This window comes from Mycobacterium liflandii, from assembly GCF_022354805.1.
Lineage (GTDB): Bacteria > Actinomycetota > Actinomycetes > Mycobacteriales > Mycobacteriaceae > Mycobacterium > Mycobacterium marinum.
In genome coordinates this window covers 2,247,047-2,304,311 of record NZ_CP023138.1, presented here as the reverse complement: position 1 = coordinate 2,304,311, position 57,265 = coordinate 2,247,047, and the positions used below count along the sequence as shown (strand labels likewise).

The following is a 57,265-nucleotide window of genomic DNA, read 5'->3' as shown; positions in this document are numbered from 1 at the left end:
GCGGCGGCGACAGCAGTCAACGGCGCATCCCGCATTCAGGCCGCGATGCCGAGTTCCTGGTTGATCTGCGCGAGGTATCTCGGACCGTCCAGCGTCAGCAACACCCAGTCGTGAATCTGGCCATGGGCCAACACGAAGTTGAACGGGGCTCCGATGGCTGCGGCTTCTTGCTGCAGGACGAGCACGTCCGGGGCGAGGATTTCCTGCGACCCCGCGTAGACGTAGGTGGGCGGAAGTCCACTCAGCGACCCGTATAGCGGACTCACCATCGGGTCGGTCACGGCGAGATTGCCCGCCCACGCCTTGCCGATCTGTTGTGCGGGCCCGAACGGGAGGAGCGGGTCCTGGACGAAAGCAATATTTGGATTGGTCATCCCAAGGTCCAGCCATGGCGACAGCAAAACCATCGACGACGGCACTTGGCTCCCCTGGCTCGCCATGTATTCGACCGCGCTCAGCGCCAGGTTGCCGCCCGCGGAGTCGCCGATCACGCTGACGTTGGCGGCACCATGTTGCATGATCTGGTTTGAGATGAGGCCGGCCATCGCCGGTACCACGGTGCCGGCCGTACCCCCTTCCTGCAGCAACGGGTAGATCGGCACCTGAATGGTCGCGCCGGTCTGGTGGGCCATCACCGAATAATTGATCCAGTGCAGAAAAGAGGGCGGAAAGATAAATGCGCCACCGTGAATGGCGACCACGTAGTCCCCGGTTGGTTGAGCCGGCGTGATCTGCACGATGCTCATCCCGTCATATGTGCTGTACTGCACCGTTTCGCCCAGTAGCAAGTTCAACAGCGGCGGCGGGGAATTGCCGATAAACCACGACAGCGGCGGGATGTCGCTGGCAACCAACGCCAGCAGCGGGTTGCCGGGAACCGCAATTTGACTGTCGAGCCCGGACACACTCAGCAGTGACTTTAGCGGCAACAGCGCAGTATTTTCAAATCTGGTTATCAGCAACGGGGTGCCGGTAAATGTCCCGGTCTGCGATGCCGCGAAGGGAGGATCGGCCGGCGCCCCAAAGATCGTGGTGAACAGCGTGTTGGACACCTGGGTGAATTCGGTGGCCAATGTTGTGGCGGCCTGTTCGATCTCCTGCTCGACCAGGACAAGACCGTTGTCCAGGGCTCGGGCGAATTCGCCTGGCAGATTCTCCAGCGCTCGGGCCCACGGCCCCAGCGCCGCGACCGTCGCCGACGCGCTGGAGTAGTAGCCACCCATCGCCGCGACATCCTGAGCCCACATCTGTTCATACGCGGCCTCAGCGGCCGCGATCGCCGGCGCATTCTGGCCGAACAGGTTCGAGAACACCAGCGACACCAGCTGCCCGCGGTTGGCCACGATCAATCCGGGGTCCACGATGGTTGCCAGTGCCGCCTCATATGCGACGGCCGCCGCCCGGGCTTGGGTTGCCGACTGCTCGGCCTGAGCGGCGGTGCCCCCCAGCCAATCCAGGTATCGGACCGCCGCGGCCCGCATCGACGCCGATGCCGGGCCTTGCCAGGCCTGGCCAGCCAGCTCTGAGGTCACCGAGCCAAATGCGGAGGCCGCGGCGCTCAACTCGGTACCGATCCCGTCCCAGGCGGCGGCCGCTTCCAGCATCGGCCCCGGCCCCGGCCCATCAAGCAGCAGCACCGAATTCACCTCGGGCGGCCACATCCAGAAACTCACTAGCGGTCCCCCTCGATCAGCACTTCAGCGGCCCCTTTGCAGCAACGTACATCTTCGACGCCTTCGAGAGGGCTCTAATGCGCAGGCGCGAGGGGACACGGGGGGCTACCGGCCGGCGCGGAACACGCTGCGGGGTGCTCATATTGAATACGCTCCGACCGGCGAGAATTCAACTAAATTCGGACAAGACAAATCTGACTCAAAAAATTCGTAAAAGGAATTTACAGGGTGATTGCAACCCGTTAGAACCGCGCCAGAAACATCGCCTCGATAACCGCCACAGGTAACGTTGAGTCGACCAGCCGAATCCTGCTCAACCGTTTAATCAAACCCAGACGGTCATCATTTAGCAGGAGTTCAGTGATTAGTGATCCGATCAGGAGTTCCGTCGTGCCCCTACGACTCATCGCACTATCTATCGCAGTAGCCATCTTCCCGCTCGTGTGCAATGCGCCAAAAGCGGGAGCCGCACCCCAGGGTTCCGTTCCTTGTGCAGTGCCCAGGGCTCCGGCGTTGTTGATTAGCAGGCTTGTGAGCTGGGGAATTGTGGATTGAGGAGGTCTAGGCGGCGGTTGGCGGTCAAAGCGGTGATCCGGCAGGCTTCGGCGATGTTGTCGGCGCCGTTGAGGCGGTGCAGATTGATCGCGGTGTTGCGTAGCGTTGCTAGGACCTGTGCGCCGTTTCCGGTATGTGCCCTTTGACGGTCTTCGTCGAAGGTGACGTCGCGTATCCAGTGCAGGCTGTTCTCGATTCCCCAGTGTTGACGCATCCAGGTCATGATCGCGGTAGGGCGGGCGTGCTCGAACGGCAGGCTGCAGATGGCATAGACCACCTCCACGCTGCGCTGGTCGGTGGCGGTGATCAAACGTTCACGAGTGATCCGGATGATTTGTTTTGCGTAGGGGAAGCCGATTCCTCGTGCAGCGGTGATGATTTGCAGGGTGCGGGTCTCGACACGGCCGTGGCCGCGGGAGTCGTCGGTAGCGGCTGCGGGCACCTCGGCCCAGGGCAGCGCGGTGATACGCGCAAGTATTTTGGCTTGGTTGGACTTGACGATCATCAGGTAGTGCGACTTCAAGGTGGCGCAGATCAACTTCGCGGTGACGACCTGGGTATGCATCGCATCCACGGTGACCAGCCACCGCAAGCTACCCGGCAGCAGCGTGAGCAGGGCACGTACGCAGGGAATTTCATTGCTTTTCTCGGCGACAGCGAGTTGACCGAGCACCAATCGGGCACGGTGGGCGAACACCGACACGAGATGCGTGGCTGTCGCTTTGGCGCGTAAAGGCACCACGCAGCATCTTGCCGTCCAACGCGATCGGCACCAATCCACTGGGGTCGCTGCTGGCCACGTGTGCAGTGAAGTAACTGCCCATCCTGGCGTTGAGGTCGGCGGGGTCTAGCCGAGACAAAACATCGCGGAAGATCTTCTCACTGGGCCGCCGGAACCGGACCCCTAATTAGGCCAACACATCATCGGGAGCGGTGGCCGCCCATGTAGCAAAACCAGCATAGCCGCGCATCCCCGCGGCAGTGGCCAGAACCGCGATCGCCAACAAAGCCATCAGCGAATACCTCCGACCGCGTGGGTCCCTCGGGTCTAGCACCGAGACCAACACATCGAGAAACTCCGATCCGATGACCTCGCTACGCTCACCAGGACTCCAGCGGTCGAACACCTCTGGAACCGACGACACAGGCAATACTGAAACGGTAGGCACGGGCAACTCCAGACCAACGACGAACAGTAACCAACTCGATCGTTCTCCAGATAGCCCGTGCCTACACTCCGGCCCCAATAGCGCGGCACCAAAGATCATCAACCCAGCTCACAAGCCTGCTAATCAACAACGCCGGAGCCCTGGTGCAGTGCCCGATCAAATTCGCAATATTCTCGACAACCAAGTGTCGCCCGGAATCAACGAGACACGCAGGATAATCAGTTCGCCGTACTTATCCGGCGGATGGCAGCGGCGGGACGCCACAGGACAGCTAAACACAATGCGTCAAGGTATTTTGCGCCTTCAGGATCTCAATGCCGACCACAACGTCCCCGGTTTAGAACCTCTTCTCGGCAGGCTGGACCGTGCTTCAAACAATCTGCAGAAATCGGTCGAAGGGCTCTACTGGTTGGATGACGGCTCGACCAGCCTGGCTTGGCCAGAGGCGGGCACTTGGGGCAGCTTCGATTACATGGAAGAGCAGACAAATGCCGTATATGGGTTGGCAAATGATCTGTCTGGTAAATGTTCCTGATGTCCCCTGACCTGCGCCGCGGACCATTGATGGCGCGCGGGGCGGGTCAGGCCCGTTCGAAGTACGTCATGAGTTTGAGTGCCACCCAGGGCCGCGGCCACCGGTCAGCCACAGACCGCGGCGGACGGCGGCGAACTGCCCGATGCGTTGATAGAGCAGCTGAGTCATGGTCGACGCGGGTGCCCGCAACACCGCGTCGGGGCGGTCCTCAGGCCGGCGTTCGCGCATCTCGGCGGTTCCGTCGTGAATATGGATGAGATACGGGCGCGCCGCGGGGACCTGGAAGGCCACACAAATATCGACGTTGGCGCCCACCCCAGGGCGTAGGTAGATGGGCACCATCTCCCTTGCCCCCCGCAGTATCAGCGCCATGTCGCGTTCGGGTAGGTCCCAGGGCAGCTTTACCGCTTGCGCGACATCCTGGCCGTGCAGGAGGAATTCACCCAACAAGTTGGTCTGCGCGGTGTTGGTCGACATGAAGCCGCAGCCATGAAACGGGATGGCCAGCCGGTCGTCGCTGTTCGCGTCGAAGAAGGCGTCGATCTCCGGAAGCAGTGCCTGAAGCTGATCGGCGAGTTCGGACACCGGGGCCAGCACCGCCTCCAGCTCGGACTGATTGAGTGCGGCGACAGCACTTGCGCTGCCCGCGTGCCGATAGTCACGCCCCCGCGCGATCTGGTGATAGCGGTGCGCCAGTGTCAGCACATGGGCCGCGATCTGCTGCACTGTCCAATCGTGGCCCGGCGGTCGGGCCAGCGGGTCCGCGGTGCGAATGAGGCGATCAAATCGCTTGTTTGCCAGCGAAATTCGATCTCGTAACTCATCTCGGGAGGTGTCGACAAGGGCGATGCACTCGGCTGCGTTCATCACGATCTCCTTGCGGGAGGACGTTACTGCATAGTGCAGTATTATTTGCTGCATCATGCGGTACTGTCAATAGCATGACGCCTCAACCAACTGCCAGTTCTTTCGCAGTCCTCGGATTGCTGGGCGTGCAACCCTGGACGGCATACGAGCTGGTAGCCCAGTCGAAGCGGAGTCTGCACTGGTTTTGGCCCCGGTCGGAGCGACATCTGTACGCGGAGCTCAAGCGTCTGGTCGAACGCGGACACGCCGAAGCGCACGTGGAGGGCGGGCGGCGGCGGCGCACCCGCTACACGATCACTCCCGCTGGCCGCGCCGCGCTACAGGCCTGGCTCGGCACGGAGCCGGCACCCCCGACGCTCGAAATCGAGGGACTGCTTCGGGTCATGCTCGCCGACCAAGGAAACATGGACGATCTGCGCGCCGCCGTCGAAGCGACAGCACGGCAAGCGCGCACGGTACGCGCCGAAGGTCTACCGCTCGTGGCGGAGCTGCTCGCGACGGGAGGACCGTTCCCGCAGCGACTGCACCTCGACGAACGCCTCGTGTCCTTCTACTCCGACTTCAACAATCTGCTATTGCGTTGGTGCGAAGAGACTCTGGCCGATGTCGAGACCTGGCAAGGCACTCAGGACATCGGGCTCACCCCCAGCGGCCGGCAACGACTGGTGCGGGCAATTAGCGAACACCCCTAGGCCGTGGCTTCGCATTGAGGTTCAGCGGGTACAACTACGGATATGAACTTCCCTCACCAGTTCGGCTTGGCGCAGATCGTGCTGGCGGGCATCGCCGTCGCCGCCGTGGTGATGTTGCTGTCGTCGGTGGTCGGACGACGCCGGAAGGTGCATTCCGGCGACCGCTCGGGAGCGGCGGCGCGCGGGCGCCGACTGCGATTCCGGCCCGGGCGAGCGGTCACCGGCGTTGCGCTGCTGGTTGTTTCGCTACTGATGCTCTGGTTTGCCACGCTGGTGCAGACGTATTTGGGGTTGACCGGCGAAGTCAAGGCCGCCCACGTGGTGGCGACGCAGGTCAGCAACTCCGCGCATGAACTCAACGTGGATCTCACCCTCTACGACGATGCCGGCAAGGCCTATAGCCGCCACACCTATCAGCTCGAAGGCGACATGTGGGTGCTGCAAGCCGACATCGTCGAGCTTCACCATTGGGTCAATATCTTGGGCATGCATTCCGGCTACAAGGTGACCCGCCTGTTTGGTGAGCGTCTCGACGGTGTTTCACCGACACAGCACCAGATCTTCCTCAACGGCGGTGACGGGAACTTCTTCGCCGAAATGCGCGGCGGCAAGTGGTGGACCAAGCCATTCGTGCGCTCGGCCTACGGCAACGCCGTCATCGCCGCACCGGGCGAATTCGACGTCTACATATCCCAAGACGCGATCAAGGCCCGCGAGAGCGGCGGTTAGCGGGCCCTACCCCGCCGGGCCAACCCGGCGGATCGAGCATTCAGGACGATCAGGCATGCTGGGCATGTGTTCGACGCGCTCGACCACGTCATCCTCGCCGTGCGCGACCTCGACAACGCCACGCGGCGCTACGCCACGCTGTTGTCCCGCAGCCCGTCGTGGCGCGGAGATCATCCCGGCTAGGGCACAGCGAATACGCTGTTCCGGCTGGACAACACCTACCTCGAGCTGATCACGCCGCGCGGCGATGGGCCCTTCGGGCAGCGGATCACCGCGCAGCTCGATGAACGCGGCGAGGGCCCGATCGGGCTCGCATTCGCGACGGCCGATCTCGACACGGCGCATGCGCGGCTCGCCGCAAACGGGCTCGAGCCCTCGCCGGTGTCCCCCGGTCTCGGCCGCGACTCCGAAACCGGACAGGTGCGGCGCTGGCGCAGCGCGCTGTTACCGGAGACCCGCACCCGGGCGGTGTTGATGATCGCGATCGAGCACGAGTCGCCGGATCGCCTTGCCGAGGCCGCACTAGTCGGATCCCCGGATGCGGTGGTCACCGGGATCGATCACGTCGTGGTCAAGACATCCGACGCCGATGCGGCAATCACGCTCTACCGCGACCAGCTCGGCCTGCGTCTCGCGCTGGACCGCAGCTTTGCCGACTGGGGCATGCGGCTGGTGTTCCTGCGCGTGGGCGGAGTCACCATCGAGATCGCGCAGCCACTGGGCGACGCGCGGCTTCCAGCCCGAACCGATCAGGTGTGGGGGCTGTCCTGGCGCGTCCCCGACGCCGATGCCGCGCGAAGGCGCCTCGCCGAAGCCGGGTTCGACGTCTCCGAGGTTCGGGTCGGACGCAAGCCGGGCACCCGCGTGGTCAGCGTGAAGGACGGTACGTGCGACGTACCGACACTTCTGATCGAGCCCGCCGCACCGGCGTAGTAAGGGCTCCGAGGACCACCGACCCGAATCGGCCGGGATGCGATCAGACGGCCTTGGTGGAGCCGACGTAGGACAGCACCACGTCGGATTCATCGGTAATCCGGGTCAGGGTCGCGTACGAGCGGACGAACGATTGACCAACGCACCCATCGATCTTGAGATGGAAGGCGCTGATCATGATCCAGGGATTTGCCCCCTTGAACTCTTTTCTGACCACTGGCACCACGACGACGAACCCGGGCTTGAGCCCCACACTGACCACGTTGTTGTATTGCCCGGTTATCAGAGGAATGAGAATCGGCGGCTGGCCGGGCCCCAGGGGTAGTTCGGCGCCGATCGAGGGGGCAACACCGCCGCTATTGGCCATGACGAAGCCGTTGGAGGTGCTCATGTCGATGCCGCAGCCAATCTCGTAGCCGACCTCGAGGATGCCCCGCGGGGTTTCCGGCCCGGTTAGCGAAGCGCCGAAGATCCCGCTGGAGAGGTACTCCCGAGACGAGATCGCGGTGGTCATCGGCGCCACCGGAACGTGTTTCTCGTCTTTCGCGCCGAGCGCCACGACCCAGCCGTCAGGGGTGGTGATCTTGGCGGGTGTGCCAGGCGGCACCGCCCCGTCATCCGGTGGCACGGCACCGGGCGGGGGTTGGGCGTCCGGTTGTGCACCTGCCGACGGCGCGGAAATCGATACGACTAGGCACACAGCGAGAACCGCGGCACGACGAATCACCGCGGAAATCGGCATCACAGCCGATACGCTAGGCACCGCCCGATTCGCCTCACGGCTTTGCTGGTTGAAGAAATCAGAGTTGTTTCCCGTTTGTAGCTGGTTCGCGACGCAGACACGTCACTCTGGACACGACCCGGTCGGTTTGTGGCGGGTGGTTGTGCAATTCGTGTACTTACTTGGTTTGCCGGATCGCTAATGGCTGCGCTTGGCGACTAAACTTCACACTTAGCCAGAAATTCGTGGCAGGCGGCAGAGAGGTTGATCAATGCCCCTTCGGAGAATCGCTCACGCAGTGTCGGCAATCCTGATTGCGCTGACGGCTCTGGTGGGTAGCAGCGCGATCGCCAACGCGGACCCAGAAGATGCGACTCCCCCGATAATCGACGATTCGCTCATCCTCACCCAGCCCCCCGCCCAGGATCCACGCGCGTTGCATCAGAGCCATCCGGAGGGCGCCTTGGAAGGCCAAGGCCGGATCGGAATGGTCTGTCAGAATCACAATGTGAGATGCCAGAAGATGGGCTTCTAGGCTTCACTATCGGCGTTCAACGCGTCGACCACGCCCCGGTCAGGGGCACAAAAACGAAATGGGCGGGCACCGCACCGCGTCCGGCGGAAGTGGCCCCTCCGCGTAGACCCCACCGGATACCTGGTGAAAGTCATGGCAGACGTTCATGTCCCAGGTTTGGGCCAGCTCCCGCACCGCCCACGGCACCGGTTCGCCTGGGCACCAAGTGCCGTGACAGATCGGGTCACATCTCGAATCGGCCCGGGCCGTCCCCGCGCCTAGCGCCAAACCGGCAAGCCCCAGACCGATATAGACGAACACCGTCATTGCCGAGCCGACGACTAGTGGTCTCAGCCGTGACACCGCACCCACCAGGGCAGTCGCCTGCTTGCTGGAAGCCGAAGATTCACACATCGTGGAACTTCTTTCGCTCAAATCCACTGACGCCATTGTCTGGCGTCGTCACGCGAAAAGTAGCGGCGCGGATCCGCTACCGATCCCAAACAGCAGGATTGTTCGTCTTAGCTGTCCGAGGTGCAGCGACCGCGAATCCCAACCCGACGTTCAAATCAGAGACAATCACTGTCATGGACTCCGAAACCCCGCCGCCGGCCCCGGCAAAACCTCCGCGGGTGCGCGTCACGCCCGAGGATCTGGACAGGTTCGGCGATGAGGATCTGATCCGGCGGGCGTCAAACGACGAATGGCTGCGCAACGAGGCACCACCGCACCACGGTTGAGGCGTGCGCCGATCAAACCGTCCGCCAAAGAAGATGCCGTCGGCGTAGCATCACCCCCACCTGGGAGGTGCGGCATGGCCAACACCTGCGTGTGTGCGCGGTGTGCAATCGCGCCGGATCCCAATGCCGGCCGTCGTCTACGCCGCACAACACCACCTTTGCCCGGACACACCGCATTGAAATTGGGGCACTCGGAAACGACGAAGAGCGCCGACTGTCTCGGAATCACTGGGGATACCTCGACGAGACAGCCGGGGACGTGGACAACCATGACAGGACGGGGGTCGGCGTGGCGCAACTGAGCGTGGCCCCACCGTGGTTGGTATCGGCAGCGCAGGATCTACAAAGCATCGGTTCGACTCTTGCAGCGGCCAATGGGGCCGCTGCCGGCCCAACCACCGTTCTCGCAACCGCTGCCGCCGACGAAGTATCAACGGCAATTGCGGCGCTATTTGCGGGGCACGCGCGCGAATATCATTCCCTGAGTGGGCATTTCGGCGCTTTCAACCAGCAGTTCGTGCAAGCGCTGAACTCGGCGTCCGGCGCATATGCCTCCGCTGAGGCACAGAGCGCGTCGCTGTTGCAGACGGTCGGACGCGACGTGCTGGGAGCCATCAATGCACCCACTGAATTCCTGCTCGGGCGCCCGCTCATCGGCAACGGCGCCGACGGCACCGCAGCCAACCCCAATGGCGGCGCTGGCGGTCTGCTCATCGGCAACGGCGGATCCGGGGGTGCCGGAGGACCCAACGCGGCGGGCGGACCAGGAGGCCTCGGCGGCTGGCTATACGGCAACAACGGGCCCGCTGGCACTGGGTCACCGGTCAACGCATCTGTCCCGCTATACCTCGACAACAACTTTCCGGCGGTAAATGTCTCCATTAACGGCGGGCCCAGTGTGCCTGTGCTGCTTGACACCGGATCTGCTGGTCTTGTCGTCCCCATCTGGGACATCGGATTACAAAACCTTGGCCTGCCCACCGGATTCGATGTGATTCGGTACGGCAACGAGGTCAACATCCTCTACGCCGATTTCAACACAACAGTGGACTTCGGCAGTGGGGCTGTCACTGCCCCGACCAGCGTTCAGGTCGGCATCCTCCCGTTCCCGACATCTCTGCAAGGCCTGACCCTGATTCCGATGGGGAACGGCTTCGGCCCGACGGGGCACGGCGTACTGGGCATCGGACCGAATATCAACGCCGCCGCAGGAGGGCACGGCAACGTCGTGACCACGGCGCTGCCGGGTCAACTCAATGAGCGCGAACTGATTAACATTCCTCAGGGATACATGCATTTCGGGCCCAACACAGGCACACCCATAACCTCGGTGAGCGGAGTACCGATCACCACCCTGGATGTCCAGTTCGGCGGTTATGACCCACTCGGCACCTATTATCCGGTCACCTCGATTGTTGATTCCGGCGGAAACCACGGGACGATTCCCGGGATCATTCTCGGGACCGGACAGACATCCGGAGTCGTCCCTCCGGGAACGGTTATCTCCATCTCCACGAACGACAATCAAACGCTGCTGTACTCCTACACGACGACCGCCACCGACAGCCCGGTAGTCACCGGAAACATTCCAATGAATACCGGGCTTCTGCCCTTCGCATTGGGCCCGGTGTACATCTCGAACAGTCCGAGCGGTGTTGGGACGGTGGTATTCAACTACCCGCCGCCGTGACCGGGTGCTTGCGCAGGTTCAGTTGCCACGACAATGCGCGGGTGGCGTCGACACCAACTACCCTGCGGGTCCGGCCACAGCCGTGACCGGCAACCGATTTGGGAATCAGGCATGGTTCGTACGCGATAGTTATGGCGTACGACCCGCCATTCAGTTGTGGAGCTGCCGGGAATCGAACCCGGGTCCTACGGCATTCCCTCAAGGCTTCTCCGTGCGCAGTCCGCTATGTCTCTGCTCGGATCTCCTGGTCACGCGAACTAGCCAGGATGACGATCCCAGTCGCTGTTGATGTCCCGATGAGCCCCGCGACCGAACTCATCGGTTGATCCCTCTAGCTGATGCCGGGGTCCGGGGCGAGGGCGTTCCCGGTCCGACAGACTAGCCGTCGCTTAGGCAGCGAGAGCGTAGTCGCGCTGATGTGAATCGGCGCTTATCTAGTTGCATCGACGCTTACGGTGGTCTCTTGCCTGCACCGGCACGCTTCCCTTGATTCGATGCGCGAAGTCGAAACCGTTCAGCCCCTCGCATCCCTGCCGATCTTCGGCAGGACAACCCATGGTACGCCCTGAAAAACCAGCGGCAACCGAATTATGTTCCCGATCAGATCACGAAGTTGAGACGCTCGACGATGTGGGCGGCCAGGTCCTTGTCGCCGCCGAATTCGATGTCCTGGCTGCGCGCCGGACTCTTCGGGCGACCACCGGCGAGCCGAGTGAACTGCAGGCCGTCGATCCGGATCGTCGCGGTCGGTTCTTGTCCCCCGAAGTCGTCGACGACCTGCGCACGACCCTCGACGTTGACGCGGATCTCGCGGGTCAGCGGTCCGGTCAGCTCGAATAGGACGCGTGAGCCCTCTGGAGCTTTGGCCAGCTTGCCGACCACAAACCCCATCGAGGTCGAGATCTCGTCGAGGGACAGGCGCGAAGCCGGCCCCGCAAGCTGCTCGTCGGACGATTCCTGCTGCAGCGCGTGGCGGATGTCCTGCTCGTGCATCCAGCAGTCGAAGGCACGGATCCGCATGAACCGCCCGTAGCTGTCGGGTCCGGCCGGCGTGGTGGTCGCGGCATTCCATTCTTCGTTGGAAAGGTCGGTGAGAGCCTTGCGCCGTTTCTCGGTCACGTTGCGGAAACGTTCCAGCAGGCTGGCACCGGACTCCCCGCACAGGTGGCGCACCCAGTACTCGTTCATCACCCCGATGGGGTTGCGCACGTGCCCCAGCGCGGAAACGTCGACGTCGGGCTCGGGCGCGGCGACGCCCATCAGGAAAGACTCGGTCCCGATCAGGTGCGCCACGACGGCCTTGACATCCCAACCCGGCAGCGGGCTCTTAGCCTGCCAATCGGCCTCGGGCAGCCCGTCCAGCAGCGCGTCGATGGAGTCCCACACGGCGAACAACCCAGCCAATACGTCGGATTTATCGAGTTCAGTAAGGGGTCGGGAGGCCATGGTCGGATACTAGGCCGGTCAGCTTCAGTAGCTGAGGCCGACCCAGAACAACAGCAGCCCGCTCAATATCAGCAGGCCGCACACCGGGATGATGCCGGCGGGCCAGGCCAAGATGGTGGCAATCGCCCCGACCAGCACTGCCAGTAGCGCGTGCAGCACCCGGAGATAGGTCAGGCGCTGTTCGCGCAACGCCGAAGCCAGTACCCGACGGGGCGCCGAGCGCAGCATCCAGATGAACCCGACGATCAGCACCCCGGTGAGAATTCCGGTGACCACCCGCAGCCCCGCCGTCGATTGCGCCTTGGCGTTCAGCTTCAGCACCATGGCGGCGAAGAACGCGAGCACCCCGGCAACCACCGTCACCCCGCGAAACACCCGTTCCAGGACCACACCGATGTTCCGGCGGGCCACCGCACCTATGGCCGGGTCGGTGCCTGCCGCATCGAGAAACCCGCGCAGCGCGTGCGCAAATTTGCGCCGACGAAGCCGGTTGATAGCCAGATTGTTGAGCGCCTCGGCGTTGCCTGGGTCCAGCGCCAATGCGGCTCGATACGCCTCGGTGGATTCCTCGATTCGGCGCAGGTCGTGCAAGATCGAGCCGCGCAGAACGTGTGCGTCGACGTTGCCGGGATCGAGCCGTAACGCTTGGTCGATGGCATAGAGCGCGTTGGGCAATTGCCAGGCCTTCTGCAATAAGCTCGCGTACGTCCGATGCGCCAGGGGCTCATTGGGATGAGCCAGCACCGCCCGCCACGCCATGCACAGGGCGTCCCAGCTGCGCCCCAGCTGATCGAGGGATACCGCGTAGAGCCGCATGGCGAATTCCGATTCGGGCGCGGCCGCCAACGCGCTGTATGCGCTCCACGCGGCATTGTCGTAGTTGCCCAGCAGGTATTCAGCCCGAGACAGATGCGCCAACAGGTTCGGGTCATTGGGGTTTTGCGCCAACGAACTGCGCAAGACCTCTCGGGCGCGTTCGTAATTCCCAGTGTCGCAGTGGATGCTGGCGATGTGGATGGCTTCGTCGCGCTGATCGGCGGCGGGGCCTGGCATCACCGAATCTTTCTACGGCGCAGATACTTTGCCAGGTCGTCGTAGGTTCCGTCGTTGTTGGCGAACTCGACGACATTGCGCGCGGTCTCGAACCAGGGCCCAGTGCTGGGGCGGATCTGTGCGGCGGCCGCGTCGATGTCTGCCATCATCACCGGACGAACCTGTCCGGCACGCATCGATTCGGCCATCGCTATCTGGGTTGCGCTGTCACAGATGTGCGCCAGATCTGCGCCGGAAAACCCTTCAGTGCGGTTGGCGATCGCCCGGGGATCGATCCCCGCGACCGGCCGATCCCGCAGATGAACGCGGACGATGCCCGCCCTGGCTTCGGCGTCGGGCAGGCCGACAAAAATCATCCGATCGAAACGGCCGGGCCGACGCAGCGCCGGGTCGACGTCCCAGGGCGCATTGGTCGCCCCGAGCACGTAGACGCCATCGTTGGAGGACGCCGCCGAGTCGAGTTCTTCGAGAATGGAGTTGACCACCGTGCGCAAACCCGCACTGCCGCTGAGCGCGGAACGCCGATGCCCCAACGCGTCCACTTCGTCGAAGAACAACACACACGGAGCGTTGCGGCGGGCATTGTCGAAGACCGCGCGGATGCTGCGTTCACTGTCCCCGAACCAGCGATGCAGCACATCTGCGATTCCCACCTGGTAGAAGCTGGCGCCCAGCTCCCCCGAAACGGCCTTGGCCAGATAGCTTTTCCCACACCCGGGCGGGCCGTATAACAACAGGCCACCGCGTGCGGAGACCTTGTACGCCTTCATCAGCTCGGGGTTGCGTAGCGGCCCAAGCAGTGAAAGCTCCAGTTGCTGTTTGGCATCGGCCATACCGGCGATATCGGCCAACCGGACCTGGCTGCGCTGCACCACGTCGAAATCGCCCTCGCCGACGACGTCCGGGGGCGCCTCCACGAATGCGGGCTCGATGATGTCGGCGACCTGTTTTTCCGCCTTGGACCAGTCAAAGCCGGCAGTGTCGGGAGCGTGCTGTTGCTGTTGCGCCGGCACCACCTCGACAGGCGCTGCCAACGCCGCGCTGCAACGCTGCAACAAGCTCAGCGCCTCCGCATTGGCGGTGTCCTTGGCAAGTACCGCACTGCAATGCCCCAGCGCCTCCGCGTGGCGTCCCCTGTCAGCAAACAGCGCGGCCAGATGCAGCCGAAGTTCGACAACCTCGGGGCTGCGCTCCACCGCCGCGGACAACTCCCGAATCACAGGGTCTTCAGTCACCGCCATCTCCCGTACGTACCGCAGCTTGCGCGTGCGCGCCAGTCAGCCCATGCCTTGTCCATGTTCGCCCACCTCGATAGCGACCGACAACGAGATCCAGGTCTCTGTGCTGTCTATTGGGGTTGTCTCTTGGGCCGATGGTGTCAGGTCGACCCGGCCGGAGCGAAATGCGCCCGTAGCGCCGCACGACCGGCCATCGCCAAGCGAATTGACCACCCGGCTCGCGACAGTATCCTGTGTCCCCGGGCCGAGAAGGGACGGCGATGCTGATCAATTCGGGTTTGTTCCATTCCGAGCGCACGAACCAATCCCAGCGCGCGGACAGCCACGCTCGAGGTGGGGCAATGCAGCTTAGGTACATAAGCGTCCCGGCGCTAGTCGCCTATGCCGGAGGTGATCCCTGGGCGATCAACCAAAGCCTCCAGGCTGGTCGCCCAACTCAGATTTCCGACTTGGCAACCGCGTTTCACGCTGCGGGACGCAGCACTGCCGAGTCGAACGTTACGTTTGAGCAAGCCCGCCGACGCTTTGAAGCGGCCTGGAATCACCAGAACGGCGAGAACCCCATCAACGATTCCGCCGAGGTGCAGCGCACAGCCCAGGCGCTGGGCGCTCAATCCGAGCAGTTGCCCCAGATCGGAGCCCATCTGGAGGAGGTCGCCGCAGCGCTGGCTGAGGCGCAAAAAGGCGCTGCCGGAAGAATCGCCACCCTCGAAATTCAGTTGCAGGACCTTGATGACCTGATCGCGCAGGCGATGGAGATGGAAAAGGACCCCCACCTCAGCGCGGCGGATAGAAACGCACTCGATGCCATCATCACGGCGTGTGAAGACGATGCAATCCGCGACACAGAGGACGCCCTGAGACGACTGCACTCAATCCGAAACTGCTACTCAGACATTCTGCAAAAAGGACAGACCAACCTCGCCGCCGATGGATACGACCCGGCTCGGGTTCGGGGGGCCGGCGCAGGGCTCCGGCGTTGTTGATTAGCAGGCTTGTGAGCTGGGTTGATGATCTTTGGTGCCGCGCTATTGGGGCCGGAGTGTAGGCACGGGCTATCTGGAGAACGATCGAGTTGGTTACTGTTCGTCGTTGGTCTGGAGTTGCCCGTGCCTACCGTTTCAGTATTGCCTGTGTCGTCGGTTCCAGAGGTGTTCGACCGCTGGAGTCCTGGTGAGCGCAGCGAGCTCATCGGATCGGAGTTTCTCGATGTGTTGGCCTCGGTGCCAGACCCGAGGGACCCACGCGGTCGGAGGTATTCGCTGATGGCTTTGTTGGCGATCGCGGTTCTGGCCACTGCCGCGGGGATGCGCGGCTATGCTGGTTTTGCCACATGGGCGGCCACCGCTCCCGATGATGTGTTGGCCCAATTAGGGGTCCGGTTCCGGCGGCCCAGTGAGAAGACCTTCCGCGCTGTTTTGTCTCGGCTAGACCCCGCCGACCTCAACGCCAGGATGGGCAGTTACTTCACTGCACACGTGGCCAGCAGCGACCCCAGTGGATTGGTGCCGATCGCGTTGGACGGCAAGATGCTGCGTGGTGCCTTTACGCGCCAAAGCGACAGCCACGCATCTCGTGTCGGTGTTCGCCCACCGTGCCCGATTGGTGCTCGGTCAACTCGCTGTCGCCGAGAAAAGCAATGAAATTCCCTGCGTACGTGCCCTGCTCACGCTGCTGCCGGGTAGCTTGCGGTGGCTGGTCACCGTGGATGCGATGCATACCCAGGTCGTCACCGCGAAGTTGATCTGCGCCACCTTGAAGTCGCACTACCTGATGATCGTCAAGTCCAACCAAGCCAAAATACTTGCGCGTATCACCGCGCTGCCCTGGGCCGAGGTGCCCACAGCCGCTACCGACGACTCCCGCGGCCACGGCCGTGTCGAGACCCGCACCCTGCAAATCATCACCGCTGCACGAGGAATCGGCTTCCCCTACGCAAAACAAATCATCCGGATCACTCGTGAACGCTTGATCACCGCCACCGACCAGCGCAGCGTGGAGGTCAGGGCTCCGGCGTTGTTGATTAGCAGGCTTGTGAGCTGGGTTGATGATCTTTGGTGCCGCGCTATTGGGGCCGGAGTGTAGGCACGGGCTATCTGGAGAACGATCGAGTTGGTTACTGTTCGTCGTTGGTCTGGAGTTGCCCGTGCCTACCGTTTCAGTATTGCCTGTGTCGTCGGTTCCAGAGGTGTTCGACCGCTGGAGTCCTGGTGAGCGCAGCGAGCTCATCGGATCGGAGTTTCTCGATGTGTTGGCCTCGGTGCCAGACCCGAGGGACCCACGCGGTCGGAGGTATTCGCTGATGGCTTTGTTGGCGATCGCGGTTCTGGCCACTGCCGCGGGGATGCGCGGCTATGCTGGTTTTGCCACATGGGCGGCCACCGCTCCCGATGATGTGTTGGCCTAATTAGGGGTCCGGTTCCGGCGGCCCAGTGAGAAGACCTTCCGCGCTGTTTTGTCTCGGCTAGACCCCGCCGACCTCAACGCCAGGATGGGCAGTTACTTCACTGCACACGTGGCCAGCAGCGACCCCAGTGGATTGGTGCCGATCGCGTTGGACGGCAAGATGCTGCGTGGTGCTTTACGCGCCAAAGCGACAGCCACGCATCTCGTGTCGGTGTTCGCCCACCGTGCCCGATTGGTGCTCGGTCAACTCGCTGTCGCCGAGAAAAGCAATGAAATTCCCTGCGTACGTGCCCTGCTCACGCTGCTGCCGGGTAGCTTGCGGTGGCTGGTCACCGTGGATGCGATGCATACCCAGGTCGTCACCGCGAAGTTGATCTGCGCCACCTTGAAGTCGCACTACCTGATGATCGTCAAGTCCAACCAAGCCAAAATACTTGCGCGTATCACCGCGCTGCCCTGGGCCGAGGTGCCCGCAGCCGCTACCGACGACTCCCGCGGCCACGGCCGTGTCGAGACCCGCACCCTGCAAATCATCACCGCTGCACGAGGAATCGGCTTCCCCTACGCAAAACAAATCATCCGGATCACTCGTGAACGCTTGATCACCGCCACCGACCAGCGCAGCGTGGAGGTGGTCTATGCCATCTGCAGCCTGCCGTTCGAGCACGCCCGCCCTACCGCGATCATGACCTGGATGCGTCAACACTGGGGAATCGAGAACAGCCTGCACTGGATACGCGACGTCACCTTCGACGAAGACCGTCAAAGGGCACATACCGGAAACGGCGCACAGGTCCTAGCAACGCTACGCAACACCGCGATCAATCTGCACCGCCTCAACGGCGCCGACAACATCGCCGAAGCCTGCCGGATCACCGCTTTGACCGCCAACCGCCGCCTAGACCTCCTCAATCCACAATTCCCCAGCTCACAAGCCTGCTAATCAACAACGCCGGAGCCCTGGGGCGGCACCTTCGGCGTCGGCACTCTGCCGATCCCCGGAGCGGGAATCGTAGGCGGCGGAACAAATCTCATCGGCTCGGCCATAGAGCACGACATCGTCGGTCCCGCGCCGACCACGACGTCGATTCCGGACATGCCCCACACCACCCCACCGCGGCTGGTGCTCGACGGATTTCTGGCGTCCGGCCAACCGCTGTCTGGATTGGAACCGGAGCTATATCGCCCAGTCGATCCGCAGCATCCTGACGGCCCGATGCGAATTGCCACCTATGCCGAGATGAACGAGGATTGGCGCAAGAGGAATACTCCGCAAGCCTCCGACAGCGTACTTTCAAGCGCGCTAAGCCCGACACTCGGCAACGACACGGTGACACGGATCGACTCCGATATTTCGACCTACTACAACAATGTTGTGCACAACCCACAACCATGGAAAAAATGAGCGCAACACGTCGCGTATCCCGAGCACTGGCCACGCTACCCGTTGTCATGATGGCAGCCATCGGCTGCAGTCACTCGGAACCCGCGCCGCCGCTATCAAAGGTCCCCTGGACCGGACTGCTGGCACAAGAACGAGAAGTGTGGAGCGCGGAACCGGGAATCGACCTTGTGACCGGACCTGCGGTAGTCATCCGCGCGTACCTGGAGTCGCGCTCACTTGCCAGCCAGATGGGCGACATCGACTACGTCTACCGCGGGTTCAAACACGCGGTCGCACCCAACGACCCAGCCGAGCCCGACTATTCGCTGAACCCACCCCCCATCACCCAAGACCTCTGGCCTGAGCCACGCCCCGACAGCAGTCCGCTCCCGTATCCAGCCGTAGGTACGGGCCGCTCCCACATCCTGCGTATCGACACCTCCGGCCGCCAGGTCACCGCCGTGGTCCGCGGATGGGACTACGGGACCGCCTACGACATCGGAGATGGCCGATACAGCAACGATCCGACCAACCCTCTGGGCACTCACAATCCCGACGGCGGCATTTTCGCGCAATGGGTCGCAATGACCGCCCCCGCACCCGACACAAGCCCGCCGTTGCCACCTCAGTGGGGGCCGGCCCCCGCACCGACAACAGATGTGTTCGACGGCTGGCGGATCGTCGGCTACGCCATCCACGGACCGACCGACACCCTGCGGCTTGCCCCACCGCAATGGCCAACCAGGCAAGCCGACACCAACGCGTGTGTCACCAAAGCACCCGACCCACCCCAGCGGCGCGTGTTTCTAGCCGATGGAGTCCACCCGCGCTCCGATTTCCCGACGCAACACCCCTACCCCGGCTGGCCAATCGCAAACCCGGCGTGAGCCCAAACGCGACGCTTACGGTCGCACCGCCAGTCAGCCCATGCCCTTGGCCCGGCGACCCAGTTCGCGAATCACCTCACGCTGGGCATCACGCCGGGCCAGGTCCTGACGCTTGTCGTGGGCGTACTTACCGCGCGCCAACGCGAGTTCGACCTTGACCTTGCCGTCGAGGAAATACATCGACAGCGGAACCAGCGCGAAATTGCCTTCGCGAATCTTGCCGAACAGGGTGTCGATCTGGCGGCGATGCAACAGCAGCTTGCGGTTGCGCCGCGGTTCGTGGTTGGTCCAGGTGCCGTGCAGGTACTCCGGGATGTGCAGGTTGCGCAGCCAGACTTCGCCGTCGTCGACGGTGGCGAAGGCGTCGACCAGCGACGCGTGCCCCTCCCGCAGGCTCTTCACCTCGGTCCCCTGCAGTGCGACACCGGCCTCGAACACCTCGATGATCGAGTAGTTGTGCCGAGCCTTGCGATTGGTGGCGATGATCTTCTTGCCACCCTGCTTGCCGGACGGTTTCGCCTGCTTCGACTGCGCTGCCATCGCTACCGCCGCACGTATAGCCGTAACGTCACGTACGCCGTGGCCCCGGCCATCGCAACGCCCAGCGCCAATAGGGCCGGGGAGATGAAGAAGATGTCGGCATAGTCGATACGGGCGATCAAATTGGCCTGGTAGAACTGGTTCAACGCGTTTTCCAGGAACATCGCCCGCACGAATATCAGGCCGCCGATGGCGATGACGACCCCGAGCGTCGCGGCCAGCATCGCCTCCATCAGAAACGGCAGCTGGGTATACCAGCGGCTGGCCCCCACCAATCGCATGATGCCGATTTCGGTGCGCCGCGTATACGCGGCGACTTGGACCATGTTGGCGATCAGCAAGATCGCACCGACGGCCTGGACCAATGCCACGGCAAACGCGGCGTTACTCAAGCCGTCCAGCACCGCGAACAACCGGTCGATCAGATCCTTCTGGTTGAGCACCGAGAGCACCCCGGGCTGGCCCTGCATGGCGGAGTCGAAGTCCTTGTGCTGCTCCGGGTTCTCCAGCTTCACGATGAACGATGCCGGGAATGAATCCTTGCCCGCAACGTCCTTGTACTGCGGAAACTTGCGGATGGCATCGTCGTAGGCCTGCGCGCGGTTGAGGAATCGCACCGCTTTGACGTCTTTGCGCTTTTCGATCTTCTCGCGCAACGCCTTGCACGGGTCGGAATCGCAGTTGGGATCGTTGGCCGATACGTCGTCGGTGAGGAACACCTGGGTTTCGACGCGGTCCAGATAGATGGCACGCGAGTTCTCCGCCAGGCGGACCACCAGCAGACCACCGCCGAACAGGCCGATCGAGATCGCGGTCGTCAAGATCATGGCGACCGTCATGGTGACATTGCGACGAAGTCCGGTCAGGACCTCGTTGAGCAGGAAGCCGAAGCGCACTTAGCGATCCATCCCGTAGACACCGCGCTGTTCATCACGAACCAGCCTGCCCAGCGACAACTCGACCACCCGCTGCCGCATCGAGTCAACGATGTGGTGGTCGTGCGTTGCCATCAGCACCGTCGTCCCGGTGCGGTTGATTCGCTCCAACAAATCCATGATGTCCTTACTGGTATCTGGGTCCAGGTTGCCGGTGGGCTCGTCGGCCAGCAGCACCAGCGGCCGGTTGACAAAGGCGCGGGCGATCGCGACCCGCTGTTGCTCGCCGCCGGACAGCTCGTGCGGCAGGCGGTTGGCTTTGCCCGACAAGCCGACCGTCTCGAGCACATCGGGCACCACCCGATTGATCGCGTCCGCACGCTTGCCGATCACCTCAAGGGCGAACGCGACGTTTTCGTACACCGTCTTTTGTTGCAGCAACCGGAAGTCCTGGAAAACGCAACCGATCACCTGCCGCAGTTTGGGCACATTGCGACCACGCAGCTTGTTGACGTGGAACTTCGACACCCGCACATCTCCGGATGTCGGCGTCTCCGCCGCCAGCAACAACCGCATGAACGTCGACTTGCCCGAACCCGACGGACCGATCAGGAAGACGAACTCACCCTTGTCGATCTTGACATTGATGTCATCCAACGCCGGGCGCGCCGACGATTTGTACTGCTTGCTGACATGGTCCAGGGTGATCATCACGGCACGCCAGTGTAGCGGTGCGCTTCGCCTGCAGGCGAAAATTAGCTGGCCGGTGGTGTCGGAGTCGGCCCCGACGATACCGGCCCCGGCTCCGGCTCAGGGGTCTGCGACGGTGACGGAACCGGTGTTGGCGGGGTCGTAGTGGCGGGACAGAACGGCGGCGGCAGCAGACACGGCGGCGCCGAGGGGCCGGGAACCGGAGTTGACGTGGTCGGCGTCGGAGTCGGCGTCGGCGATGTGGTGGTGGGCGTGGGCCGGGTGGCCGTGGTCGGTGGCTGCACCCTGGTGCGCGGCACCCAGGTGTAGTTCGGATCGGGTACCAAGCCCGGCGGTACCACCTGGCTGGGGGGTGTGGTCTTTCCAGCCGAGTGCTGCGGGTTGTAGGTGTCATAGAGCCACCACACCGCCAGGAAAGCCACCATCAGTACCACCGTTGACAGACGGATCCGGCCGCCGAACAACTGACGGGGCGTACCGCGCTTGCGGTTGCCGTTCGACTGACCGCTGCGCCGCAAGCGGGTAGGAACAAATGTGATTTTCATCGCTACCGCTGCTGCTCCGCTCCCGCAGGTGCGTCCGCTGCCCCACTAACGGTGGCCGGGTGAGCCATGACCCCCACCGCGGCCTAGGCGTCGGCCGGGGTGATGATCCCGGCGCCGGTGAGCGCGCGGATCACCAACACCCGCAACTGCCGGCCCGCCGCGAACTGCTTTCCGGGCAGCGTGCGCGCCACCAGCCGCAGCGTGACGGTGTCCATTTCGAGTTTCTCCACGCCCATTACCGTGGGCTCATCCAGCAACAGGTCGCCGAGGATGGCGTCTTCGCGCGCATGTTGGCATTCCCGGTGCAAGACCTCGTTGACGCGGTTGAGGTCGGCGCCGGTCGGGACCGGGATGTCGATGACCGCGCGCGCCCAGTCCTTGGACAGGTTGATCGACTTGACGATGTTGCCGTTGGGAACGGTGTACACCTCACCGTCGCTGGATCGCAGCTTGGTCACACGCAGCGTGACCTCCTCCACCGTGCCGGCCGCATTCTCCGGTGACCCGACCATGCTGAGCTCCACCAGGTCGCCGAACCCGTATTGCTTCTCGACGATGATGAAGAACCCCGCGAGCAGGTCCTGCACCAGGCGCTGGGCGCCGAAGCCCAGCGCCGCACCCAGCACCGCGGCCGGCCCTACCAACGACCCGACCGGAAACGGCAGAATGTCGACGATCTCGTACAGGACGATGACGTAAATCAGGACGATCGAGACCCAGGAGATCACCGACGCCACCGCCTGGCGGTGCTTGGAGACCTCCGATCGCACGAGCGCGTCGCTTTCGGTGAACCCCAGGTCGAGGCGCTGAGTCACTCGCTTAGCAACCCAGGTCACGAAGCGCGCGGCCAGTACCGCCGCGATCAGCACCATGACGATGCGCAGACCGCGGGTGATGATCCATTCGCCGATCTGCCCGCGCCAGAAGTCGTGCCAATACTGGGCCGGCGAGAATGTTGCCAGGGCAAAAGCTGTGGTGTTAGTCGTCATCTTTCCGGTTGCGCCACCGGATCCCTGCTTCCAGGAATCCGTCAATGTCTCCGTCTAGCACGGTCGCCGGATTACCAACCTCGTACTCGGTTCGCAGATCCTTGACCATCTGGTAGGGGTGCAGCACGTAGGAGCGCATTTGGTTGCCCCACGAGCTACCGCCGTCGCCTTTCAATGCGTCGAGCTCAGCGCGTTCTTCTATACGCTTGCGCTCCAACAACTTTGCCTGAAGAACCCGCATCGCCGCCACCTTGTTCTGCAGCTGCGACTTCTCGTTCTGGCAGGTGACCACGATGCCGGTCGGGATGTGGGTCAGTCGAACCGCCGAGTCGGTGGTGTTCACCGACTGCCCGCCCGGGCCACTGGACCGGTAGACATCGACCCGCACATCGCCTTCGGGGATGTCGATGTGATCGGTGGTCTCCACCACCGGCAGCACTTCGACCTCGGCGAACGACGTCTGTCTGCGGCTCTGATTGTCGAACGGGCTGATCCGCACCAGCCGGTGGGTGCCCTGCTCGACCGACAGCGTGCCGTAGGCAAACGGCGCGTGCACGGCGAACGTGGCGCTTTTGATCCCGGCTTCCTCGGCGTAGGAGGTGTCGAACACCTCAACGGGGTACTTGTGCTGCTCGGCCCACCGGACATACATCCGCATCAACATTTCGGCCCAGTCCGCGGCGTCGACTCCCCCTGCGCCGGAGCGAATGGTGACCAGCGCCTCACGCTCGTCGTACTCGCCGGAAAGCAGGGTGCGCACCTCGGTGGCCTCGATGTCGGCACGCAACGCCTTGAACTCGGCGTCCGCCTCGGCCAGCGCTTCTCCGGCCGCGGCGCCCTCTTCCTCGGCGGCGAGCTCGTAGAGCACCGGCAGGTCCTCGAGACGCCTTCGCAGCTCCTCGACCCGCCGCAACTCCCCCTGGGTGTGAGACAACTCACTGGTCACACGCTGGGCTCGGGTTTGGTCGTCCCAGAGCTTCGGGTCGGACGCCTCGTGCTCGAGCTTCTCGATGCGACTGCGCAGACCTTCGACGTCGAGCACCCGCTCCACCGTGGTCAGGGCGGAGTCGAGGGCAGCGATCTCGGCTTGACGGTCGGGTTCCACAGCCGACAAGGTTACCGGTAGTCGCTGGCATCAGCGTCTAGCATCAGGAGACGATCATGTGCACCGCGCGACTGCGACGCTGTCAGCCCATGTACCCCCTGCGCGCAGCCGGGCACGAACAGAGGGCAGAACCATGCCGCAAAACCAACGTCCATACCACGTCGCCGTCGTCGGTTCCGGGCCGTCGGGGTTCTTCGCCGCAGCGTCGCTGCTGAAGGCAGCCGACTCCTCCGACGAGATCGAGGTGGCCGTCGACATACTCGAGATGCTGCCGACCCCGTGGGGACTCGTGCGTTCCGGCGTCGCCCCCGACCACCCCAAGATCAAGTCGATCAGCAAACAGTTCGAGAAGACCGCCGAAGACCCTCGCGTCCGATTCTTCGGCAACGTGGTGGTGGGCGAACACGTCACCACCGCCGAGCTGACCGAACGCTATGACGCCGTCATCTACGCCATCGGGGCCCAATCCGACAAGCCGCTCAACATCCCCGGGGAGAACCTGCCCGGCAGCGTGGCCGCCGTCGATTTCGTCGGCTGGTACAACGCGCATCCGAACTTCGAACACTCGACACCGGATCTGTCGGGCCGTCGCGCCGTCGTCATCGGCAACGGCAACGTCGCGATCGACGTAGCCAGGATCCTGGTCACCGATCCCGAAGTGTTGGCCCTCACCGACATCGCCGACCACGCACTGGACTCACTGCGCCCGCGCGGGGTCGAGGAAGTGGTGATCATCGGTCGGCGCGGGCCGCTGCAGGCCGCATTCACGACTCTGGAGTTGCGCGAGCTCGGTGAGCTCGAAGGGGTCGACGTGGTGGTTGACCCGGCCCAGCTGGAGGGCATCAGCGACGCGGATGCGGAGGCGGCCGGCAAGGGGATCAAGCAGAACATCAAGGTGTTGCGCGGCTACACCGAGCGCGCACCACGTCCAGGTCACCGCCGAATCGTGTTCAAGTTCATGACTTCGCCGGTCGAAATCAAAGGCACCGACCGGGTGGAGCAGATCGTGCTCGGCCACAACGAACTCGTTACCGATGAGGACGGGTGGGTGTCAGCCAAGGACACCGGAGAGCGAGAGGAACTGCCGGTTCAGCTGGTCGTGCGATCGGTTGGCTACCGCGGGGTCCCCACCCCCGGGCTGCCGTTTGACCAGAAACGCGGGATCATCCCCAACACCGCCGGCCGGGTGCAAGGCAGCAGCAACGAGTACGTCGTGGGCTGGATCAAGCGCGGACCGACCGGGGTGATCGGGACCAACAAGAAAGATTCCCAGGACACCGTCGACACCTTGATGGCCGACCTGACGGCCGCCGAGCTCAACACGTTCCCCAGCAGCCACACCGCCGACCTTGCCGACTGGCTGAGTTCACGCCAGCCGGAGCTGGTCACCGCCGAGCACTGGAAATCCATTGACCACTTCGAACGAGCCGCCGGCGAGGCCCTCGGACGTCCGCGCGTGAAACTGCCGAACGTGACCGAGATGCTGCGCATCGGGCACGCCTGATCAACGGTCGAGAAGCACCCCGGGGTTGAGAATCCCGGCCGGGTCCAGTGCGGTCTTGGCCGCGCGCAACGCCGCCATAAAGGGATCGGGGCGCTGCCGGTCATACCAGGGCCGGTGATCGCGGCCGACGGCGTGGTGGTGGGTGATGGTGCCGCCGGTCGTGCTGATCGCTTCCGAAACGGCTGCCTTGATCTCGTCCCCATTGCGCATCCAGGGATCCCCAGCGCCCCGCCGCGTAGACGCCGTAATAGGGGGCCGGACCATCCGGATAGACGTGGGTGAAGCGGCAGGTCACCAACCCGACGCCACAGACCCGCTCGATCGCCGCGCGGGCCGCGTCGGTGACGGCGGCGTGCAGGGCGTCGAATCCGTCCCAGGTGCATGCGGTTTCGAAGGTTTCGGCGATCACACTGCGCCGGGCCAGAGCGTCGCGCTGGTAGGGCATCCGCAGGAACGCCGAACGCCATGCCTGAGAGACGTCAGAGCCACTCTGCGCCGCGGCGGCTTGGCGGGTCTCGCGTCCACGCCGTGCGGTCACGGTGCCGCCGTAGCCGGCGGCTATCTCCACCGCCCGGTCCAGCCACGGGTCGATCGGATGATCGGCCGATTCAAAAGCCAGCACCAGCAGGCCGCCGCTGACCGCGGTACCGGTGTTGAGGAACGCCTCGGCCGGATCCAGCAGCCGGCAGTTCGTCGGATAGAGGCCCGCTTGCGCGATGGCGCGGGTCGCGGTGACCGCCCCCGCCCAATCGTCGAACTCGACCGATGCGGTGAGCTGCCATCGCGGGCGGTCCTGCAACCGCATCCACGCCTCGGTGATGATGCCCAGGGTGCCCTCGGAACCGAGGAACATCCGGTCCGGAGAGGGCCCCGAACCCGAGCCCGGCAGCCGCCGCGACTCGCCGACTCCCGCCGGACTGACCACCCGCATGGATTCGGTCAAGTCGTCGATGTGGGTGTAGAGCGTCGCGAAGTGCCCGCCCGCGCGAGTGGCAAGCCAGCCGCCCAGGCTGGAGAATCCGAAGGACTGCGGGAAATGGCGCAACGTGAGACCGTGCGGGCGGAGCTGATCTTCGATCGAGGGCCCCAGCGCGCCCGCCTGGATCCGTGCCGCCCGACTCACCCTGTCGATCTCGAGCACCGCACCCAGTGCACCGATGTCCACCGTGACCGCCGGCTGATCGAAGCGCGGCTCGACACCGCCGACCACCGAGCTGCCACCACCGTATGGGATCGCCGGAATCTGTTCTCGGGTACACCAATCCAGCACATCGACAACGTCCTGTTCGCTGCGCGGCCGCGCGATCAGGTCGGGCACATGGTCGAGGTGGCCCAGCAGGTTGCGGGTGACGTCGCGAAAAGCCTTGCCGCGCGCATGACCCGCACGATCTATCGGATCGGACGAGCAGATCCCCGCCAGCGATTCCGGCGGGCTGACCCGGGCCGCGGGCAGCGCGAGCGCGGCCGGGTCCGGCGGCTGATGATCGGAAAGGTCATGGCCGGGAAGCAACGCCGATACGCGCGATAACAACGCGTGCGTCTCCGCCTCGGTCAGAGCATCCTCGACGTTGCCCCAACCCCACCATGACCGCATCGTGGCGCGATCAGCGTTTGCGGACCACGACGGCAACACCGACGACCAGCACCACCAGGGCCGCGGCGATTGCCCAACCGGCACCAGCCAGCCACCAGATGACAGCCAACAGTGCCAGCGCCGGCGACAACACGAACAGCACCGTTGCGGGGTGCTGCTTGATCACCGCCAGCGCGCTCGTCGCGCGGACCCGATCGATTTCCTTGCCTGCCATGGGTTCAGCATGCCAGACAACGGCGCGATCAACCCCCTCTTCGCCTTCGTCGGCTGCGCTGTCGCGGAGCAGTTTTTCGGGGTGGTGGTAGGTGTTGGTTCTTGGCTGTCCATGGTCGAGGTGCGGCGGTGGCAGCCATTCGGTATCACCGTGGGCGTTCTTGCGAGTGCGCCAGCCCTGCTCGAGCAGTTTGTGGTCAGGCCCGCAGGCCAGAGTGAGTTGATCGATGTCGGTGCGCCCGCTGGTGGCCCACGCGGCGACATGATGCACCTCGCATTGATAGCCCGGCACATCACAGCCCGGACGGGTGCAACCACGGTCTTTGGCATACAACACCAGGCGTGCCCCGCAGTGGCCAGCCGTTTGGCGTGATACAGCCCCACCGCCTTGCCCCGATCAAACACCGCCAGATAGTGATGCGCGTGACGGGCCAACCGGATCACATCCGATATCGGCAACACGGTGCCGCCCCCGGTCAGCCCCCGACCGCAGGCCCTTTGCAGCTCACCAAGGGTGGTCGTCACGATGATGGAGGCAGGTAACCCGTTGTGCTGGCCCAAGTCTCCTGAGGCCACCAACGCCCGCACCGCAGCGTTGAGCCCATCATGGTGACGCTGCCCAACCGAACGCCGATCACGACTCACGGCGTCCGCACCGGCCGGGGCTTGCACCACCGGACTCTCGTCATCGGGGTTGCACATCCCCGGGGCCGCCAGCTTGGCCAGCACCGCATCCAACCCCGCCCGCGCTTCCGGGGTCAGCCAGCCGCTGATCCGCGACATCCCGTCGCGTCCCTGCCGCCCCAGAGTCAAGCCGCGTCGCCGCGCCCGATCCTCATCGCTATAGCGACCATCGGGATTCACACAATCCATCAACCGCTGCGCCAATTTGGCCAACTGATCGGGGCGGAACTGCCCCGCCAACCGCGCCAGATGCGCTTCGGCGCGCTCGCGGGTCTCTAGGTCCACCTCGGCGGGCACCTGGCCACAGAACTCCCGGATCACCCGCACATGACCCGCACCGATACGCCCCTGACGCACCGCGGAGGCGGTCGCACTCAATAACGGCGCCAGCTGTTCGCCCGTCAACGCCCGGCGCGGACCCAGATCAGCGGCCTCCCCCAGCCGCCGACTGGCTTCCCCGCGACTGACCCGTAACCGACCGGCCAACACCGCCGCCAGTTTCCCACCCAACTCCTGCTCACCGGCCTGCTCCCCCAGCTGATTGATCAGCGGATGCTCGATGCTGGGCAACCGACGCCGCGCAACCTCACAACGCTGCAACAACGCCAACCGCTCCGGCGTCGTCAACCCGTCAAAACACAAGTCCTGCAGCCGCGTCATCACCGCATCGAGCGCGTCGAAAGCCGCAACAACCCCTTCCCGGTTAATCGAACTCATGTTCGAATAATACGAGCGGCCACCGACAGAATCAGAGCCCGAGCGAGCAGCAACTCCACCCTGAACGCACAGTGGCACAAGGTATTTGCGCTGAATGACGAATGACCCTAGCCAGCCGCTCCAGGCCGTCCGTAGCCTCGAGGGTGTGGACATGGAGGTGCTCAAAACCGCAGTGCTGCTGGCCTGCCGGGCGCCATCGGTACACAACAGCCAACCGTGGCGGTGGGTGGCCGACCGCGACCGCGATTCCAGTTCCGAGGTCGTGGCTGTTCACCTGTTCGCCGATCGCGGCCGAACCGTTCCCGCCACAGACCATTCCGGCCGGGAAACCCTCATCAGCTGCGGGGCGGTGCTCGACCATCTGGGCGTAGCCATGACGGCGGCGGGCTGGCAACCCAGCATCACCCGCTTCCCCACCCCCGATGACCCCAACCATCTGGCCACGGTCGACTTCCGTCCCATCGAGGAAGTCACCGAGACCGAACTCAAACGGGCCGAGTCGATCCTGCAACGGCGCACCGATCGACTTGCGTTTGACCGTCCCCGCTACTGGGACCTGTTTGAAGGGGTGCTGAGGAACACCATCGACAACGACATCGCGATGCTCGACGTGCTCACCGACGAGCAACGGCCACAACTGGTGCAAGCGTCGCACCTCAGCGCGGCGCTACGGCGCGATGACTTGTCCTATCATGCCGAACTGGATTGGTGGACTTCACCGTTCGTGCTGACCGATGGCGTGCCACCGCTGGCGCTCGCTTCCGACACCGAGCGCCAGCGGGTAGACCTGAGCCGCGATTTTCCGGTTCGCAGTCACCAGGACCGCCGGCCCGAAATCACCTCGGACTGGTCGAAAATCCTTGTTCTATCCACCCCCGGCGACACTCGGGCCGACGTATTGCGGTGCGGTGAGGTGTTGTCCAGCGTTCTGCTCGAATGCACCATGGCCGGAATGGCAACGTGCACCTTGACGCATCTGATCGAGTCGAACGAAAGCCGCGACATCGTCGCCGACCTGATCGGCCGACGCGGCCAGCCGCAAGTCTTGATCCGCGCTGGGATCACTCCGCTGATCGAAGAAATTCCCGCTCCGACGCCGCGGCGAGGACTAGACAGTATTTTTGAAGTTCGCCAGAAGCCCGAGAAAGGTTGAAACGATGCCCGACCGACCAGTCACGTTTCTGTCTGACGATCAAAGCTGGAAGCTGCTGAGCAGCGCGGCGCTGGGCCGGTTGGTCACCAGCATCGCCGGCGAGCCGGAGATCTTCCCGGTCAACTACGTGGTGCAGGATCGCACCGTGCTGTTCCGCACCGCCGAGGGCACCAAACTGTTTCTCGCCGTGACGAGTAGCCCGGTCGCCTTTGAAGCTGACGATCACAGCGACACCGAAGGCTGGAGTGTGATCGTCAAGGGTCGCGCTCAGGTACTGAGAACCGACGCGGAGGTGCAAAAAGCAGAGCGCGCCAAACTGTCACCGTGGATCCCGACCTTGAAGTTGCACTACGTGCGGGTGATCCCGACCGGAATCACCGGACGGCACTTCAAGTTCGGCCCGGAGCCAGACCGCAACGACACCTTCGCCTGACCCCCTTCTGCGCCGAGCGTCACGCCAGCGTGGCGTTCGGCATGGAGCGTCACTCTGGCGTGACGCTCGGGGGGGCGTGACCTCAGCGGCCGACGAGTGCGTCGAGTTCGAGGGCATCCACTCCGTTGAGCCGGCGATGCATCGCCCAGGCGATCCTGGCGGCCTGAACTTTCGCATGCTCGGCCACCGGCCCGCGATACATCGCATCGACGGTGTCATTCCAAATGGTCAGCCAGCGGACGAAATGGCGGGCGCGCAGCGGGGTCTGGCGGTGTAGATCCCGGTGGGCCGTCAGCGCGCTACCACGATAACGACCGGCACGGAACAACACCGTCTCCCAGAAGTCGCACATGACCGGAAGGTGCGAGTCCAGTCCGCTCGACCGCAGTTCGGTAAACGGCTCCGCCAACACCTCGTCGTCCAAGGCTCGACCGTAGAACCGGCGCAACAGTGCCGCGACATCGGTGCGGTTTGCCAGGTCGCTAGCAGAATCGCCCATCCTCACACCACCAGTGACAACGGTCCGCGAGCGCGACGGGCCTTGCGCCGCTTGCTGATCGCCACCAGCCGGGCCACCGCGGCTTCGATCCCCCGCGCCAGCTGATCCACATCTGCAACCGCGTTGTAGTCGGTGAGAATGCCGAAGTACAGGTCGTCGGAGTAGCTGAGCATCGCGACGCCGGTGCGCAGGTGCATCGCCAGCGGCGGCACCGGGAATACCGCGGCCACTGGCCGACCCATGATCTGCAGTGGTTGGCGTGGCCCGGGCACATTCGTCGCCACCGTTGCGACTCCGCGTTGCGGTAGCCGCATCAAGACGCCAACGGTCCAGGCGGTCAGTGCGAACGGGATGCGATCAGCCAGAGATAGGAACAGGTTTCCGGCTGGGGCTGGCCGCTGGCCTTGGTTTGCCCCAACCGGGCATGCACCTTGCGCAACCGCTGAACCGGATCCTCCTCGTCCACGGGCAAGTTCGGCAACATCGCCGAGACCCGATTGTCGGTCTTGTCGAAGGCGTTGTCTGCCCGCACCGAAACCGGCACCAGTGTTCGCAACGAACCCTGCTGCGGCTGCTGGCCCCGCGCCAGCAGCACGTTGCGGTAACTCTCGGTAATGGCAGCCAGCGCAACGTCGTTGATGGTGACGTCGAATGTCTCACAAACCAGTTCGAGGTCGGCCATCGGCACCCGAGCCCCGCTGAACCGGCGCAGGTCGCTGAGCGGCCCGGTCAGCGCCGACGCCGCCGGGGTCAGCAGGCCGGTGACAAGTTCGCCCGACCCTTGGGCCAGGCGGACCACCCCTGAAGCGATCGCGGCGGGCGCATTCCACAGCCCACTCAGCCCGCTGCGGGGGCGGGCGGCGGCCGTTTTCGGCCGCTGCGCGGCGCGGCAGCGGGCCGAACCGTCAGCCGCGCCGCCACCATCGCGGTCGCATAGCCCGGTAAGTATGTGGGTTGCCGCGATCCCGTCGGCCATGCAGTGGTGCACCTTTGTCAGCATCGCCCACCGCTCTCCGGCGAGGCCCTCGATAACCCAGAGTTCCCACAGCGGCCGATCGCGGTCCAGGCGCCGCGCCATCACGTCGGCAACCAGCCGGTACAGCGCATCATCATCGCCGGGGTGGGGCAGCGCCACGCGCCGCACGTGCCGGGCGATGTCGAAGTCGGGGTCATCCACCCACTGTGGTGCGCCGAGGTCGAACGGGTACCGACGCAGTCGTTGGGCAAACCGCGGACAGGCGCGGATCCGCTCGGAGAACACCGACACCAGGTCATGCTGCTCGGGTACCGGCCCCTCGATGACGGCCAGGCCACCGATCGCCAGACTCACCCGCGGGTCCACATCTTCGGTCTTGAGGAACCCGCTATCGAGCGTCGTCAGATGGTTCATGAGCGCTCTTCCCAACCTCCCGCGGTTTATCTGCAACCCGCAGTACCACTATTCCGGTGCGGCCACGGCCCGGAGCAGGGCCAAAGGTCCCTCGTTGCCGGTGGCTTCATCCTCTGCCACGATCAGAGGTCGCACACCGATCCTTGACGTATGACAGCGATGGGACGGCTTGTCTGACCGGAAAGGCAGCGATGAACGCCCAATTCCCAGACGTGGGCACCCTGCGAACGGTCCTCACGCTGGCCACCCGCGCACCGTCCATTCACAACACGCAGCCGTGGCGCTGGCAGGTCACCTCGAGAAGTTTGGAGCTCTTCTCCGAACCGGATATGCAGCTGCACAGCACCGACCCGGACGGCCGCGACCTGATCATCAGCTGCGGCGTCGCACTGCATCACTGCGTCGTCGCCCTGGCGTCGATGGGCTGGCAAGCCACGGTGACCCGCATTCCCGACCCGGACAACTCCCGTCATCTGGCGAGCCTCGAGCTGCAGGCGAAGCCACCGGATCAGGGCGACATCGCGCTTGCGGCGGCCATCCCGCGGCGGCGAACGGACCGGCGGGCCTACAGTTCCTGGCCAGTGGCCGCCGGCGACATCGCCCAGATGGCGGCCCGGGTAGCCCGCTGCGACGTAGCGCTGCGCCAGGTCGAAGCGCTGGACAAGATGCGCGAAGTTGTGGCGCAGGCGGTCTGGGACCACGCCACCAATGACGAGTACATGCGCGAACTCACCACGTGGAGTGGACGATACGGCGCGGTAGCCGGAGTTCCGGCCCGCAATACGCCCCCATCGGATCAGGACGCCCCGATTCCCGGACGCCTTTTCGCTGGGCCGGGGCTGGCCCAGCCGTCGGGGGTCTCACCGGCCGCCGACAGCGCCGTGATCCTGGCGCTGGGCACCGAGGAAGATGACCGGGCATCAAGACTTCGCGCGGGCGAGGCGACCAGCGCTGTCCTGTTGACCGCGACGGCGATGGGGTTGGCCTCCTGTCCCATCACCGAACCGCTGGAGGTCCACAAGACCCGCCAAGCGATTCGCAAGGATGTGTTCGGCGGCAGTGCCTACCCGCAAATGCTGCTGCGAGTCGGTTGGGCACCGATCAATGCCGATCCACTGCCGGCGACGCCGCGTCGCAACCTTTCCCGGGTGGTCGAATGGCCCGAACAACTATTGGATGAGCGGGGCTGACCAGCGCAACAACGTTCCGCCGCCGGCGGCCGGGCTTTCGATGGTGAACTGGCCGCCAGCCTCCTGGGCGCGCCGCCGCAGATTCGTCAGCCCGCTACTGGTGTACGTCTTGGGCATCCCGCGCCCGTTGTCACTGACCTCGATGCACAAGTCGTCGTCGACCTTGACCCGAACGGTCAAGGTGGTGGCCTGCGCGTGCCGGACCGCGTTGCTGACCGCTTCCCTGACCACCGCCTCGGCGTGGTCGGCGAGCACGTTGTCAACCACCGACAGCGGCCCGATGAATTGGACGGTGGTGCGCAATCCCGAGCTGCCGAACGCAGCGACGGCGGCATCGATTCGCTGCCGTAACCGAGTGACGCCCTGCGATGACCCATGCAGGTCGAAGATGGTCGTTCTGATTTCCTGGATCACCCCCTGCAGGTCATCGATCACTTCTGAAAGCCGTTGCTGCACTTTTGGTTCACGCGTTCGCGGCACACTGCCCTGCAACGCCAGACCGATGGCGAACAACCGCTGAATCACGTGATCGTGGAGGTCGCGTGCGATGCGATCACGCTCGGTCATCACGTCAAGTTCGCGCATTCGCCGCTGCGAGGTGGCGAGCTGCAGGGCCAGCGCGGCCTGGTCGGCAAAGGCGGCCATCATCTCCAGCTGCTCTTCGGTGACCGACTCCGGACTGCTGGGATGCAGCAGCACCACGACACCTGCCACGGCATCGGTGGCGCGCAGCGGCAGGACCAGCGCCGGACCCATGTCGCCCAGTTCGTCCACATCCTCGACAGCGATCTTGTCGACTTGCCGTGGAGCGCTGTCGAGCAAGACCTCCGCCAGGGCGGTACCTGCTACCGCGATGGTGCACCCCTCGGCCGCAGCCACCGCATTGCCAACCGTTTCAATCACCAGTAGCTGTGCCACCTCGGAAGCGGGCACGTCCTCATCGACGGGAATGGCCACCAGCGCGGCGTCGGCCGACGTGAGCTTGAGCGCCTCCTCGGCGACGAGCCGAAACACACTCGCCGGTTCGGTGCCGGACAACAGTTCGGTGGCGATGTCACGGGTGGCCCCGATCCACGCCTGTCGCGCTTTGGCCTGTTCGTAGAGGCGCGCGTTGGCGATTGCGATACCGGCCGCCGCCGCCAGTGCCTGTACCAGCAATTCGTCGTCGTCGCTGAACGGTTGCCCGTTGGTCTTGTCGGTCAGGTACAGGGTGCCCAGCGACACGTCGCGCACCCGAACCGGAACCCCGAGGAAGGTCCGCATCGGCGGGTGATGCGACGGAAAGCCGATCGAGGCCGGGTGCTGGGAAATATCTTCCAGCCGTAGGGGTTTGGGCTCATCGATGAGAAGACCGATGATGCCCAGGCCCTCGGGCAGGTGGCCGATACGGGCAACCGTGTCCTCGTCGATGCCCTCATAGACGAACTGCAACACGCGCTTATCCCGATCGTGCACCTCCAGGGCGCAATATCGAGCGTCGACAAGATTGGTGGCCGAGTGCACGATCGTGCGCAAGGTGGCGTCCAACTCCAGGCCCGAGGTGACCACGAGCATAGCCTCCACCAGTCCGTCGAGACGGTCGCGGCCCTCGACGATCTGCTCGACCCGTTCCTGCACCTCGACCAGCAGCTCACGCAGCCGCAGCTGAGACAGCGTGAGGCGCAACGGACGTAGACCGTCACCTGAGGGCACGCCCAGGGATGGACCTGCATCCTGCGGATGTGGTTCGTCGGTCATGGCCGCGCCGCCTATCGATGGCCTGCCGAGCGCGCGCGCTTCAACTCCGCGGCGAACACCGCGGCCTGCGTCCGGCGCTCCATCCCCAGTTTGGCCAGCAGCCGCGAAACGTAGTTCTTCACCGTCTTCTCGGCCAGGAACATCCGGTCGGCGATCTGCTTGTTGGTGAGCCCCTCGCTGAGCAACCCCAGCAACGTCCGCTCCTGATCGGTAAGGCCGGACAGCGGGTCCGGCCTCTCGACAACGCCGCGCAATCGGGACATCAGTGCGGCCGCGGCACGGTTGTCCAACAGCGAGCGCCCCGCACCGACCTCTTTGATGGCTCGAGCCAATTCCATCCCCTTGATGTCCTTGACAACATATCCGCTGGCTCCCGCCAGGATGGCATCCAGCATCGCCTCATCGGAGGTGTAGGACGTGAGGATCAGACAGCGCAGATTCGGCATGCGAGACAACAGGTCACGGCACAGTTCGATGCCGTCTCCGTCGGGCAACCTGACGTCGAGCACCGCGACGTCGGGATTGGCCGCGGGAATCCTGGCCATCGCCTCCGACACCGAACCCGCCTCACCGACGACGTCAAGTTGGGGATCGGCGTCGAGCAGGTCGATCAGGCCGCGCCGCACCACCTCATGATCATCGACCAAGAAGACCGTTACCAACGGACCACTCCCCGCTCTGCTGCCTACAGGTTGCCGCTACGGACCGTCAGGACCGAGCATCCAGCGCCGTACACGCTGCACACCTGGGCTGCGTGCGAATCCGTGACGTACAGTTCGTCCGGCTTGGCATTGGCAGCCATGTAGCGGCAGGCATGTCCGGCGATGATCGCCGACTCCACCCGAACATCGGAGTATAGCCGTGTCCATCGGATCAGCCGCCGGGTCAGTTGCGCTGTCGCCAAACGGTTTCCGTCCTCACTCCCGTGACCTGTGGCAACGCGTGAGGAGATGGCCCGTAATGGGACATTGCGCAGCCTGGCCTCCTCGAATGCATGCCGTAGCACCGAGCCGTTGTCCACTTCCGCGACGACTTCGCCGACCTTGGGCGCCCCCGCAGCACCCGCGGGTGACTGAATGACGGCCACCGGGCACAACGCCGAACCGGCCAGAGTTCCCGCCACCGAGCCCTCGCCCCGGCGTGCGTGGTTGAGTCCGATCGACCCGACACAGACCATTACCGCCGTGCGAGACTCCTCCAGCAGCTTGGTAAGCGGCCGTCCCCACAGAATCTCGGTTTCGATCTTGACCGGTTGTCCGGTTGCCTCGACGGCGCGCTGAACGTCGAACAGCGCCGCGCGCGCGGCGCTTTGCCGGCCATCTCGATCACCGGCAGGAGCCTGCGCGGGATCGATGATGTACACCAAGCGCACGGGGATATCGCGGCTGACCGCCTCATCGACTGCCCACACAGCCGCATGGGTGGACGCCCGCGATCCATCGATACCGACGACGATTGCCGGGGCTGCCTGGTTGCTCATCGTGGCCTCCTCTACTGGGCCGCTCGGCTAGTCAATACGTTATCGGCGGCGGGCCAGAGTTCCCAGAGGCGTTGGTCCCGATTCCAGTGCCATTGGTCCCTACGAATCCGGCCGTAGTGAGAACACAGCTACTAAAGCGACAACAGACGAATTGGGGGTTCCCGCAGGGCTCCGGCGTTGTTGATTAGCAGGCTTGTGAGCTGGGGAATTGTGGATTGAGGAGGTCTAGGCGGCGGTTGGCGGTCAAAGCGGTGATCCGGCAGGCTTCGGCGATGTTGTCGGCGCCGTTGAGGCGGTGCAGATTGATCGCGGTGTTGCGTAGCGTTGCTAGGACCTGTGCGCCGTTTCCGGTATGTGCCCTTTGACGGTCTTCGTCGAAGGTGACGTCGCGTATCCAGTGCAGGCTGTTCTCGATTCCCCAGTGTTGACGCATCCAGGTCATGATCGCGGTAGGGCGGGCGTGCTCGAACGGCAGGCTGCAGATGGCATAGACCACCTCCACGCTGCGCTGGTCGGTGGCGGTGATCAAACGTTCACGAGTGATCCGGATGATTTGTTTTGCGTAGGGGAAGCCGATTCCTCGTGCAGCGGTGATGATTTGCAGGGTGCGGGTCTCGACACGGCCGTGGCCGCGGGAGTCGTCGGTAGCGGCTGCGGGCACCTCGGCCCAGGGCAGCGCGGTGATACGCGCAAGTATTTTGGCTTGGTTGGACTTGACGATCATCAGGTAGTGCGACTTCAAGGTGGCGCAGATCAACTTCGCGGTGACGACCTGGGTATGCATCGCATCCACGGTGACCAGCCACCGCAAGCTACCCGGCAGCAGCGTGAGCAGGGCACGTACGCAGGGAATTTCATTGCTTTTCTCGGCGACAGCGAGTTGACCGAGCACCAATCGGGCACGGTGGGCGAACACCGACACGAGATGCGTGGCTGTCGCTTTGGCGCGTAAAGGCACCACGCAGCATCTTGCCGTCCAACGCGATCGGCACCAATCCACTGGGGTCGCTGCTGGCCACGTGTGCAGTGAAGTAACTGCCCATCCTGGCGTTGAGGTCGGCGGGGTCTAGCCGAGACAAAACAGCGCGGAAGGTCTTCTCACTGGGCCGCCGGAACCGGACCCCTAATTAGGCCAACACATCATCGGGAGCGGTGGCCGCCCATGTGGCAAAACCAGCATAGCCGCGCATCCCCGCGGCAGTGGCCAGAACCGCGATCGCCAACAAAGCCATCAGCGAATACCTCCGACCGCGTGGGTCCCTCGGGTCTGGCACCGAGGCCAACACATCGAGAAACTCCGATCCGATGAGCTCGCTGCGCTCACCAGGACTCCAGCGGTCGAACACCTCTGGAACCGACGACACAGGCAATACTGAAACGGTAGGCACGGGCAACTCCAGACCAACGACGAACAGTAACCAACTCGATCGTTCTCCAGATAGCCCGTGCCTACACTCCGGCCCCAATAGCGCGGCACCAAAGATCATCAACCCAGCTCACAAGCCTGCTAATCAACAACGCCGGAGCCCTGGGGGTTCCCGTGTCTCATCCACGCATGAGCGCTCCACAGACACCCGAGAATTACGTTCATCGCCAACTGGCGGAACGCAATGACGGTGCAATCACGCGGCAATAAACATCGCCTGGCGACTTCCGGTGCACAAGCATGCATCACGGCCCGGTAGGTTGGCAATGGGTCAGTTCCCAACACCGGCCCAACCGCGATGGCGGGGCACGCCCGGGGGCGGTGCGTGCCCGCTGCGAGTTCGACATCCGCTGGGCCCTCCCGGCCCAGTGGAGCTGGGCTTTCCGCCTCCCCGTTCGTCGATGCGGCCCGACTCGGCCAAGCGCGCGGCAACGGGCAGCAAACAGCCCTGAGCCCCAGCTAGCCGGCACGGCAAACCGGAACCATGCGCCGGAGACAAGCCGGCCGGCAAACGTCGCATGATCGTTTAGATTCAACGTGACCAAAAGTCAACAAACGACTCACGGCCAACGCAGCGAATACCCAATAGCGCCCTTTAATAGCCGCTATACAGCTATCCCACAGTGCAATTTCAGGTGCAAGCGGCGCCTGTCCCGCAAATTGCCGCGCACTGGCGCGACCGCCGGCCGGTTGTAAGCTCGGCGCGACGCTAGCCAGCTCCCACTCGGACGCGAATTCAGCGTTTCGCACCCCGGCAGTTGCTTAGCGCTTGTGACCCTCCCGAGCAGGGCTCCGGCGTTGTTGATTAGCAGGCTTGTGAGCTGGGGAATTGTGGATTGAGGAGGTCTAGGCGGCGGTTGGCGGTCAAAGGGGTGATCCGGCAGGCTTCGGCGATGTTGTCGGCGCCGTTGAGGCGGTGCAGATTGATCGCGGTGTTGCGTAGCGTTGCTAGGACCTGTGCGCCGTTTCCGGTATGTGCCCTTTGACGGTCTTCGTCGAAGGTGACGTCGCGTATCCAGTGCAGGCTGTTCTCGATTCCCCAGTGTTGACGCATCCAGGTCATGATCGCGGTAGGGCGGGCGTGCTCGAACGGCAGGCTGCAGATGGCATAGACCACCTCCACGCTGCGCTGGTCGGTGGCGGTGATCAAGCGTTCACGAGTGATCCGGATGATTTGTTTTGCGTAGGGGAAGCCGATTCCTCGTACAGCGGTGATGATTTGCAGGGTGCGGGTCTCGACACGGCCGTGGCCGCGGGAGTCGTCGGTAGCGGCTGCGGGCACCTCGGCCCAGGGCAGCGCGGTGATACGCGCAAGTATTTTGGCTTGGTTGGACTTGACGATCATCAGGTAGTGCGACTTCAAGGTGGCGCAGATCAACTTCGCGGTGACGACCTGGGTATGCATCGCATCCACGGTGACCAGCCACCGCAAGCTACCCGGCAGCAGCGTGAGCAGGGCACGTACGCAGGGAATTTCATTGCTTTTCTCGGCGACAGCGAGTTGACCGAGCACCAATCGGGCACGGTGGGCGAACACCGACACGAGATGCGTGGCTGTCGCTTTGGCGCGTAAAGCACCACGCAGCATCTTGCCGTCCAACGCGATCGGCACCAATCCACTGGGGTCGCTGCTGGCCACGTGTGCAGTGAAGTAACTGCCCATCCTGGCGTTGAGGTCGGCGGGGTCTAGCCGAGACAAAACAGCGCGGAAGGTCTTCTCACTGGGCCGCCGGAACCGGACCCCTAATTGGGCCAACACATCATCGGGAGCGGTGGCCGCCCATGTGCAGGGCTCCGGCGTTGTTGATTAGCAGGCTTGTGAGCTGGGTTGATGATCTTTGGTGCCGCGCTATTGGGGCCGGAGTGTAGGCACGGGCTATCTGGAGAACGATCGAGTTGGTTACTGTTCGTCGTTGGTCTGGAGTTGCCCGTGCCTACCGTTTCAGTATTGCCTGTGTCGTCGGTTCCAGAGGTGTTCGACCGCTGGAGTCCTGGTGAGCGCAGCGAGCTCATCGGATCGGAGTTTCTCGATGTGTTGGCCTCGGTGCCAGACCCGAGGGACCCACGCGGTCGGAGGTATTCGCTGATGGCTTTGTTGGCGATCGCGGTTCTGGCCACTGCCGCGGGGATGCGCGGCTATGCTGGTTTTGCCACATGGGCGGCCACCGCTCCCGATGATGTGTTGGCCCAATTAGGGGTCCGGTTCCGGCGGCCCAGTGAGAAGACCTTCCGCGCTGTTTTGTCTCGGCTAGACCCCGCCGACCTCAACGCCAGGATGGGCAGTTACTTCACTGCACACGTGGCCAGCAGCGACCCCAGTGGATTGGTGCCGATCGCGTTGGACGGCAAGATGCTGCGTGGTGCTTTACGCGCCAAAGCGACAGCCACGCATCTCGTGTCGGTGTTCGCCCACCGTGCCCGATTGGTGCTCGGTCAACTCGCTGTCGCCGAGAAAAGCAATGAAATTCCCTGCGTACGTGCCCTGCTCACGCTGCTGCCGGGCAGCTTGCGGTGGCTGGTCACCGTGGATGCGATGCATACCCAGGTCGTCACCGCGAAGTTGATCTGCGCCACCTTGAAGTCGCACTACCTGATGATCGTCAAGTCCAACCAAGCCAAAATACTTGCGCGTATCACCGCGCTGCCCTGGGCCGAGGTGCCCACAGCCGCTACCGACGACTCCCGCGGCCACGGCCGTGTCGAGACCCGCACCCTGCAAATCATCACCGCTGCACGAGGAATCGGCTTCCCCTACGCAAAACAAATCATCCGGATCACTCGTGAACGCTTGATCACCGCCACCGACCAGCGCAGCGTGGAGGTGGTCTATGCCATCTGCAGCCTGCCGTTCGAGCACGCCCACCCTACCGCGATCATGACCTGGATGCGTCAACACTGGGGAATCGAGAACAGCCTGCACTGGATACGCGACGTCACCTTCGACGAAGACCGTCAAAGGGCACATACCGGAAACGGCGCACAGGTCCTAGCAACGCTACGCAACACCGCGATCAATCTGCACCGCCTCAACGGCGCCGACAACATCACCGAAGCCTGCCGGATCACCCCTTTGACCGCCAACCGCCGCCTAGACCTCCTCAATCCACAATTCCCCAGCTCACAAGCCTGCTAATCAACAACGCCGGAGCCCTGGGGCAAGCCTGAACCGAAGGTCGCCCGCATGCCACGCGCACGAGGCCCGCCACCGATTGGCGGACGTCACCTGCCCCTGGCGGCGACTGGCGCCTGATTGCGCCTGGTTAAGCCCGTCACGACGCCCAACTGCCGCGGGCGCGCCAACCCACCGCGGGTGGCATTTCACGTGATTCGCACATTTTGCGTCAATCCCCCACCGCAATTGCGGAAATTCTAGATATTTGAGTAACCCCAGCCCACCACAACGGCCGCCGACGACGCCGCCGCCGATCGCGAAGGGTTCAACACTCACATCAACTAAGGAGCTGTGTACCAATGGATTTCTCGCTATTACCGCCGGAAGTAAACTCCGCCCGCATGTACACCGGCCCTGGTTCGGGCTCCCTGCTGGCGGCCGCGGCCAGCTGGGATGCGCTGGCAGCCGAGCTGGGTACCACGGCCGAAACATGTGGGTCGATCCTGACGGGTCTGACCGACTTGAGTTGGCGTGGCCCGGCATCGGAATCGATGGCGGCCAGCGCCGCCCCCTATGTCGGCTGGCTGTATCGGACGGCCGAGCAGACGCAGCAGGCCGCAATCCAGGCCAGGACGGCAGCGTTGGCCTTCGAGCAGGCATACGCCATGACCGTGCCGCCACCCCTGGTCGCGGCCAACCGCGCGCAGCTGCTGGTGCTGATCGCGACGAACTTCTTCGGACAGAACACCTCGGCGATCGCGGCTAACGAGGCGCAGTATGCGGAGATGTGGGCCCAGGACGCCGCGGCGATGTACGGCTATGCCACCACCTCGGCGGCAGCGGGCATGCTGACGCCGTTCTCTTCTCCGAACCAGGCAACCAGCCCGGCTGGGCTTGCCGCGCAAAGCACCGCGGTCACCCAAGCCAATGCCACCGCCGCCGCCACAGATCCGATTACCCAACTGGTTTCGTCGCTGACTCAGTCGCTGGGGGCAATACAGGCGATACCGAGCATCCTCCCCGATGACTTCACGATCCTCGACGGCGTCTTCAGCGCCTATGCGACGGTCGGCGTCACGCAGGACATCGAGTCGTTCTGCGCCGGGGTCATCGGCGCCGAGAACAACTTGGGCTTGATCGGCTCATCAGAAAATCCTGCCGAGGTAACGCCCAGCGATTTTGGGCTCGGCTCGCTGATTTCGTCAACCGCTCCCGCCAGCGCCGCCTCCGGCGGCGGGCTGGGCAGTGCGGTGGCCGCCAGCGTCGGACGGTCGGGCTCGATCGGCCAATTGTCGGTTCCGCCCAGCTGGTCCGCGCCGTCGGCGCGGATGGTCTCGGCGCTGTCGCCGTCCGGGCTGACCACGATCCCGGGGACCGAGGAGGCTGCCGCCGCGGGTTCACCGGGCTTTCCGGGCATGGTCGCGCCGCCCGCAACACGGGCCTCGGGCGTGCTGCCCCGCTACGGCGTCCGGCTCACCGTGATGGCACACCCCCCGGCGGCCGGGTGAGATCGCGTGCCAAGCCCGCTAGTCCTCGGGCGGTTCTTCGAGCGCGAAGTTCCAATTGTCGGGGTTCTTGGGGGAATACACGACCGACAGCACCTGCCCGGTGGACGGCCACTGATCTACGTCAACGGCCATCCGCCCATACACCGTGTATTCGTTGACGGTTGGCCCGTTGATGACGCCGGTGATGGTCACGTACTGCTCGCCGACGGCGTCGTCTGGCCGCGGGCTCACTCCGGTCACCAACAAGGTGCCGCTGGCCAGGGCACCGCGGGGACCACGAGGAAGGAACCGCGGGGCAAGAAACGCCAAGAGCACCGCGACCAATATGAGCAACACGCCGAATTCCCATCCCACGCCGCCATGGTAGGACTGCTGGCATGAGTGAGCAGGATCTGCACCTTGCGCTGGCACTCGCCGACCGTGCCGACGCAGTGACGCGCGCCCGATTCCAGGCGCTCGACCTGCGGGTAGACACCAAACCGGACCTGACCCCGGTCACCGACGCAGACCGGGCGGTCGAGACTGAAATACGTGCGGCGCTGCAACGTGAGCGCCCCGGCGACAGCGTCTTGGGCGAGGAATACGGCGGTACCACGACCCTGCGCGGACGCCAGTGGATCATCGACCCGATAGACGGCACCAAGAACTTCGTCCGCGGGGTGCCGGTGTGGGCCAGCCTGATCGCGTTGCTCGAAGACGGCGTCCCATCCATCGGGGTGGTCAGCGCCCCCGCATTGCAGCGACGATGGTGGGCCGGACGGGGTCAGGGCGCCTTCACCGCGGTCCAGGGTGGACCGCCGCGCCGGATAGCGGTTTCTTCTGTGGCAGAACTGAATTCGGCCAGTCTCTCCTTCTCCAGCCTGTCCGGGTGGGCCCAACTCGGATTGCGCGGACAATTCGTCGACCTGACCGATGCGGTATGGCGCGTGCGCGCCTACGGCGACTTCTTCTCTTACTGCCTGCTCGCTGAAGGGGCCATCGACATCGCCGCCGAACCGGAGGTGTCGGTGTGGGATCTGGCCCCGCTGGACATTTTGGTGCGTGAGGCCGGCGGGCAATTCAGCAGCCTGGCCGGCACCCCCGGCCCGCACGGCGGCAGCGCCGTGGCGAGCAACGGCCTGCTGCACGAACAGGTCCTCAACCGGCTTCGCAGCGACCGGGTGTGAATTAACTAACAGGCCCCTATCTATCTTACTCAGGAGTAAGATACGGTTATCGCACTGCCCCAACGACAGAGGCTTGCTGACATGACCGAAACACTTCCCGCCCCTTCCGCCAAGCGCTCTCGCTCACGCGACGACCGCCAAACCTCGCTGGGGATGCAACCCCACAAACGAACCGGAATCGACGTGGCACTGGCATTCCTTACCCCGATCATCGGCCAGGAATTTCTGGACAAGTACAACCTGCGCGATCCGCTGAACCGGGGCCTGCGCTACGGGGTGAAGACCATGTTCTCCACCTCCGGCAAGGCGAACCGTCAATTCCAGCGGGTACAGAACCTGCGCGGCGGCGGCCCGGTCCGGCTCAAGTCCAGCGGCAAGGACTACTTCGACCTCACGCCCGACGACGACCAGAAGATGATCGTCGAGACGGTGCAGGAGTTCGCCGCTGAGATCCTGCGTCCGGCCGCTCACGACGCCGACGAAGCCATCAGCTATCCCGCCGATCTCATCGCCAAGGCCGCCGAACTGGGCATCACCGCGATCAACATTCCCGAGGACTTCGACGGGATCGCCGAGCAGCGCTCCACGGTGACCAACGCGTTGGTGGCCGAGGCCCTGGCCTACGGCGACATGGGGCTGGCGCTGCCGATCCTGGCGCCCGGCGGCGTGGCATCGGCACTGACCCATTGGGGCAGCGCCGACCAGCAGGCCACCTACCTCAGCGAGTTCGCCGGCGACAATGTCCCGCAGGCCTGCGTGGCCATCGCCGAGCCGCAACCGCTGTTCGATCCCACCCGGCTGAAGACCACCGCGGTGCGCACCCCGTCCGGTTACCGCCTCGATGGCGTGAAGTCCTTGGTTCCCGCTGCGGCCGACGCCGAATTGTTCATCGTCGCCGCCCAGCTCGACGGCAAGCCGGCACTGTTCATCGTGGAGTCCTCGGCCGCCGGACTGATCGTCAAGGCGGACCCGAGCATGGGCATTCGCGCCGCCGCCTTGGGCCAGATCGAACTCTCCAAGGTTTCGGTACCGCTGAGCGCCCGGCTGGGTGAGGATCAGGCCACCGACGCCGACTACTCGGAGGCCATCGCCCTGGCCAGGCTGGGCTGGGCCGCGCTGGCCGTCGGCACCTCGCACGCGGTGCTCGACTACGTCATCCCCTACGTCAAGGAGCGCGAAGCCTTCGGCGAGCCAATCGCGCGTCGTCAAGCCGTTGCGTTCATGTGCGCCAACATCGCCATCGAGCTCGACGGTCTGCGGTTGATCACCTGGCGCGGCGCGTCACGGGCTGAGCAGGGTCTGCCGTTCGCCCGCGAGGCCGCACTGGCCAAGCGGCTCGGTTCCGACAAGGGCATGCAGATCGGCCTGGACGGCGTGCAGCTGCTGGGCGGGCACGGCTACACCAAGGAGCACCCGGTCGAGCGCTGGTACCGCGACCTGCGGGCCATCGGCGTCGCCGAGGGCGTAGTCGTCATCTAGTCCGCAACCAGTCGTCAACCAAGACTTTCCGGCCTTTCAAGCGAAAGATCAATCATGGCAATCAATTTAGAAATCCCGCGCAAGCTACAAGCGATCATCACCAAGACCCACCAGGGCACGGCGGAGCTGATTCGACCGATCGCGCGCAAGTACGACCTCAAGGAACACGCGTACCCGGTCGAGCTGGACACCCTCATCACGTTGTTTGAGGGAGCCTCGGAGTCCTACAACTTCGCCGGAGCCGACGCGCTGCGCGGCTCCGAAGACAGCAAGGACGAGAACCACAACGGCGCCAACATGGCGGCCCTGGTGCAGACCATGGAAGCCAGCTGGGCCGACGTCGCGATGATGCTCTCGATTCCCTACCAGGGCCTGGGCAATGCCGCGATCTCGGCGGTGGCCACCGACGAGCAACTGGAGCGCCTCGGCAAGGTGTGGGCGGCGATGGCCATCACCGAGCCGGCCTTCGGCTCCGACTCGGCCGCCGTGTCGACCACGGCCACCCTCGACGGCGACGAGTACGTGATCAACGGCGAGAAGATCTTTGTCACCGCGGGATCGCGCGCCACTCACATCGTGGTCTGGGCCACCCTCGACAAGTCGAAGGGCCGGGCGGCGATCAAGTCGTTCATCGTGGCACGCGAACATCCCGGCGTCATCGTCGAACGGCTCGAGCACAAACTCGGCATCAAGGGTTCCGACACCGCCGTAATCCGCTTTGACAACGCGCGCATCCCCAAAGACAACCTGTTGGGCAAGCCGGAAATCGAAGTGGGCAAGGGTTTCTCCGGGGTCATGGAAACCTTTGACAACACTCGCCCGATCGTGGCCGCCATGGCTGTCGGCATTGGCCGCGCCGCCTTGGAGGAGATCCGCAAGATCCTCACCGATGCCGGCATCGACATCGACTACGACCGGCCCGCGTACACCCAGAGTGCCGCCGCGGCCGAGTTCCTGCGGATGGAAGCCGATTGGGAAGCCAGCTACCTGCTTTCGCTGCGCGCGGCATGGCAGGCGGACAACAAGATCCCCAACTCCAAGGAAGCCTCGATCAGTAAGGCCAAGGCTGGCCGGATGGCCAGTGACGTCACCCTCAAGGTGGTCGAGCTGGCCGGCACCACTGGCTATTCCGAGCAGCTGCTGTTGGAGAAGTGGGGCCGCGACTCCAAGATCCTGGACATCTTCGAGGGCACCCAACAGATCCAGCAGCTGGTTGTCGCTCGTCGACTGCTGGGCATGTCGTCCGCCGAGCTCAAGTAGCCCGGGGATTCAGTCGAGCACCCCGTCATGCAGGTCGGCAAACAGTTCGATGTTGCGGCTGTAGTCGACGGGCACATCGATGAGCGTGACGCCGGGTTCGGCCAGCGACATCCGGAACACTTCGGCGAACTGGTCCATGCTGTGGATCCGGATTCCCTTGGCTCCAAAGGCTTTGGCGTAGTGGACCACGTCGTAGTCGGCTAGCTCGACACCCGATGTGCGGCCGTATTTGAGCACTTCCTGGAAACCAACCATGTCGTAGCTGTTGTCGCGCATGATGACGTGGGTGAGATCTAGCCCCAGCCGGGTTGCGGTCTCCAGCTCCTGCGCGCTGAACAGGAAGCCGCCGTCACCGGACACTGACACCACTTGGGTGCCGGGGCGCACCATCGCGGCGGCCATGGCGCGCGGGAGTGCGACTCCGAGCGTCTCCTGTCCATCGGAGAACAACAGCCGGCGTGGTTGATACACCCGGACGTGCCGAGCCATATAGATATAGTGCGACCCCACGTCGCATGCGATGGTGGCGTCATCATCAACCAGGTCACGGATCTTGAGGACCACGGCCGCCGGGTTCAGACCTTGTGCACCGTCGGGATGGTTGCGGGCTTGCTCATCGGTACGGCGCAGCGCCGCACGCTGGTCGGCCTGGGCGGCGTTCGCCTCATCCGAGGATCGCAGGCCATCGACTCGCCGAGTCAACTCGGTCAGGGTCGCGGCGATGTTGCCGCGCAGCTCCAGCGTTGGCTGATAGTGGTTGTCGACCTCGGCGGGCACTTCATCGATGTGGATGAGCGTCCTGGTCGGATCGGTGTTCCACAGCCGCGGGTCGTATTCGACGGGGTCGAAGCCGATGGTCACCAGCACATCGGCATGCCCCATCAGGATGTCGCCCGGCTGATTGCGGAAGAGTCCGACGCGGCCGACAAAACGATTCTCGAGTTCGCGCGATACCACCCCGGCGGCCTGGAATGTCTCCACGACGGGCAGATCGGTGGCGGCCAGCAAGGCACGCAACGCCGCACACGGTGCCGGGTCGCCGACCCGAAGTCCGACAAACAGCACCGGCCGCTCGGCGGCACGAATCAGCTTGGCCGCCTCCGCGATTGATTCGGGCGGCGCCGCGCCAAGTGTGGCCACCCGAGTGGGGCGCACGATGGCGGCGGTGGTCGGCGCGCTGGACACGTCGGCGGGCAACACCACCGCCGCCGCGCCGCGTGGAACCGTCACCGCCGCCCGGATCGCGTTGGCGACGGTTTCGGGCACGTTGTCAGGGTCGGTGACCTCGCCGGTGTACTTGGTGAAGGGCTTGAGCGCCGCGACGGCATCCATCGACTGATGGGTGCGCTTGAGTCGGTCGGCGCGGGTAACGGCACCGCAGATCGCGACCATCGGATCCTGCTCGGTGGTCGCGGTGACCAGGCCGGTGGCCAGATTGGTGGTGCCCGGCCCCGAAGTCACCAGCGCGGCCCCCGGGGTGCCGGTCAGCCGACCGACGGCGGCCGCCATGAACGCTGCGTTCTGTTCGTGGCGACAGACCACCACCTCGAGTTCGCTGTCGCGCAACGCATCGAATACCGAGTCGATCTTGGCCCCGGGCACACCGAAGAGGTATCGGACCCCGTAGGCGCTCAATGTCTCGACCACCCGTTGCGCCGAGCGCACGCCGCCGTCGCTCATGCTCAATCGCCCTCCGTCCGCCGGATCTGTCCATCCAAATCGTCCTGGTCGAGTTCCGCGTTGAGAAACGCCGGGGTGTGCTGCAAGCTCAGATGCAGTTCGGATCGGATACCGATTTCCACGGTCCCGGCCATCAGCCGATAGTCGAGGGTGTGCCCGCCGTGGCGGCGCTCGCTGTCGATGAAGTGTGAGTGATAGCCGGCCACCGAAATGCCCTGTTCGTAGTCCGGCATCCGGAATCCCGCCAGCGTGCCACTGACCTCGGTGAACGTCACCTCGCGCTGGTCTTGGGTAGCTTCGGTGAAGGGGCGAAAGGGTGGCCGCTGCTCGCTGACGGTACGGGTGCGGATGGAGCTGAACTGGCCGCTAACCCGCACGGCCACCATCAGATTCGCGCTTTCCAGGGCCGCGTCGATGACCGACTTCAGGGCGGCGCGATCACACGGAGCCGAAACGTCGATCGTGTGGTCGGGGCGAAACCAGGTCACCGCGGCAAACGGCGTGCGTTCGTCCAGATCGGCTACGGTGGCGCTGCCGTCGCTGCGGAGCTGGTAGCAGACTCCGTCGAGCACCAGCATCTCGCCGTCCAGCCGGTTGAAAGTGCCCAGACCGAAGTCACCGTGGCGCAATAGCTCACCGATGGTGACATCACCCTCATAAACCCCGCTGAGCAACGCTCCCATGGTCGATGTCTGGTAGATCTCACCGTCGCGACGCCGGTTCAGGATCGCCTGGGCCCAACGGCGCAAGGCGCCAAGCTCCCTGTCAAAGGCCGGCATCTTTTCGGGTCTCCTTCCAGACGAGCAGGCAGCGGCTCCCCTAACCCATCATGGCGCACCGTGGGCCAACGGCTCGGCCGGCCCGACCAGATCCAGAGCGATATCGACGAGCAAGTCCTCTTGCCCGCCGATCAGGCCGCGGCGACCGGCCTCCTCGAGCAGACTGCGCGCGTCCACCCCGTAACGCCCGGCGGTGATTTCGGCGTGCCGCAGGAAGCTCGAATATACGCCGGCGTAGCCCAGCGTCAGCGTCTCGCGGTCGATGCGCACCGGCCGGTCCTGCAGCGGCCGTACCAGGTCGTCGGCGGCGTCTTCCAGGGCGTTCAGCTCGCATCCGTGCGTCCAGCCCAGCCGGTTCACCACGGCGATGAGCACTTCCAGGGGCGCGTTTCCCGCCCCGGCACCCATGCCCGCCAGCGAGGCGTCGATGCGGCGGGCACCATGCTCGACGGCCACCACCGAGTTCGCCACGCCCAGCGACAGATTGTGGTGCGCATGGATGCCCAATTCTGTTGCCGGATCCAAGTTCTGGCGCAGCGCGTCAAATCGCTGCGCAACGGCCGCGCCGGTCATCGCACCTCCGGAGTCGACGACGTACACGCAGGACGCCCCATAGCCCTCCAGCAGTTTGGCCTGTTCGGCCAACAATTTCGGGGTGGTCAGGTGGCTCATCATCAGGAATCCGACGGCGTCCATACCGAGGTCACGGGCGGCCCCGAAGTAGCGAGCAGCCAGATCGGCTTCGGTGCAGTGGGTACCCACCCGAACCACGCTCGCGCCGGCGCGGTGCGCGTCTTCGAGGTGGGCGACGCCGCCAATCCCGGGCAGCAGCAATGTCGCCACCCTGGCGCGATCGACAGCGCCGGCGACAGCTTCCATCCATTCCAGGTCGGTGTGCGCGCCGAAGCCGTAACAGCAGCTCGACCCGCCCAGCCCGTCACCGTGGGCGACCTCGATGGAGTCGACCCCCGCATCGTCGAGGGCCCTGGCAATCGCCACGGCTTGGGCGATGCCGTACTGGTGACGCACCGCGTGCATGCCGTCGCGCAAGGTGACGTCGCTGATGTACAGATCGCCAATCATATTTTCGCCTTTAGCGTTTGAGCGTGGCGTTCGACGATCGCCTCGGCGGTGGCCTTGGCCGCCGACGTCACGATCGCGACGTTTCCGGCGCAGGCTGGCAGGTACCCCCGGCAGCGGTGATCTCGAGCAGAACGGTGATCCGAGTGCCACCGAACTCCCCCGTCCCCGGAATGTAGAGCGTGTTGCCGCTGCCCAACCGCTCGAATTGCACGCGATGCTTGAGCCGGTAGCCGGGCAGCAAGGCTTGGACTCCGTCGACCACGGCCAGTACGTCCGCCTCGATCCGAGCCACCTCGTCAGCTTGGTCAACCAGGCAGAAGACGGTGGTGCGCATCGGCATCGGTGGATCGGCGGGGTTGACGATCGTGAGCGTCTTGGCCCGGCGCGCGCCGCCGAGCTCTTGGACCGCGGTCGTGGTCAGTTCGGCGAATTCATCGAGGGTCACCCGCTCAGCCGGCCCCAGGGCCTGCGAGGCGATGGCAGAAACAACTTCGGCATAGCGCACCACCCCGTGCCGGCGCACCGCGGCGACGATGGGCACCGCCGCCTGTGCGCTGCAGGTCGCCATGCTCAGGTTCGGCGCGTCGAGCTGGGCATCGAGATTGACTGCCGGCACGCAGCATGGGCCGATCGCGGACGCGGTGAGGTCGAGCATCCGTACGCCGGTATCGGCCAGCCGCGCCCAATTGCTCTGGTGTGCGCCGGGGTTGGTGGTGTCGAAAACCAGGCGGATATTCGCAAACTCGGGCATGCTCAGCAGCCCGTCAACCCCACCTGGGCTGGTCGAGATCCCTGCGGCGGCCGCCCGGGCCAGGCCGTCACAGTGCGGGTTGGTGCCAACCATCGCGCTCACCCGCAGCCGTCCGTCGCCATTGCCGATCCTGCTCATCAGATCGGTGCCGACAACACCGGAGCTGATGATCGCCACCGGCCAGTTGTCCACTGCGCCCGCATGCTGGCCGGGCGGACCCGCGCCAGCACCGACGTCGGCGGCGCCCAGGCTCATCGTGTTGCCCCGTCTTCGATGAACCGGCGGGCCGCGTCGTAGAGCGCGCGGCCGTGCAACTCGAACATCTCGATGAGATTGACCGCGTCGCCGTCGATTTCCTTGGCGATGAACAAGCCGTCGGGACCCGCCATTGCGTAGGTCGCGAGCTGGTAGATCTGCGCTTCGGTCAACCCCGGCATGAACCTGCCGAAGTTTCCAATGAGCTGCCCGAACGCCTGGGCTCGGACTTCCAGGAACATGGTTCGGGCCCGCGGCTCGGCCGGCCGACGTTCCAGCGCCAGCATCAGGCCCAGCCGGATGAAGTCCGGTGAATCCAACAAGGCCTTAGCGGTCTGTGTTGCCAGTCCTACGAATTGCTCAGTCCCCTGGATGGTTTCGTCTCCGCTTTGCCCCTCGGGAAGCTGCCACGCCGTCAGCCAGGCGCCGAAGCTACGCTCGATCACGGCGGCGATCAGATCGTCCTTGTCCTTGAAGTGCCAGTAGATGGAACTGGCCGGCAGCCCGCATTTCGCGCTCACCAACGCAATGCTGGTGCCTTCATAACCGCGCTCGGCCGCGATCTCGGTCGCCGCGTCCAGGATCCGGGCCCGCGACAGTTCCCCGTCGGCGCGGCCCCGGCGCGGTGCGCGCTTGCGGGGCCGGGATTCGGTTTCCTTGGCCATGAAGCCTCCTTCGTCGATCACCCCTTGACTCTGTAGTCATCACTACACTACCGTAGCGATCACTACAGTACAAGCTCCGGCGGAGCCCAGGCGGATGTGAGACGGCAATGACAACAGCGGCGATGACCGAAGCGATGTCTGAGGCAGCGACCTACGACGTGGCGATCATCGGCTGCGGACCGACCGGCGCCACCGCGGCCAACCTATTGGGTCAGCTTGGCATGAAAGTGGTAGTCATAGAACGTGATCCGGACATCTATGGGAGGGCCCGGGCCATCTCCACCGACGAAGAGGTGATGCGCATCTGGCAGTCCGTCGGCCTGGCCGAGCGCCTGCAGTCCGACATGCTGCCGGACCGGCCAATCGCGTTTGTCGACGCCCACGGCGTGCCCTTCATCGAGATGAAGATCGAGCCGCGCGGCAGTGGCCATCCACCCCAGCAGTTCCTGTATCAGCCCGCGGTCGACCAGGTACTGCGCGCGGGCGTGGCCCGGTTCGCCAATGTCGAGGTGCTGGTCGAGCACGAATGCCTGCGGGTGCTGAACAACGACGCGGCGGCCGAGCTGCTGCTGGCCGACCTGCGTACCGATACATTCAAGCGGCTGCGCGCCCGCTACGTCATCGCGGCCGACGGCGGCTCCTCACCCACCCGGGGTCAGCTCGGCGTCGGCTACACCGGCCGCACCTACGCCGAACGATGGGTGGTCATCGACACCAAGGTGCGGCGCGCCTGGGATGCACACGACCGCTTGCGATTCCACTGTGACCCGGCCCGCCCCACCGTCGACTGCCCGACCCCACTTGGCCATCACCGCTGGGAGTATCCCGCCAGTGCCGATGAGGCCGATCAGAAGCTAGTCCGCGAGGAAGCGATCTGGCGAGTCCTCAACGCACAAGGCATCACCGACAACGAGGTCGAGATCCTGCGCGCGGTGATCTATTGCCACCACGTCCGCGTCGCCGACCGCTGGCGCATCGGACGCATCTTCCTGGCCGGCGACGCCGCCCACGCCATGCCGCCGTGGATCGGCCAGGGCATGTCCGCAGGGGTGCGGGACGCGGCCAACTTGTGCTGGAAGCTTGCCGCCGTGTTGAACGGAAACGCACCGGACTCGCTGCTGGACTCCTACCAGGACGAGCGCAAGCCGCACGTCACCGAGGTCACCCGGCGCGCGGTCTTCACCGGACGCCTCATCACCGAGCGCCGCCGGGCAGCTGCCGCCGTTCGAAATGGCCTGGGGCGCGCCCTGACCCGGTTCCCGTCGGCGATGGCCCGGCTGCAGCGGGCCATGTGGATCCCACCCGCCCGGTATCAGGATGGCTTCCTGGCTCGCGGACATCGCGCAGTCGGCTGGCAGATTCCGCAGCCATGGGTCATCGATGGCAATGGTGCGACCGCGCGCCTGGACGACATTCTCGGCAGTCAGTGGGTGCTGCTGCATACCGGAGACGCCCCAACGGGTAGCCAGGCCTGGACACAGCGCGGTGTGCCCGCGGTGCGATTGGGCACGCCCGAATCGGGTGCGCGCCTGGACGGCATTCGCGATTCCGGTGGCACGCTGTTGCGCTGGCTGGCGCGCAAGCACGCGAGCGCCGTGGTGTTGCGCCCGGACGGATTCGTCTATGCCGCTGCCGAATCCGGGAGTCCACTGCCACCACCTCCGGCCGGCCACTTCGGCAACACCCTCCCCACCTCCATGAAGATCGAGGCACTGGCATGACCACCACGACGCTCGCCGAACGCACCGTCACCGTCGATGGAAAGCCGATCTTCTTCGCCGAGGCCGGCAGCGGGCCCACCGTGGTGCTACTACACGGCGGAGGTCCCGGCGCAACCGGCCTTTCCAACTACGCGCGCAACATCGACCTACTCGCGCAGCGGTTCCGGCTGATCATTCCGGATATGCCCGGCTACGGCCGCTCCAGCAAAGGCGTGGATCAGTCCGACCCGTTCGGCTATCTGGCCAGCGCAATCCGCGGGCTGCTCGACGAACTGAGGATCCCGTCGGCACATCTGGTCGGCAATTCCTACGGCGGTGCCGCCGCACTGCGGTTGGCCCTCGACAGCCCGCACCGGGTCGAGCGGCTGGTACTGATGGGACCCGGTGGGATCGGCACCACGCGCAGCGCGCCCACGGCGGGACTCAAGACCCTGTTGTCCTACTACGCCGGCGACGGGCCGAGCCGGGCCAAATTGGCGCACCTGATCCGTACTTACCTGGTATACGAGGGAGATTCGGTGCCCGACGAGTTGATCGACCTGCGTTACCAGGCCTCCATCGACCCGGCTGTGATCGCCGACCCGCCGCTACGGCGCCCGAACGGGCTTCGCACCCTGTGGCGCATGGACCTCACCCGCGACCGCAGACTCCGGCAGTTAGCCACGCCGACCCTGGTGCTATGGGGCCGCGACGACAAGATCAACCGCCCGGCCGGCGGTCCGAAGCTGCTGAACCTGATGCCCAACGCCGAGTTGGTCATGACCTCGCGCACCGGTCACTGGATGCAGTGGGAGCGCGCCGAACTGTTCAATCAGCTGGTTGCCGAATTCCTCTCGCAAAGTTCGGCTTTCGCATCATGAGCACCACGGGACGCTCGGTGTTCGGCAACGTGCAGCTCGGCTACATCGTCATCGAGACCAACCGGTTCTCCGATTGGCGCCGGTTCGGCCGAGACGCGATCGGCCTGCACGTCGATGACTCACTCGCCGATACCATGCGGTTTCGCCTCGACGGCAACGAATGCCGCTTCCTGCTACAGCACGGACCGGCGGAGGACGTCACGGCCCTGGGCTGGCAACTCGACGACCACAACACATTCGAGGAAATCATCAATCGGGTTCGGCGCCACGGCGTTCCGATCATCGAAGGTTCGGCCGAACAAGCCTCCCTGCGCGGGGTGGCGCGGCTCGCGCGATTCCCCGGGCCCAACGGCCTGACCCAGGAGATCTACGCCGAGCCGCGCCCATGCCCAGCGCCATTGAACATCGGCGCGCGGGGCGGCTTCGTCACCGGCGCCGGCGGCATCGGACACGTGGCCATCACGTCGAAGAGGCCAGAGGAAGTCCGCGGCTACTTTGACACCGTGTTCGACGCGCGACTGAGCGACTTCATCGATGAGACGATCAGCGGCATCAAGTTCAAGATCCGATTCCTGCGGGTCAACCAGCGACATCACTCGGTAGCCATCGCCGCAGCAAACCGCCTGCCGATCAACCCGATCCGCACCCGAGTGCAACACGTCAACGTGCAGGTCGCCGACCTCGACGATCTCACCGCGTCCTATCAGCGCATCAGGGAACTGGGGTTTGGGCTGGCGCACAGCGTCGGACAGCACACCAACGACCGGGAACTGTCCTACTACGCGGTGACACCGTCAGGATTCGAATGGGAACTCGGCTGGAACCCCATCGTGGTCGACGAATCCACCTGGGAGCCGACGACTTACCAGGGAATCAGCATTTGGGGCCATACTCCAGAGGGACAGCACATCATCGACAAGTTGGCCCAGTTCAAGACGGCGGGGCGTTCGTTGCTGCGGCGCGAGGACAACGTGGCGCCGCTCTGCGGCCCGGCAAGGAGTTCGCGATCTGGCGAATCGATACTCACCACCACATGATTCCGCCCGACTATCGTCGCGCGCTGCGCAATGCGGGCGTCGATGGTGCGGGCGGGCGAGCGCTGCCGGACTGGAGTCCAGCGGGGTCGCTGCAGGCAATGGCCGAACTCACCGTCGGTGCGGCGATCTTGTCGGTATCGGCACCCGCAACCGCTTTCCTGCCCCAGGCCAGCGATGCCGCGGCGCTAGCGCGCGACATCAACGACTACGCGGCCGATGTCGTCGCCGGCCGACCAGCGCAGTTCGGGTTCTTCGCTACCGTACCGATGCCCCATCTCGACCAGAGCGTGGCCGAAACCGTTCGTGCACTTGATGATCTGAAGGCTGACGGTGTCGTGCTGCTGGCCAACCACGCTGGCGTCTATCTCGGCGAAGACGGCCAGGACGACCTGTTCACCGCGTTGAATTCGCGCGCCGCGGTGGTGTTCGTCCATCCCGCCGAACTGCCCGGCCCGGCGGTTCCCGGAGTTGCCCCATGGGCCGGCGACTTCTTGCTCGACACCACCCGGGCGGCCCATCTGTTGGTGCGCAATGGCATCCGCCAGCGGTATCCGGATATCAAGTTCGTGCTCAGCCATGCCGGCGGGTTTGTCCCCTATGCCAGTCATCGCCGCGTGGCGTTGCGCGGCTGATGAATTCGGGCGGCTAGTTCCGCGCGCCGGACGTGTCGCCACCGCGAGTTCGCACCGGCGCCGGTCAGGTTAGCGTAGGGCGCTATGGACACGTTTCATGCGCTGGTCGCACATCAGGACGGGGATCGGATCACCGCGTCGATCCGGACGCTGACACCCAACTATCTGCCCCCTGGCGACGTGACGATCCGGGTGCATTTCTCGAGTGTCAACTTCAAGGACGCGCTGGCGTTGACGCCCGGGGGCGGTGTGGTGCGTAAGTACCCCGTGGTTCCGGGCATCGATCTGACCGGAGAAGTCGTCGAATCCCAATCGCCCGAGTTCAGCGTTGGCGACCTGGTGCTGGCGCACGGCTATGAAATCGGCACCGGCCGCCACGGTGGCTACGCCGAATACGTTCGGCTGCCCGCTGACCAGGTGGTGGCACTGGGCACATTGAGTCCGCGTGAGGGCGCGGCCATCGGCACCGCCGGTTTCACCGCGGCGATGAGTGTTCAGGCGCTGATCAACTGGGGCGTGGCGCCCGACGCCGGGCCGGTCGTCGTCACCGGCGCCTCGGGCGGGGTCGGCTCGATCAGCGTCGACCTGCTGGCGGCCGCCGGCTACCAGGTGGTGGCCTCGACCGGCAAACCTCAGGCCGCCGAGCTACTGAAATCGTTGGGGGCCGCCGAGGTCATCGGCCGGCTGCCGGCCGATCCCGATGCCAAACCGCGACCGTTGGCCAAGGCCCGCTGGGCCGCGGCGGTGGACTGCGTGGGCGGCGCGACGCTGGCCGACGTTCTGAGCACCGTCGACTACGGAGGCGCGGTGGCCGCCAGCGGCCTGACCGGCGGGGCGGCGCTGCACACCACGGTCATGCCGTTCATCCTGCGCGGCATCGCGCTGCTCGGTATGGACTCGGTGTTGATGCCCATCGGCCCGCGCCGGCGGCTGTGGTCACTTCTCGGCGATTCGTTGCGGCCCCGCCGTCTGGACGATCTCACCACCGATGTCGACATCAAAGACGTGGTCGGTGTGCTCGATCAACTGCGCGCGGGCGAATTCACCGGCCGGGCTGTGGTGCGGGTGGCCGGCGCGTTCTAGATTGGGGCCTCATTGAGGGTCGAAGCTGACAACGGAGGTGGCATGCGCGCGATACGGGTGACTCGGCTCGATGGTCCGGACGCGGTCGAGGTGGCCGAGGTCGACGAACCAACCGGCGACGGGGTGGTCGTCGATGTGCATGCCGCCGGGGTGGCATTCCCCGATGCGTTGCTCACT

Annotated in this window: 47 protein-coding genes, 1 other RNA gene and 12 pseudogenes (1 of these 60 only partly in view); 29 read left to right on the top strand and 31 right to left on the bottom strand. The window is 64.6% G+C overall.

The window, feature by feature from the left end:
* Positions 1–35: 35 nt before the first annotated feature.
* Together lipY and CKW46_RS10490 are read right to left on the bottom strand one after the other, a co-directional pair.
* Positions 36–1,661, bottom strand: a complete 1,626-nt coding sequence (gene lipY / locus CKW46_RS10495; RefSeq protein ID WP_015354993.1) for a triacylglycerol lipase LipY — start codon at positions 1,659–1,661, stop codon at positions 36–38.
* A gap of 532 nt (positions 1,662–2,193) precedes the next feature.
* A pseudogene (locus CKW46_RS10490) lies at positions 2,194–3,397 on the bottom strand (ISAs1-like element IS2404/ISMul1 family transposase).
* Between the two features lie 148 nt (positions 3,398–3,545).
* Here CKW46_RS10490 and CKW46_RS10485 point away from each other — a divergent pair.
* Positions 3,546–3,932 carry a hypothetical protein gene (locus CKW46_RS10485; RefSeq protein ID WP_232047557.1) on the top strand — a complete coding sequence of 129 codons (387 nt, stop codon included), beginning with the start codon at positions 3,546–3,548 and terminating at the stop codon, positions 3,930–3,932.
* A 66-nt stretch (positions 3,933–3,998) separates the two neighbouring features.
* Here the strand turns inward: CKW46_RS10485 and CKW46_RS10480 are convergent, their stop codons facing one another.
* On the bottom strand, positions 3,999–4,799 hold the full coding sequence (locus CKW46_RS10480; protein WP_117435298.1) for a maleylpyruvate isomerase N-terminal domain-containing protein: 801 nt from the start codon (positions 4,797–4,799) through the stop codon (positions 3,999–4,001).
* A gap of 74 nt (positions 4,800–4,873) precedes the next feature.
* Between CKW46_RS10480 and CKW46_RS10475 the strand changes: the two genes are divergently transcribed.
* The 5 genes and pseudogenes from CKW46_RS10475 to CKW46_RS10455 all read left to right on the top strand — a co-directional run bounded on the left by CKW46_RS10475 (position 4,874) and on the right by CKW46_RS10455 (position 7,153).
* The gene (locus tag CKW46_RS10475) at positions 4,874–5,491 is read left to right on the top strand and encodes a PadR family transcriptional regulator (protein ID WP_117435296.1); all 618 of its coding nucleotides are present in this window, start codon (positions 4,874–4,876) and stop codon (positions 5,489–5,491) included.
* Positions 5,492–5,533: 42 nt separating this feature from the next.
* Positions 5,534–6,220, top strand: coding sequence for a hypothetical protein (locus CKW46_RS10470; RefSeq protein WP_012393381.1), 687 nt, complete (start codon positions 5,534–5,536; stop codon positions 6,218–6,220).
* Between the two features lie 66 nt (positions 6,221–6,286).
* Entirely contained in the window at positions 6,287–6,403 is a 117-nt protein-coding gene (locus tag CKW46_RS10465; RefSeq protein ID WP_238559543.1) for a VOC family protein, read from the top strand.
* Positions 6,404–6,418: 15 nt separating this feature from the next.
* Positions 6,419–6,670, top strand: a pseudogene (locus CKW46_RS10460) (VOC family protein); the annotation flags it as partial.
* Positions 6,671–6,694: 24 nt separating this feature from the next.
* On the top strand, positions 6,695–7,153 hold the full coding sequence (locus CKW46_RS10455; RefSeq protein WP_262491543.1) for a VOC family protein: 459 nt from the start codon (positions 6,695–6,697) through the stop codon (positions 7,151–7,153).
* Positions 7,154–7,196: 43 nt separating this feature from the next.
* On the opposite strand, the gene CKW46_RS10450 is transcribed toward CKW46_RS10455, so the two are convergent.
* Entirely contained in the window at positions 7,197–7,895 is a 699-nt protein-coding gene (locus CKW46_RS10450) for an MspA family porin (protein WP_188069285.1), read from the bottom strand.
* Between the two features lie 277 nt (positions 7,896–8,172).
* Here CKW46_RS10450 and CKW46_RS10445 point away from each other — a divergent pair, with 277 nt between their 5' ends.
* A complete protein-coding gene (locus CKW46_RS10445) occupies positions 8,173–8,409 on the top strand; it encodes a hypothetical protein (protein ID WP_252872251.1) in 237 nt (78 codons plus the stop codon).
* Positions 8,410–8,448: 39 nt separating this feature from the next.
* Here CKW46_RS10445 and CKW46_RS10440 read toward each other — a convergent pair whose 3' ends face one another.
* Positions 8,449–8,802 (bottom strand): hypothetical protein, encoded by a 354-nt coding sequence (locus tag CKW46_RS10440; protein ID WP_012393378.1) that lies wholly within the window; start codon positions 8,800–8,802, stop codon positions 8,449–8,451.
* Positions 8,803–8,975: 173 nt separating this feature from the next.
* On the opposite strand from CKW46_RS10440, the gene CKW46_RS10435 reads away from it, so the two are divergent.
* Entirely contained in the window at positions 8,976–9,128 is a 153-nt protein-coding gene (locus CKW46_RS10435) for a hypothetical protein (RefSeq protein ID WP_015354987.1), read from the top strand.
* Between the two features lie 289 nt (positions 9,129–9,417).
* Positions 9,418–10,818 carry a PecA family PE domain-processing aspartic protease gene (locus CKW46_RS10430; RefSeq protein ID WP_482053126.1) on the top strand — a complete coding sequence of 467 codons (1,401 nt, stop codon included), beginning with the start codon at positions 9,418–9,420 and terminating at the stop codon, positions 10,816–10,818.
* Between the two features lie 154 nt (positions 10,819–10,972).
* Here CKW46_RS10430 and ssrA read toward each other — a convergent pair.
* The 4 genes from ssrA to CKW46_RS10410 form a co-directional block, all read right to left on the bottom strand.
* Positions 10,973–11,340: a transfer-messenger RNA gene (gene ssrA / locus CKW46_RS10425) on the bottom strand.
* A gap of 78 nt (positions 11,341–11,418) precedes the next feature.
* Positions 11,419–12,264: a maleylpyruvate isomerase family mycothiol-dependent enzyme gene (locus tag CKW46_RS10420; RefSeq protein ID WP_015354986.1), complete on the bottom strand. Its 846-nt coding sequence runs from the start codon at positions 12,262–12,264 to the stop codon at positions 11,419–11,421.
* Between the two features lie 24 nt (positions 12,265–12,288).
* Positions 12,289–13,317 (bottom strand): tetratricopeptide repeat protein, encoded by a 1,029-nt coding sequence (locus CKW46_RS10415; protein WP_015354985.1) that lies wholly within the window; start codon positions 13,315–13,317, stop codon positions 12,289–12,291.
* Positions 13,317–14,552, bottom strand: coding sequence for an ATP-binding protein (locus CKW46_RS10410; protein ID WP_252872250.1), 1,236 nt, complete (start codon positions 14,550–14,552; stop codon positions 13,317–13,319). Before CKW46_RS10410 ends, CKW46_RS10415 begins: the two co-directional genes overlap by 1 nt.
* A 344-nt stretch (positions 14,553–14,896) precedes the next feature.
* Between CKW46_RS10410 and CKW46_RS10405 the strand changes: the two are divergent.
* From CKW46_RS10405 to CKW46_RS10385, 5 genes and pseudogenes are all read left to right on the top strand, one after another.
* Positions 14,897–15,523: pseudogene (locus CKW46_RS10405) on the top strand (putative alpha/beta hydrolase); the annotation flags it as partial.
* Between the two features lie 141 nt (positions 15,524–15,664).
* A pseudogene (locus CKW46_RS10400) lies at positions 15,665–16,559 on the top strand (ISAs1-like element IS2404/ISMul1 family transposase); the annotation flags it as partial.
* Between the two features lie 142 nt (positions 16,560–16,701).
* Positions 16,702–17,904 (top strand): annotated as a pseudogene (locus tag CKW46_RS10395) (ISAs1-like element IS2404/ISMul1 family transposase).
* Positions 17,905–18,057: 153 nt separating this feature from the next.
* On the top strand, positions 18,058–18,366 hold the full coding sequence (locus CKW46_RS10390; protein WP_252872499.1) for a hypothetical protein: 309 nt from the start codon (positions 18,058–18,060) through the stop codon (positions 18,364–18,366).
* Entirely contained in the window at positions 18,363–19,232 is an 870-nt protein-coding gene (locus tag CKW46_RS10385; protein ID WP_482053125.1) for a hypothetical protein, read from the top strand. The genes CKW46_RS10390 and CKW46_RS10385 overlap by 4 nt, the downstream gene beginning before the upstream one ends.
* Before the next feature lie 33 nt (positions 19,233–19,265).
* Here the strand turns inward: CKW46_RS10385 and smpB are convergent, their stop codons facing one another.
* The 6 genes from smpB to prfB form a co-directional block, all read right to left on the bottom strand.
* Positions 19,266–19,772: an SsrA-binding protein SmpB gene (smpB, locus tag CKW46_RS10380; protein WP_117436738.1), complete on the bottom strand. Its 507-nt coding sequence runs from the start codon at positions 19,770–19,772 to the stop codon at positions 19,266–19,268.
* 2 nt (positions 19,773–19,774) lie between these two features.
* Entirely contained in the window at positions 19,775–20,668 is an 894-nt protein-coding gene (ftsX, locus tag CKW46_RS10375) for a permease-like cell division protein FtsX (protein WP_012393370.1), read from the bottom strand.
* A complete protein-coding gene (gene ftsE / locus CKW46_RS10370; protein WP_011740377.1) occupies positions 20,669–21,358 on the bottom strand; it encodes a cell division ATP-binding protein FtsE in 690 nt (229 codons plus the stop codon).
* A gap of 44 nt (positions 21,359–21,402) precedes the next feature.
* Positions 21,403–21,903, bottom strand: coding sequence for an Rv3103c family proline-rich protein (locus CKW46_RS10365; RefSeq protein ID WP_011740378.1), 501 nt, complete (start codon positions 21,901–21,903; stop codon positions 21,403–21,405).
* A gap of 83 nt (positions 21,904–21,986) precedes the next feature.
* A complete protein-coding gene (locus tag CKW46_RS10360) occupies positions 21,987–22,892 on the bottom strand; it encodes a mechanosensitive ion channel family protein (protein ID WP_482053124.1) in 906 nt (301 codons plus the stop codon).
* Entirely contained in the window at positions 22,882–23,997 is a 1,116-nt protein-coding gene (gene prfB / locus CKW46_RS10355) for a peptide chain release factor 2 (protein ID WP_012393367.1), read from the bottom strand. The genes CKW46_RS10360 and prfB overlap by 11 nt, the downstream gene beginning before the upstream one ends.
* A gap of 133 nt (positions 23,998–24,130) precedes the next feature.
* Here prfB and CKW46_RS10350 point away from each other — a divergent pair, with 133 nt between their 5' ends.
* Positions 24,131–25,501: an FAD-dependent oxidoreductase gene (locus CKW46_RS10350; protein WP_020732280.1), complete on the top strand. Its 1,371-nt coding sequence runs from the start codon at positions 24,131–24,133 to the stop codon at positions 25,499–25,501.
* Here CKW46_RS10350 and CKW46_RS10345 read toward each other — a convergent pair.
* The 3 genes and pseudogenes from CKW46_RS10345 to CKW46_RS10335 form a co-directional block, all read right to left on the bottom strand.
* A pseudogene (locus CKW46_RS10345) lies at positions 25,502–27,095 on the bottom strand (FAD-binding oxidoreductase).
* Positions 27,096–27,105: 10 nt separating this feature from the next.
* Positions 27,106–27,309, bottom strand: a complete 204-nt coding sequence (locus CKW46_RS10340; RefSeq protein WP_015354976.1) for a hypothetical protein — start codon at positions 27,307–27,309, stop codon at positions 27,106–27,108.
* A 45-nt stretch (positions 27,310–27,354) separates the two neighbouring features.
* Positions 27,355–28,709 (bottom strand): annotated as a pseudogene (locus CKW46_RS10335) (HNH endonuclease signature motif containing protein); the annotation flags it as partial.
* Positions 28,710–28,860: 151 nt separating this feature from the next.
* Here CKW46_RS10335 and CKW46_RS10330 point away from each other — a divergent pair.
* Complete coding sequence (locus CKW46_RS10330; RefSeq protein ID WP_482053123.1) at positions 28,861–29,862, top strand: Acg family FMN-binding oxidoreductase; 1,002 nt, start codon at positions 28,861–28,863, stop codon at positions 29,860–29,862.
* 4 nt (positions 29,863–29,866) lie between these two features.
* Positions 29,867–30,295: a pyridoxamine 5'-phosphate oxidase family protein gene (locus CKW46_RS10325; RefSeq protein WP_011740385.1), complete on the top strand. Its 429-nt coding sequence runs from the start codon at positions 29,867–29,869 to the stop codon at positions 30,293–30,295.
* Positions 30,296–30,377: 82 nt separating this feature from the next.
* Here the strand turns inward: CKW46_RS10325 and CKW46_RS10320 are convergent, their stop codons facing one another.
* Positions 30,378–30,794, bottom strand: coding sequence for a group III truncated hemoglobin (locus CKW46_RS10320; protein WP_015354972.1), 417 nt, complete (start codon positions 30,792–30,794; stop codon positions 30,378–30,380).
* 2 nt (positions 30,795–30,796) lie between these two features.
* Positions 30,797–32,184: pseudogene (locus tag CKW46_RS10315) on the bottom strand (WS/DGAT/MGAT family O-acyltransferase).
* 191 nt (positions 32,185–32,375) lie between these two features.
* Here CKW46_RS10315 and CKW46_RS10310 point away from each other — a divergent pair.
* On the top strand, positions 32,376–33,374 hold the full coding sequence (locus tag CKW46_RS10310; protein WP_012393359.1) for an Acg family FMN-binding oxidoreductase: 999 nt from the start codon (positions 32,376–32,378) through the stop codon (positions 33,372–33,374).
* Here the strand turns inward: CKW46_RS10310 and CKW46_RS10305 are convergent.
* From CKW46_RS10305 to CKW46_RS10285, 5 genes and pseudogenes are all read right to left on the bottom strand, one after another.
* On the bottom strand, positions 33,354–35,111 hold the full coding sequence (locus CKW46_RS10305) for a GAF domain-containing sensor histidine kinase (RefSeq protein WP_015354970.1): 1,758 nt from the start codon (positions 35,109–35,111) through the stop codon (positions 33,354–33,356). The two genes, CKW46_RS10310 and CKW46_RS10305, sit on opposite strands and share 21 nt — an antisense overlap.
* An 11-nt stretch (positions 35,112–35,122) precedes the next feature.
* Positions 35,123–35,773: a hypoxia response regulator transcription factor DosR/DevR gene (gene dosR, locus CKW46_RS10300; RefSeq protein ID WP_011740390.1), complete on the bottom strand. Its 651-nt coding sequence runs from the start codon at positions 35,771–35,773 to the stop codon at positions 35,123–35,125.
* A 23-nt stretch (positions 35,774–35,796) separates the two neighbouring features.
* Positions 35,797–36,591, bottom strand: a complete 795-nt coding sequence (locus CKW46_RS10295; protein ID WP_117436745.1) for a universal stress protein — start codon at positions 36,589–36,591, stop codon at positions 35,797–35,799.
* 184 nt (positions 36,592–36,775) lie between these two features.
* Positions 36,776–37,979: pseudogene (locus CKW46_RS10290) on the bottom strand (ISAs1-like element IS2404/ISMul1 family transposase).
* Between the two features lie 843 nt (positions 37,980–38,822).
* Positions 38,823–39,803, bottom strand: a pseudogene (locus tag CKW46_RS10285) (ISAs1-like element IS2404/ISMul1 family transposase); the annotation flags it as partial.
* A 144-nt stretch (positions 39,804–39,947) separates the two neighbouring features.
* On the opposite strand from CKW46_RS10285, the gene CKW46_RS10280 reads away from it, so the two are divergent.
* Both CKW46_RS10280 and CKW46_RS10275 read left to right on the top strand, forming a co-directional pair.
* Complete coding sequence (locus tag CKW46_RS10280) at positions 39,948–41,150, top strand: ISAs1-like element IS2404/ISMul1 family transposase (protein WP_482053392.1); 1,203 nt, start codon at positions 39,948–39,950, stop codon at positions 41,148–41,150.
* A gap of 338 nt (positions 41,151–41,488) precedes the next feature.
* Entirely contained in the window at positions 41,489–42,637 is a 1,149-nt protein-coding gene (locus tag CKW46_RS10275; RefSeq protein WP_012393355.1) for a PPE family protein, read from the top strand.
* Between the two features lie 18 nt (positions 42,638–42,655).
* Here CKW46_RS10275 and CKW46_RS10270 read toward each other — a convergent pair whose 3' ends face one another.
* On the bottom strand, positions 42,656–42,991 hold the full coding sequence (locus CKW46_RS10270; RefSeq protein ID WP_041298926.1) for a hypothetical protein: 336 nt from the start codon (positions 42,989–42,991) through the stop codon (positions 42,656–42,658).
* A 23-nt stretch (positions 42,992–43,014) separates the two neighbouring features.
* Here CKW46_RS10270 and hisN point away from each other — a divergent pair, with 23 nt between their 5' ends.
* The 3 genes from hisN to CKW46_RS10255 all read left to right on the top strand — a co-directional run bounded on the left by hisN (position 43,015) and on the right by CKW46_RS10255 (position 46,542).
* Complete coding sequence (gene hisN / locus CKW46_RS10265) at positions 43,015–43,803, top strand: histidinol-phosphatase (RefSeq protein ID WP_015354964.1); 789 nt, start codon at positions 43,015–43,017, stop codon at positions 43,801–43,803.
* Positions 43,804–43,884: 81 nt separating this feature from the next.
* A complete protein-coding gene (locus CKW46_RS10260) occupies positions 43,885–45,282 on the top strand; it encodes an acyl-CoA dehydrogenase family protein (protein ID WP_015354963.1) in 1,398 nt (465 codons plus the stop codon).
* A gap of 54 nt (positions 45,283–45,336) precedes the next feature.
* A complete protein-coding gene (locus CKW46_RS10255) occupies positions 45,337–46,542 on the top strand; it encodes an acyl-CoA dehydrogenase family protein (RefSeq protein WP_015354962.1) in 1,206 nt (401 codons plus the stop codon).
* A 9-nt stretch (positions 46,543–46,551) separates the two neighbouring features.
* Here CKW46_RS10255 and alsS read toward each other — a convergent pair whose 3' ends face one another.
* From alsS to CKW46_RS10230, 5 genes and pseudogenes are all read right to left on the bottom strand, one after another.
* Positions 46,552–48,222, bottom strand: coding sequence for an acetolactate synthase AlsS (gene alsS / locus CKW46_RS10250; RefSeq protein ID WP_015354961.1), 1,671 nt, complete (start codon positions 48,220–48,222; stop codon positions 46,552–46,554).
* Positions 48,223–48,224: 2 nt separating this feature from the next.
* The gene (budA, locus tag CKW46_RS10245; protein ID WP_482053122.1) at positions 48,225–49,001 is read right to left on the bottom strand and encodes an acetolactate decarboxylase; all 777 of its coding nucleotides are present in this window, start codon (positions 48,999–49,001) and stop codon (positions 48,225–48,227) included.
* A gap of 48 nt (positions 49,002–49,049) precedes the next feature.
* Positions 49,050–50,084, bottom strand: coding sequence for a 4-hydroxy-2-oxovalerate aldolase (gene dmpG, locus CKW46_RS10240; protein WP_482053121.1), 1,035 nt, complete (start codon positions 50,082–50,084; stop codon positions 49,050–49,052).
* Positions 50,081–51,090: pseudogene (locus CKW46_RS10235) on the bottom strand (acetaldehyde dehydrogenase (acetylating)). The gene dmpG and the pseudogene CKW46_RS10235 overlap by 4 nt, the downstream one beginning before the upstream one ends.
* The gene (locus tag CKW46_RS10230; protein ID WP_015354957.1) at positions 51,087–51,755 is read right to left on the bottom strand and encodes a TetR/AcrR family transcriptional regulator; all 669 of its coding nucleotides are present in this window, start codon (positions 51,753–51,755) and stop codon (positions 51,087–51,089) included. The pseudogene CKW46_RS10235 and the gene CKW46_RS10230 overlap by 4 nt, the downstream one beginning before the upstream one ends.
* Positions 51,756–51,862: 107 nt before the next feature.
* Here CKW46_RS10230 and CKW46_RS10225 point away from each other — a divergent pair, with 107 nt between their 5' ends.
* The 6 genes and pseudogenes from CKW46_RS10225 to CKW46_RS10200 form a co-directional block, all read left to right on the top strand.
* Positions 51,863–53,476: a bifunctional 3-(3-hydroxy-phenyl)propionate/3-hydroxycinnamic acid hydroxylase gene (locus CKW46_RS10225; protein WP_482053120.1), complete on the top strand. Its 1,614-nt coding sequence runs from the start codon at positions 51,863–51,865 to the stop codon at positions 53,474–53,476.
* Positions 53,473–54,336 (top strand): alpha/beta fold hydrolase, encoded by an 864-nt coding sequence (locus CKW46_RS10220; RefSeq protein ID WP_482053119.1) that lies wholly within the window; start codon positions 53,473–53,475, stop codon positions 54,334–54,336. The genes CKW46_RS10225 and CKW46_RS10220 overlap by 4 nt, the downstream gene beginning before the upstream one ends.
* On the top strand, positions 54,333–55,373 hold the full coding sequence (locus tag CKW46_RS10215; RefSeq protein ID WP_117435122.1) for a VOC family protein: 1,041 nt from the start codon (positions 54,333–54,335) through the stop codon (positions 55,371–55,373). The genes CKW46_RS10220 and CKW46_RS10215 overlap by 4 nt, the downstream gene beginning before the upstream one ends.
* A pseudogene (locus CKW46_RS10210) lies at positions 55,343–55,984 on the top strand (amidohydrolase family protein); the annotation flags it as partial. The gene CKW46_RS10215 and the pseudogene CKW46_RS10210, both read left to right, overlap by 31 nt.
* A 105-nt stretch (positions 55,985–56,089) precedes the next feature.
* Positions 56,090–57,088, top strand: coding sequence for an acrylyl-CoA reductase family protein (locus CKW46_RS10205; RefSeq protein WP_015354952.1), 999 nt, complete (start codon positions 56,090–56,092; stop codon positions 57,086–57,088).
* A gap of 42 nt (positions 57,089–57,130) precedes the next feature.
* On the top strand, positions 57,131–57,265 hold the start of the coding sequence (locus CKW46_RS10200; protein WP_015354951.1) for an NADPH:quinone oxidoreductase family protein. Its footprint extends 837 nt past the window's final position; only the first 135 of its 972 coding nucleotides appear in the window; its start codon is at positions 57,131–57,133; its stop codon lies beyond the right edge, outside the window.

Bases quoted from the DNA above. Each gene is read 5' to 3' on its own strand.
- CKW46_RS10220 (WP_482053119.1), top strand. From the start codon at position 53,473: ATGACCACCACGACGCTCGCCGAACGCACCGTCACCGTCGATGGAAAG.
- CKW46_RS10385 (WP_482053125.1), top strand. From the start codon at position 18,363: ATGAGCGCAACACGTCGCGTATCCCGAGCACTGGCCACGCTACCCGTT.
- CKW46_RS10205 (WP_015354952.1), top strand. From the start codon at position 56,090: ATGGACACGTTTCATGCGCTGGTCGCACATCAGGACGGGGATCGGATC.
- CKW46_RS10295 (WP_117436745.1), bottom strand. From the start codon at position 36,591: ATGAGCAACCAGGCAGCCCCGGCAATCGTCGTCGGTATCGATGGATCG.
- CKW46_RS10480 (WP_117435298.1), bottom strand. From the start codon at position 4,799: ATGAACGCAGCCGAGTGCATCGCCCTTGTCGACACCTCCCGAGATGAG.
- CKW46_RS10340 (WP_015354976.1), bottom strand. From the start codon at position 27,309: ATGGCAGGCAAGGAAATCGATCGGGTCCGCGCGACGAGCGCGCTGGCG.
- CKW46_RS10325 (WP_011740385.1), top strand. From the start codon at position 29,867: ATGCCCGACCGACCAGTCACGTTTCTGTCTGACGATCAAAGCTGGAAG.
- CKW46_RS10475 (WP_117435296.1), top strand. From the start codon at position 4,874: ATGACGCCTCAACCAACTGCCAGTTCTTTCGCAGTCCTCGGATTGCTG.
- dmpG (WP_482053121.1), bottom strand. From the start codon at position 50,084: ATGATTGGCGATCTGTACATCAGCGACGTCACCTTGCGCGACGGCATG.
- CKW46_RS10255 (WP_015354962.1), top strand. From the start codon at position 45,337: ATGGCAATCAATTTAGAAATCCCGCGCAAGCTACAAGCGATCATCACC.
- CKW46_RS10470 (WP_012393381.1), top strand. From the start codon at position 5,534: ATGAACTTCCCTCACCAGTTCGGCTTGGCGCAGATCGTGCTGGCGGGC.
- CKW46_RS10230 (WP_015354957.1), bottom strand. From the start codon at position 51,755: ATGGCCAAGGAAACCGAATCCCGGCCCCGCAAGCGCGCACCGCGCCGG.
- hisN (WP_015354964.1), top strand. From the start codon at position 43,015: ATGAGTGAGCAGGATCTGCACCTTGCGCTGGCACTCGCCGACCGTGCC.
- CKW46_RS10260 (WP_015354963.1), top strand. From the start codon at position 43,885: ATGACCGAAACACTTCCCGCCCCTTCCGCCAAGCGCTCTCGCTCACGC.
- CKW46_RS10350 (WP_020732280.1), top strand. From the start codon at position 24,131: ATGCCGCAAAACCAACGTCCATACCACGTCGCCGTCGTCGGTTCCGGG.
- CKW46_RS10390 (WP_252872499.1), top strand. From the start codon at position 18,058: ATGCCCCACACCACCCCACCGCGGCTGGTGCTCGACGGATTTCTGGCG.
- CKW46_RS10305 (WP_015354970.1), bottom strand. From the start codon at position 35,111: ATGACCGACGAACCACATCCGCAGGATGCAGGTCCATCCCTGGGCGTG.
- CKW46_RS10360 (WP_482053124.1), bottom strand. From the start codon at position 22,892: ATGACGACTAACACCACAGCTTTTGCCCTGGCAACATTCTCGCCGGCC.
- alsS (WP_015354961.1), bottom strand. From the start codon at position 48,222: ATGAGCGACGGCGGCGTGCGCTCGGCGCAACGGGTGGTCGAGACATTG.
- ftsE (WP_011740377.1), bottom strand. From the start codon at position 21,358: ATGATCACCCTGGACCATGTCAGCAAGCAGTACAAATCGTCGGCGCGC.
- CKW46_RS10455 (WP_262491543.1), top strand. From the start codon at position 6,695: ATGATCGCGATCGAGCACGAGTCGCCGGATCGCCTTGCCGAGGCCGCA.
- lipY (WP_015354993.1), bottom strand. From the start codon at position 1,661: ATGTGGCCGCCCGAGGTGAATTCGGTGCTGCTGCTTGATGGGCCGGGG.
- CKW46_RS10365 (WP_011740378.1), bottom strand. From the start codon at position 21,903: ATGAAAATCACATTTGTTCCTACCCGCTTGCGGCGCAGCGGTCAGTCG.
- CKW46_RS10420 (WP_015354986.1), bottom strand. From the start codon at position 12,264: ATGGCCTCCCGACCCCTTACTGAACTCGATAAATCCGACGTATTGGCT.
- smpB (WP_117436738.1), bottom strand. From the start codon at position 19,772: ATGGCAGCGCAGTCGAAGCAGGCGAAACCGTCCGGCAAGCAGGGTGGC.
- CKW46_RS10330 (WP_482053123.1), top strand. From the start codon at position 28,861: ATGGAGGTGCTCAAAACCGCAGTGCTGCTGGCCTGCCGGGCGCCATCG.
- CKW46_RS10415 (WP_015354985.1), bottom strand. From the start codon at position 13,317: ATGCCAGGCCCCGCCGCCGATCAGCGCGACGAAGCCATCCACATCGCC.
- CKW46_RS10215 (WP_117435122.1), top strand. From the start codon at position 54,333: ATGAGCACCACGGGACGCTCGGTGTTCGGCAACGTGCAGCTCGGCTAC.
- CKW46_RS10450 (WP_188069285.1), bottom strand. From the start codon at position 7,895: ATGCCGATTTCCGCGGTGATTCGTCGTGCCGCGGTTCTCGCTGTGTGC.
- CKW46_RS10275 (WP_012393355.1), top strand. From the start codon at position 41,489: ATGGATTTCTCGCTATTACCGCCGGAAGTAAACTCCGCCCGCATGTAC.
- CKW46_RS10225 (WP_482053120.1), top strand. From the start codon at position 51,863: ATGACAACAGCGGCGATGACCGAAGCGATGTCTGAGGCAGCGACCTAC.
- CKW46_RS10440 (WP_012393378.1), bottom strand. From the start codon at position 8,802: ATGTGTGAATCTTCGGCTTCCAGCAAGCAGGCGACTGCCCTGGTGGGT.
- CKW46_RS10435 (WP_015354987.1), top strand. From the start codon at position 8,976: ATGGACTCCGAAACCCCGCCGCCGGCCCCGGCAAAACCTCCGCGGGTG.
- budA (WP_482053122.1), bottom strand. From the start codon at position 49,001: ATGCCGGCCTTTGACAGGGAGCTTGGCGCCTTGCGCCGTTGGGCCCAG.
- CKW46_RS10320 (WP_015354972.1), bottom strand. From the start codon at position 30,794: ATGGGCGATTCTGCTAGCGACCTGGCAAACCGCACCGATGTCGCGGCA.
- CKW46_RS10310 (WP_012393359.1), top strand. From the start codon at position 32,376: ATGAACGCCCAATTCCCAGACGTGGGCACCCTGCGAACGGTCCTCACG.